This is a genomic window from Bradyrhizobium sp. AUGA SZCCT0222 (genome assembly GCF_018130205.1).
GTDB lineage: Bacteria > Pseudomonadota > Alphaproteobacteria > Rhizobiales > Xanthobacteraceae > Bradyrhizobium.
This window is the reverse complement of the sequence record NZ_JAFCLX010000056.1, coordinates 1-45826: the sequence shown is the minus strand read 5'-3', so window position 1 is coordinate 45826 and position 45826 is coordinate 1. Positions and strand designations below refer to the sequence as shown.

The following is a 45826-nucleotide window of genomic DNA, read 5'->3' as shown; positions in this document are numbered from 1 at the left end:
GAGAGCACGGCATAAGCCGTAAAGCCACTGCGCAGGGAATGTCGGATGTTCTCCGCTGCCCTGTATGCTCGTGTGCATTTTGTTTTGTGCAAACCGCACGCGAGACCGCGGGTGCAGCGCGCATCCGGCATTCCCTGCGCCCTCTTACGAGAGGGCGGGAAGTTTCTGGCAAAGCTCGGGCGCGTCGTGCCGCGAGATCGCGAAGGCATGTTTGCGATGACCCATCCACGTCGTCCCGGCGAACGCCGGGACCCATACGCCGCGGCCCATCAGTGAGAGCGCTGGCGTTAGAGACCTTCTGCAAAATGGGCATCACGCGGTATAGGTCCCGGCGTTCGCCGGGACGACACGTGGAGCGAGCGACGCCGCGGCTCATAAACCCCGTAGTAACGAGTTTTCTTTACACTCTGCCAACCATAAGCCCCCTGTCGCGGGCTTGTGCTGAGTGGGTAGTGTCATGTTGCGTTTCAAGGTTCTGGCCTCGGTGGTTCCGCTGGCCGTCGTCGCCCTGTTCGCCCGCGGCGAGTTCTCGACCGGTCCGCGCCCCTGCATCGAGATTGCGGGCGCTTCGCTCCAGATCGCCGCCCTGTCCTGGCAGGCCGAACGTCACGTCAGTTTCACCAGCGATCCCAGCCGCGCCACCGTCCGCGTCCAGATCTCCGACAACGCGGAAGCGGCGGACTTTACCGTCATCGACGACATCGACAGCACCGAGCGTGGGGCCTGCGAAAGCCATTCGCCACCGCAGCTGGTCGCGATTTCCAGCTCGCCGTCGCCGTCCGAACCCGTCATCTATCTCTCGACGGAGGGACCCGCCGATTACCGCATCTTCGTGCGCTCGAAGAGCTTTTCGGCGCGCGACGCCGCCGCCCTCATCGTCAGCGCCCGCGGCGCACAGCCTCGCGTCGTGGCCGCCTCGCTGTGAGTTAACATTTTATCAACCCTGTTCTTATCGCACCCGCGAAAGGCAGCCCGCCTCAAGCACTTTTCAAGGTCGGCGACGCATCGTCTGGCGGGAAGCACCGGGCGAATCGAGCCGCCTCAATTCGAGCAAACAATCTCAGGGTAACTGACGATGGTGCGGACCTACCGGATCAAACTATACTTCCGCCGCTTTGGCCGCCGGCATCCCTGGGTCAGCTTCACGCTCCGCTCGTTCATCGTGTTTTCCGCCACCTTCGGCGGCGCCTACGGCTTCATTACCGCAAGCCGCTCGGAAATATCCGGCTACAATCCGCACACCTTTGCGATCGGCATCAGCTTCCTGTTCGCCATCGCCTGCGTCGCGCTGGCCGCCCAGAGCGCCCGGTTTCGCTTCCTGCGCAAGAAGATGCACAAGGTCGCTCTGCACAATGAAGCGATGGCGGACCGCAACTGGGAACTGCAGGAGGCCGAGCAGCGCACCCGTCGCCTGTTCGAATCGCAGGGCGACCTGATCATCCTGCGCGACACCGATGGCCGCATCACCTTCGTCAACGATGCCTATTGCGAACTGGCGCAAGCGCCGCGCGAGGCCCTGATCGGCAGCACCGCCACGCTCGAAATTCTGGAACAAGGCGACAGCGTGCTGGAATGGAACGGCACGCGTATCCATGACCAGAAGATCGCGGGTCCCGAGGGCGCGCGATGGATCGCCTGGCGTGAAGCGCTGGTGCGCAACGACGCCGGCGGGCCATCCGAAATGCAGAGCGTCGGCCGCGACGTCACCAACCGCACCGAGAGCGAGCGCGCGCTCGCCGAAGCCCGCGACCAGGCCGATGCCGCCAGCCGCGCCAAGTCGCGCTTCCTCGCCATGGCGAGCCACGAGATCCGCACGCCGCTGAACGGCATCATCGGCATGAGCGGCCTGCTGCTGGATACGCCGCTGACGCCGGAACAGACCACCTACGTCAAGGCGGTGAAGACCTCCGGCGACGCGCTGCTGTCGCTGATCGAGGAGCTGCTGGATTACTCCAAGATCGAGGCCGGCAAGATCGACCTCGAACATCGCGCCTTCGCCCTGCCGGAGCTGATCGAGGGCATCACCGAATTGCTGGCGCCGCGCGCGCAGGCCCGCAAGCTCGAGATCGCCGCCTATATCGACGAGCGCCTGCCCCTGGAAGTGGTCGGCGACGCGGCGCGGCTGCGCCAAGTGCTGCTCAATCTCGCCGGCAACGCGATCAAGTTCACCGCGACCGGCGGCGTCGCTTTGATTGTCGAGCCCGGCATTCGTCCGGGTGAGGTCAGCTTTGTGTTGCGCGACACCGGCATCGGCATCGCGCCCGAGGCGCAGGAGCGCATTTTTCGCGAGTTCGAGCAGGCCGACGACCGCATCGCGCGCAGCTATGGCGGCACTGGGCTCGGCCTCAGCATCAGCGACCGCATCGTCAAGCGGATGGGCGGCCGCATCACGCTGGAGAGCAAGCCCGGTATCGGCTCGACGTTCGAGGTGACGATCCCGCTGCCGGCCTCCGATTCCGGCTCGCCGAAGACGTTTGCCGCACCCGACCTGACCGGCCAGTCGATCATGCTGGTGTCGCCGCAGAGCATCGAGGCCTCATTGACCGGGCGGCGGCTGCAGCGCTGGGGCGGCCAGACCTGCATGGTTTCCGACGCCGACGTCGCCCAGGCGCTGTTGCCGGAGCGGCTCTGGCACGCCATCCTGATCGATCACGCGCTCGGCACCAAAGCCATCGAAGCGTTCGGCGAGGCCGCACGGCTGCACGCCACGCAGCGCATCGTGATGTTCACACCGGCGACGCGGCAGGAGCTGCAACCATCAGCGGCATCGCCCTTCACCGGCTATCTGGTCAAGCCGCTCCGCGCCGCCTCGCTCGCGGCGCGCCTGACCGCCACGCCCGAAATCTCGGCGCCGAGCGTCGTCAGCGATGCCATGACCGGCCTGGATGAGCCTGCCGCTGTGCCGGCGCCGGCGAGCAAGGGGCTTTCGATCCTGGTCGCGGAAGACAATGAGATCAACGCGCTGTTGATGCGCTCCTTGCTGAGTCGGCTGGGGCACCAGGCGGTCATCACCACCAATGGCGAAGAGGCGCTGGAATCCTGGCTGTCGGCCAAATCAGCCGGCGCGGGCTATGACCTCGTGCTGATGGACATCCAGATGCCGCAGCTCAACGGCATCGAAACCACGAAAAGGATGCGCACGCTGGAATCCGGCCTGCCCGGACGCCGGACGCCGATCCTGGCGCTGACCGCCAACACGCTGGTGGAAGATCGCTACGCCTGTTTTGAAGCCGGGATGGATGGTTTCCTGATCAAGCCGCTCGATCGCGAGAAACTGGCGGAGGCGATCGCGGGGCTGGCGGCTTCGCGGCACATCGCGGCTTAGCCGTCATTGCGAGGAGCGAAGCGACGAAGCAATCCATCTATCCCCGCACGGGGAGGTGGATTGCTTCGCTGCGCTCGCAATGACGATAGACTACAGCCGCCGCAGCGCGACGGTCTCGACGACGTGATCGGCGCCCTTCTTGAGGATCAGCGTCGCGCGCGGCCGGGTCGGCAAAATGTTGTCTTCGAGATTGGCAAGGTTGGTACGTTCCCAGATCGCCAGCGCGGTTGCCGTCGCCTCCTCGTCGGAGAGCGGCGCATAACGATGGAAGTAGGACCGCGGATCGGTAAACGCCGTGTCGCGCAGCGCGAGGAAGCGCCGCACATACCATTGGCGCAGCACCGCCTCGTCGGCGTCGATATAAACCGAGAAGTCGAAGAAGTCGGAGACCACGGGAACCGCCTTGCCGTCGCGCGGCAGGCGGCCGGTCTGCAACACGTTGACGCCTTCGACGATCAGGATGTCGGGGCGGTCGACCTCGATCCACTTGTTGGGAACGATGTCGTAGGTCAAATGCGAATAGACCGGCGCGCGAACCGGCCGCCGGCCGGCCTTGATGTCGCTCAGGAACGACAGCAGCATCGGCAGGTCGTAGCTCTCGGGAAAGCCCTTTTTCTGCATCAGGCCCTGCCGCTCGAGCACGGCGTTCGGAAACAGAAAGCCGTCGGTCGTCACCATTTCGACCTTGGGCCGCGGCGACCAGCGCGCCAGCAGCGCCTGCAGCACGCGCGCGGTGGTGGATTTGCCGACCGCCACGGAGCCTGCGACGCCGATGATATAGGGCACCTTGCGGTCGCGGATGCCGAGGAACTGGCGCTGCGCCTGGTAGAGCCGCAGGGTCGCATCGACATAGATCGACAGCAACCGCGACAGCGGCAGGAAGATGTCCTCGACCTCCTGCAGATCGAGGCGGTCGTGCAGCGAACGAAGCCGTTCGAACTCGCCCGGCTCCAGCGTCATCGGCGTGTCGTCGCGCAATCGCGCCCACTGCTCGCGCGTGAAGATCCGGTAGGGGTTGTATTGCTGGTCCGTCGCCCGAATATCCATGGCGTCGCCTCTTGCTCAATCGCGCTTGCGCGCGGCTTTTTCTTCCAGCCCGGACTGGTTGGTACGTTGCCCGAGTGCGGTCTCGACTTCTTCCAGCGTCACGCCGCGCGCTTTGAGCAGCACCAGCAAATGAAACAGCAAATCGGCGCTTTCGGCGATCAGGTGGTCGCGATCGTTCTCGACCGCGGCGATCACGGTCTCGACCGCTTCCTCGCCGAGTTTCTTGGCGCAGTGCTCCGCGCCCTTGTCGAGCAACTTGCGGGTGTAGGACGCTTCTCCCCCCGATGCGGCCCGGGCATCGATGGTGGCGGCCAGATCATGAATCGTGAAACGTGGCATCAACTGAACTCAACACGCGCGCCGGCTGAAGGCCCGCGCTATCCCAAGACTGGACTTAGCACTTTTGTGACGGGGAGTCGTCAGGGATCGAGCCGCATCGGCAGCCCGGCGCGCACCATGTGTTCCTTGGCTTGGCGAATGGTAAATTCGCCGAAGTGGAATATCGAGGCCGCCAGCACCGCGGTGGCGTGGCCCTGGCGGATGCCGTCCACGAGGTGGTCAAGGTTACCGACCCCGCCGGACGCAATTACCGGTACGGGAACACTGTCAGCGATCGCCTGCGTCAACGGCAGGTCGAAGCCTTGCCTTGTGCCGTCCCGGTCCATCGAGGTCAGCAGGATTTCGCCGGCGCCGAGCGAGACCACTTCCTGGGCGTATTCGATGGCGTCGATCCCGGTCGAATTGCGCCCGCCATGGGTGAAAATCTCCCAGCGGTCCGAGCCGCCGGCGCGCTTGACCCGCTTGGCGTCGATCGCGACCACGATGCACTGCTCGCCGAACTTTTCAGCCCCCTGCTTGACGAATTCGCGGTTGGAGACCGCCGCGCTGTTGATCGAGACCTTGTCGGCGCCGGATCGCAGCAGCGTCTTGATGTCCTCGATGGTCCGCACCCCGCCGCCGACCGTCAGCGGCATGAAGCAGGCCTCCGCCGTCCGCCTGACAACGTCGAGCATGGTGCCGCGGTTCTCGTGGGTAGCGGTGATGTCGAGAAAACAAAGCTCGTCGGCGCCGGCGGCGTCATACGCAATCGCCGCTTCGACGGGATCGCCGGCGTCGCGCAGGTCGACGAAGTTGACGCCCTTGACCACGCGGCCGTCCTTGACGTCGAGGCAGGGGATCACGCGGACCTTGAACATCGGGGTCTCCCTAGGCCGCGCTGCGCGCGTTGCGGATGAGCGTCAACGCCGCGGCGGGATCGAGCCGGCCGTCATAGAGCGCACGGCCGGCAATGGCGCCCGCAAGCTTTTTGGCGCGCGGCTCCAGCAGCGCCTTGACGTCCTCGATGGAAGCAAAGCCGCCGGAGGCGATGACGGGGATCGAGATGCTCTCGGCCAGCGCAATGGTGGCGTCGAGGTTGAGGCCCTTGAGCAGGCCGTCACGCGCAATGTCGGTAAATATGATCGCGGCGACGCCGGCATCCTCGAACCGCTGCGCGATTTCGAGCACGGTCACCTGCGAGGTCTCGGCCCAGCCTTCGACGGCGACCTTGCCGTCGCGGGCGTCGAGACCGACCGCGACGCGGCCGGGGAATTTTTTCGCGGCGCTCTTCACCAGTTCGGGATCGCGCACCGCCGCGGTGCCGATGATCACCCGCGCAATGCCCTTGTCGAGCCAGGCCTCGATGGTCTTGAGGTCGCGAATGCCGCCGCCGAGCTGCACCGGCATGCTGACCGCCTTCAGCATCCCTTCGACCGCCAGCGCGTTCATCGGCTTGCCGGCAAAGGCGCCGTCGAGATCGACGACATGCAGATATTCAAAACCCTGATCGGCAAAGGCCCGCGCCTGCGCCGCGGGATCGAGGTTGAACACGGTCGCCCGCGCCATGTCGCCCTGTTCGAGGCGCACGCACTGGCCGTTCTTCAGGTCGACGGCGGGAAAAAGGATCACGGCTTCCATTTCAAAAAGTTCGAGATCAGACCCAGCCCGAAACGCTGGCTCTTTTCCGGGTGGAATTGCGTACCGATCGCGGTGTCCTTGCCGACCATCGCCGTCACCGGCCCGCCGTATTCGGCGCGCAGCAACACATCCGCTTCATGCGAGGCGTTGAGGTGATAGGAGTGCACGAAATAGGCGTGGCGGCCCTTCGGCCCCAGCGGCAGGCGCTCCAGCACCGGATGCTCGCGCACCATGTCGAGCGTGTTCCAGCCCATGTGGGGAATTTTCAGATTCTCCTCGCGCGGCGTGATCTTCTCGACGTCGCCTGCGATCCAGTTGAAGCCGTCGGTGGTGACATGCTCCTTGCCGCGCGTCGCCATCAGCTGCATGCCGACGCAGATGCCGAAGAACGGCCGCGCCTTGGAACGCACGGCTTCCGTCATCGCCTCGAGCATGCCGTCGACGGCATCGAGGCCCCTGCGGCAATCGGCGAAGGCGCCGACACCGGGCAGCACGATGCGATCGGCGCGGAACACCGCTTCGGGATCGCGCGTCACCATGATCTTTGGCGGATTTTCCATGCTCCGCGCGGCGCGCTCGAACGCCTTCGCCGCCGAGTGCAGATTGCCGGAGCCGTAATCGATGATCGCAACGCTCATCGTGATCCTCCCGGCTCGGGAAACAGGCCGATGATGCCGCCTTGCGGCATCGGTGGCGGTTTCGAGAATGGCTGTCCCGGAACGTTGCGGGTCGGCGGCGGCCCGCCGCGCTCAACCGCCCATTGGTCGTTGGTGAGGCCGCGCTGCCTTGCGGTCCAGCGATCGAAGAAGCGCTGCTCGGCGGCCTCCTCATCATCGGCCACCACGATATCGAGCTGCCGCCATTTGCGCCGCGAGAACGTCCAGCGCCGCAGGCTGGCCGCTTCAAAGCCCATCAGAACCGCAACCAGGAAATTGGCGAACAGGATGGTACCACCGCCGGCGCCGAGCGCCCTCAGGCCGAATGCGATCGCAACTGTCAGCGCGATCCAGCCGATCAGCGCCAGCCACAAACGATGCCAGACAAGCCACGGCAGGCTCGCCACCACGGCCCAGTAATGAAAGCCGTCACGGACGAAAATAAACCTGTCGGTCGCCGCCAGACCGGCGCCGCCATTGACCGGGGCATGCACTGTATAGACCGGCATCGTCACTCTCCGCCGCGAACCAGATCGAGCTGATTGGTCAGTCCGATCAGCCTTTTAGTTCAAGCATGGACCGTTTCGGGAAAACCGGTTCCCGCTTTTCGCCAGCGGGGCCCTCCGGGTCCAGATCATGGTCCAAAATCAGCCGCCGAGCTGACCCTTGGTGGATGGCACTTCGCCCGCGGTTTTTGGATCGATGGCAACCGCCGTACGAAGCGCCCGGGCCAAACCCTTGAAGCAGGATTCGGCGATATGATGGCTGTTCTCGCCATATAAGGTTTCGACATGCAAAGTCACGCCGGCGTTGGTCGTGAACGCATTGAACCATTCGCGAACCAGCTCGGTGTCGAACTCGCCGATCTTGTCGCGCGGAAAATCCACCTTGAACACCAGCACCGGCCGGCCCGAAATGTCGATCACGACGCGCGACAGCGTCTCGTCCATCGGCATATGGATCGAGGCATAGCGGGTAATTCCGGCCATGGTGCCGAGCGCCTGTTTCACGGCCTGACCCAGCGCGATGCCGACGTCCTCGGTGGTGTGGTGATGGTCGACATGGAGATCGCCATCCGCCTTGACCATGATGTCGATGCGCGAATGCCGGGCCAGGAGGTCGAGCATGTGGTCGAAGAAGCCGATACCGGTCGAAACCTTGGACACGCCCGTGCCGTCGAGGTTTACCGCCACCTCGATGTCGGTCTCCTTGGTCTTGCGCTTGATGGTCGCTGTGCGCATGAAATGTGCTTTCCTTTGCCTCTTCCCGGCTGAAAACGCGGCCCTTTTAACAGGCCGAAGTCGCCTTCGCCACTGCGGGATCATGCTTAAAAGGCTCAACTTCCCCCTATAGTGACCAAATCCGGCAGATTGTAACGGCGCGCTCGAGCCCCTAAATCTGGTCGGACACGAGGTATTCCATGCAAGCATCCCCCAACGAGCCGTCGGTCTGGCACGGCACCACCATTTTAACGGTCCGCAAGGGCGGCAGAGTGGTGATCGGCGGCGACGGCCAGGTCTCGATCGGCCAGACCGTGATCAAATCCAACGCCAAAAAGGTCCGCAAACTCGGCAAGGGAGACGTCATCGGCGGCTTTGCCGGCGCCACCGCTGATGCTTTCACCCTGTTCGAGCGGCTGGAGAGCAAGCTGGAGCAGTATCCGGGTCAATTGACCCGCGCCGCGGTCGAACTCGCCAAGGACTGGCGCACCGACCGCTATCTGCGCCGCCTGGAAGCGATGATGATCGTCGCCGACAAGGACGTCTCGCTGGTGCTGACCGGCACCGGCGACGTGCTGGAGCCGGAGGCCGGCGTGATGGCGATCGGCTCCGGCGGCAATTATGCGCTGGCCGCCGCCCGTGCGCTGATTGATACCGACAAGGACGCCGAGGCCATCGTTCGCCGCGGGCTGGATATCGCCGCCGATATCTGCGTCTACACCAACCGCAACGTGACCATCGAGGCGCTGGGCGGCTGATTGATGGCGGCCCACGTCTTTCGCCCCATGACCTCAGCGGATCTGCCGCTGATCCGGCAGTGGCTCGCGCATCCCCATGTCCGGGAATGGTGGGGCGATCCGGACGAGCAATATGCGCTGGTCAGCGGCGATCTCGACGAGCCGGCCATGGATCAATTTGTCGTTTCGACAAACGACGCCGATTTCGGCTACATCCAGTGTTATGATCTCACCGCCTGGAATTCCGGCTTCGGCACTCACCCCAAAGGCACCCGTGGCATCGATCTCTTTATTGGTGAACCCGGCATGATCGAACGCGGCCACGGCTCGGCACTGATTCGAGCCTTCGTCGACGCGCGGCTGGCGCACGGCACGCCGCGCATGGTCACCGATCCCGACCCCGCCAACCACCGCGCCGTACGCGCCTATGAGAAGGCCGGATTCGAAAGGGCCCATATGGTCGATACACCCGATGGTCCTGCGCTGCTGATGGTCCGCAACCCATGACCACAGACAGCGCCGCCGCAAGGCCTCCCGTCGCCAACAATGTTACGGCCTGGCACTGGCTGTTGATGGCCGCCGGCATCCTGGTGCTGCAGGCCTCGATCCTCTATGCGATGGGCCGCCTGCCAATCTGCGCCTGCGGCTACGTCAAACTCTGGCACGGCGTGGTCCAGAGCTCGGAAAACTCGCAGCACATCGCCGACTGGTACACGCTGTCGCACATCCTGCACGGCTTCCTGTTTTATGGCGCAGCCCATCTTCTGTTTCCACGTCTCGCATGGCCCGCACGCCTGATACTTGCGATGCTGGTCGAAGGCGCCTGGGAGCTGGCCGAGAATTCGACTTGGATCATCGATCGCTATCGGACCGGCACCATCTCGCTGGACTATTTCGGCGACACCATCGTCAATTCGATTTCCGACAATTTCGCCATGATCGGCGGTTTCCTGTTGGCCAGGAAACTGCCGGTCGCGGCCACTGTGGCGCTGGCGCTGGTGTTCGAAATCGTGTTGGCGCTGCACATTCGCGACAATCTGGCGCTGAACATCATCATGCTGCTCTACCCCTTCGAGGCGATCAAACAATGGCAGGCCGGCCCGCCGATCATCTAGAGCATGATCCGGAAAAGTGGGCACCGGGTTTCCGAAAAGGATCATGCTCAAAATATAGAACTTCCGGCCGCCTTGCCGTGAACGAAATTTCACCCTAGCTAAAGCCAATGACCGACTTTTCCCCCCGTGAAATCGTCTCCGAACTCGACCGCTTCATCGTCGGCCAGTCCGACGCCAAGCGCGCCGTCTCGATTGCGCTGCGCAACCGCTGGCGGCGGCTGCAGCTCACCGGCAATCTGCGCGAGGAGGTGCTGCCGAAGAACATCCTGATGATCGGGCCAACCGGCGTCGGCAAGACCGAGATCGCGCGACGGCTGGCGAAACTGGCTGGCGCCCCCTTCATCAAGGTCGAAGCCACGAAGTTTACCGAGGTCGGTTATGTCGGCCGCGACGTCGAGCAGATCATCCGCGATCTCGTCGAGGTCGCGATCTCCCAGACCCGTGAGCGCAAACGGAAAGACGTGCAGGCCCGCGCCCAGCTCGCGGCCGAGGAGCGCGTGCTCGACGCGCTGGTCGGGCCGGCTTCGAGTCCCGCCACCCGCGATTCCTTCCGCAAGAAGCTGCGCGCCGGCGAACTCAACGACAAGGAAATCGAAATCGAGACGTCGTCATCGGGCGGCATGCCGATGTTCGAAATCCCGGGCATGCCCGGCGCCCAGTTGGGTGCGATTTCGATCGGCGATATCTTCGGCAAGATGGGCGGACGGACCAAGACCCGCCGCCTGACGGTCGAGAGTTCGCACGAGACGCTGGTGAACGAAGAATCCGACAAGCTTTTGGACAGCGATCAGCTGGTGCTGGAAGCGATCAATGCGGTCGAGAACAACGGCATCGTGTTCCTCGACGAGATCGACAAGATCTGCGTGCGCGACGGCCGTACCGGCGGCGACGTCTCGCGCGAAGGCGTGCAGCGCGACCTGCTGCCGCTGATCGAAGGCACCACCGTCTCGACCAAGCACGGCGCGGTCAAAACCGACCATATCCTGTTCATTGCGTCCGGCGCGTTCCACATTGCGAAACCATCGGACCTGTTGCCCGAGTTGCAGGGCCGGTTGCCGATCCGGGTCGAGCTGGAAGCGCTGACACGCGACGACATGCGCCGTATCCTGACCGAGCCGGAGGCGTCGCTGATCAAGCAATATATCGCGCTGATGCAGACCGAAGGCGTCACGCTCGACATCACCGACGGCGCCATCGACGCGCTGGCTGACGTCGCGGTCGCCGTCAACTCCACCGTGGAAAATATCGGCGCGCGGCGCCTGCAGACGGTGATGGAGCGCGTTCTCGACGAGATTTCCTTTGCCGCCCCGGACCGCCACGGCGAGACCATCAAGGTCGATGCCGACTACGTGCAGAAGCATGTCGGCGATCTCGCCAAGAACGCGGATTTGAGCCGGTTTATTTTGTAGTATCAAAGCAAAGATTGTCGTCCCGGCCTTGAGCCGGGACCCATAACCCCGGTCGTCTATTGTTGATAGAAGCCATCAACCCTTGTGCTAGGCAACGACGGCCGCGGCGTATGGGTCCCGGCTCGCGCTTCGCTTGGCCGGGACGACAATAATGAATTTGCGTGTCTGGGAAAACCCCTGGCGCTTGATGCTGGCCGTCAATGTCGCCGTGTTCGTCGGGATGTTCCTGCACAAGATCACGCTGCCGCCCTTCGTTCCCTACATCCATCTCCTCGTCGACTATCATTTCGGCTTCACCAAGCGCGCGCTGATCGGCGCGGTCGTGGCGCTGTTCACGTCAAAGGTGCCGGTGTGGCTGGTGTTCGCGCTGGGCGGTGCGGTGTGGCTCATCACGGCGGGCCTGTTCGTGCGGCTGTTCAAGCGGACGTTCGGCTTCGACGACGCGCATCTGCCCCTGTTCGTGTTCATGGCCGGTTCGCCGTTCTTCCTGAAGAATTTCATGCACACGCTCGGGCATTTCGACATCTACGGATGCCTGTTCGCAATTGTCCTGCTGCTGATTCCGGCGCGCTCGCTGTTCTATGTGGGGCTCGCCACGCTGTTCTCGATGATCCTCGTGCTGATCCACCACATTCACCTCTTGATGTATGTGCCGACCATCGCGGCCATCGTGGTGCTGCGTTTTTATCTGGCGCGGGGTGTGAGCCGCCCAGGCGCGATCGCAGGCTTCGCCGCGCTTGCCGCCACCGGCATCCTCTTCTTCGCCGCACAGTTCTATGGAATGATGGCGGTGTCCGAAGCGGATTTCGTCGCCTATCTAAAGGGCCGGATGGCCGATCCCAGCCGCAGTAACCTGCTGAGCTTTGCCTATATCTGGTACCAGCCGCTATCGACAGAGGTTGCCGACACCTGGCAACGCCTGCCGCACAACCTGCTCGGCTTTCCGATCTTCGCGCTGCTGATCTGGCTGCACACGCCGCTATGGCGATATTTTGCAGACCTGATCGCTGCGCTATCCGTCGAACGACATCGCCACATCGTCAAGGCCGCGATCGTCGTCATCAGCCTCTTCTATCTCGTGATGTTTGCGATGGTGTTCGATTACTCGCGCTGGATTTCGAACTGGGCGGTGTGCCTGTTCCTGATCCTGCATGCGGTGAAGATGCTGCCCGCAGCACGCGAGGCGGCGCTGATATCGACCGATGATCGGAAAACCCAGATCTTCGGCTGGATCGTCACGCTGATCCCGCGCGTTGGCATCGTGCGGCCGTTCTAAATGCTCACCTGACCCTCCGCACCCGCACATACAGCGCGCCCTCGCCGCCGTGGCCGATATGGGCTTCCTCGAATCCGACCACCAGCGAGCGGAATTCCGGCAGGCTGAGCCATTGCGGCACCTGACGGCGCAACACGCCGCGCTCGGCCTCTGAGCCGCCCACTTTGCCCTTGCCGGTGATGACGAGCACGAAGGTGAGGCCATCGCTGTGCGCGCGCTGCAGGAAGGTCAGCAGCACGCGGTGCGCGCGGATCTGCGTCATGCCGTGCAAATCGAGCCGGGCGTCGATCTCTTTCCGGCCACGCGAAAGCTGTGAGCGTTCACGGCGTCCGATCGGCGCCAGTGGCGGCGGCTCCGGCCGTGACGGAGGAATGACGCGCGGCGAAGCCGGCTTCGGTGACACAACGGGGTTGGCGGCAACACTGGCTTCCGCCTCCGGCGCGGCTGCCGGCGGCTTGACGGTGCGGCGCCGCTTGCGCAGCGGCTTGACCTGCTTGGCCACGCTTTCCCACAGCGCACGCTCCTCTTCGCTGAGGCTGCGCTGGCGCCGCGGCGGCATTGGTATTTCGGGGATCGAGCTCGACGTCCGGCGCTTCATTGACGGTGGCGGAAGCGGCGAGTGTGGCGGTGGCGGACCGGTTCGGAAACCGGTTTGACATCGGGGCGGGCGGCCGGCAGCGGCACCGGTTTTACCACGGCAGCCTGCGCGGCGGATGTGGGTGCGGTCACGGCCGGCGTTGCAGCGGGAGTGGCGTTCTTCGGATCCTTCAGTGGATCAACCTGCGGAAACAGCTTTGCGATTCTCTCCGACGGCCGCTCGTCCGGCACCGGCATCTTGCGGCCACGCGCGGAAGGATCGAGGCTCTTCGGCAGCAGCATGACAAACCGCATGGGATGGCGGAAGCGGCCTGCTACCTTGCCGGCGTCAGCCCCGGCGCCGAGATAGAGGTCGGCGCGGGCGGGCCCGACGATCGCCGAGCCGGTATCCTGCGCGATCATCAGCCGCCGAAACGGCGTTTTGGATATATCGGTTTCGATCGGCAACTCGCCCTCGATGAAGAACGGCGTGCCGTAGACATGCAGCGCTTTATCAACCGCGATCGAGCGGCCCGGCGTCAGCGGCACGCCCTGGGCGCCGACGGCTTCGTCCTTGTCGGAGAGGTTTACCTCGCGGAAGAACACGTAGGACCGGTTCTGGCGTCGCAACTCGTTGGCGCCATCGGGGTTCGCCGTCATCCACTCCCGGATCTTCTGCATCGACATCTGATCCCTGGGAATGATGTTGCGTTCGATCAGGATGCGGCCGACCGGGGTATAGGGATAACCATTATGCGCATCGTAATTGATGCGAACGGTCGAACCGTCGTCGAGGCTGACCCGCGCCGAACCCTGGATCTGCGAGAACAGCAGATCGGTCTGGTCCTTCAGAAAGCAGATTTCGAGGCCACGGCCCTCGATCGCACCGTCCTCGATCTCGGCGCGATCGTAATAGGGCACCAGCTTGCGGCGGCCGATCTTGCGAAACACCTTGCCGCCGTTGGGCAAGCCGACCGAACTCTGCGTGACGCCGCGAACGAACAGGTTGGACGGCCTGCGATAGACCGGTACTTTGTAGACCTCGTTCTCCGTCCGCGAGCCGTCGACGATGGGCTCGTAATAGCCGGTGACAAAGCCCTCGGGCTCGCCGAGCCGCGATATCCGCAAGGGCAGAAAATGCTCCTCGAAGAACGCTTTCGCCCTGGCGCCGTCGGTTAGCTCGAGGCCCCTGGCGACCCGGCAGGGATCGCGCAGCGAGGTACCAATCGCTTTCGGTTCGGATGGTGGTTTGGTTTGCGCTGCTATCGGCTTGCAGCTGTCGCGAAAGGTCTTGTAGGCGGCGAGATGATCGTCTTCGCGCCAGCCGGTGATGTCGGACCAGGCGACCGGCGCATATTGGGTGTTGGTGATCTGGAACGGCAAATCCAGCTGCGGATAAGGAAGGTGACGCTCGGGTACCGGATGCGATGGCGGATGTGAATGCGACCGCGTCCGACGCGCGGCAGATGCGTCCAGGGGAGCCAGTGACAACGCGATAGCGATCGCAGCCAGCGCGAGCCTTGCAAGAGACCTTACAAGGCTGTGCGCGCTAGCTGGCGCTTCCGGTGCCAACCAACTTCCAGTTCGGATCGCGGGAACTCGTGTCGCGGGCAAATGTCCAGACATCGGTGATATCGGCGACCTTATCCGGCGTTCCATCGACAATGGCGCCGGTCTTGTCGCGGGTGACCGAGATCATCTGCGACACGAACCGCACCGTCAGCTGTGCCGCCTTGTCGCGGGCTTCCGCACCCACCAGTTCGGCCTTGTCGATCGAAACAAACCGCGTTTCGGTTTTCTGCTCGTGCTTCTCGCGATCCTTGATCACGGAGTCGAAACTCTCATAGACCTCGCTCGACAGCAGATCCTTGAGCGCGCGGCGGTCGCCATTGGCAAACGCCAGCACGATCATCTCGTAGGCGCTGCGGGCACCGGAGAGGAAGTGACGGGGATCGAACGAGGAATCCTGCGCGACAAGCGCGTCGAGCCCTTGCGCCAGCGGCGTGCCCGCTTCCGCAATGCCCTTCCAGCGGTCGGTCGCCGGCGCAACGTCCGCGGTCGGCGCCAACGGCGTCTGATCAATCACGGCACCGGGCATCGGCACGACGTTGTTGTCCTGCGTACGCTGCACGACGGTCGGCGCGGCGCGATCATAGGGCGGCCGTTCGCTCCCAGTGCGCTGTCCGAGGACGCTGCGCAGGCGCAGGAAGATGAAGACGGCCAGCGCCAGGAAGATGATAGTGTAAATATCCACGTCGTATTCGCTTTCTGGTTCTAACGCCGGCAACGGGTCCGGCGGTCGAGGGTTCCCTCATGAGCCCGGGAACGGCAGAGATTACATCTTCAATCGAGACTGCAGCATGTAGGCACGAAACTTTGCCCGGCCAATGGCGCGTTTTGGCGCGGGTGAATTGTAGCGCGTTTTGGCCGCGAGGGGAAATCCGATCATGTCCGGAAATCACGCATATTCAATTATTTAGGATGACCCCAAAGGGCTCGCTGGGAGGCCGGCCGCGCGCTATTAGCCATATCTGTCACAAATGGTGGTTGGCCGGACCCGCCTTCAGTCCGTCGTCCTTGTGGAATAAGGCGGGGCTATGATAGCCACTCGCCCGGCAAAGGCATTTCCGCCCGCCGAGCGAATTCAGACGATAACCCGGGCTCCGCTCGCCAGCGTTTTTAGGAGAGTTTCATGACCAACGGTAACGGCGCGCCCGCAGAGCAGGCCCCTGCCCAGCTCAACGTATTGGCGCAGTATACCAAGGACCTGTCGTTCGAGAATCCGAACGCCCCGGGATCGCTGGCGCCTCAGCAGCAGCAGCCAGCCATCAATATCCAGATCAATGTCGGCGCCAATAATCTCTCCGAAAGCGAGTTCGAGGTGACCCTTTCGATCGAGGGCAAGGCGGAAAACGCCGGCAAGGTCATGTTTTCGTTCGACCTCGCCTATGCGGGCGTGTTCCGCATCGTCAATGTGCCGAAGGAAAACCTGCACCCGCTGGTCATGATCGAATGCCCGCGGCTATTGTTCCCGTTCGCACGCGAGATCATTGCCACCGCGGTGCGTGACGGCGGGTTCCCCCCACTGATGCTCGATCCCGTGGATTTCGTCGGCCTCTACCGCCAGAACATGGAGCGGCAGGCGGCGGCGCAGGCTGCTTCGGGCGCGAAACCCAGCTAACGGACGCTCAGCGGCTAAACGCCGCTGCAGCGTTTCAAGCGGCTCCCAGAAACTCGTTCCAGATCGGCTTGTCGCCCAGCGTGGCGACAAAGGCCCGATGCGCCTCGCGGTCGGCATCGGTGATTCGGGGTGCGAGCGGCGTCTCGCGCTGCCGGCGCGGCATATCGCCGGTCCGCTCCGCTCGCGACTCGCGGGTCTCCGAGGCCAGGATCAGCTGCGACTGCCGTGCTCCGATCAGGTCGATATAGACCTCAGCCAGCAATTCGGAATCGAGCAGCGCGCCGTGCTTGGTGCGGCGGGAGTTGTCGATCGAATAGCGCGAGCAGAGGTCATCGAGCCTGTTGGACACGCCGGGATGCTTGCGGCGCGCCAGCAGCAACGTATCGACCAGCCGATCGCGTGCGATCACCGGCCGTTTGATACGGTCGAGTTCGGCATTGATGAAGCTGATGTCGAACGATGCGTTGTGGATCACAAGCGGCGCATCGGCGATGAATTCCAGGAACTGCTCGACGACTTCCGCGAACAGCGGCTTGGTGGACAGGAACTCGGCGGACAGACCATGCACCGCGAACGCCTCGGCCGGCATTTCGCGTTCGGGATTGATGTAAACGTGAAACGTCTGCCCGGTCGGCATGCGGTTGTAGATCTCGATACAGCCGATCTCGACCAGCCGGTCGCCGCGCAGCGGATCAAGGCCGGTGGTTTCGGTATCGAGAACGATTTCACGCATGGGTTTTCTCTAAGGCGTTTTCGAGCGAAGTGGGTACCGGTTCGCGTAAGGAAAACGCGTCAAACAAAAAGACCGGGCCGGAAAGTCAGCGAATCACGTCCGCCGCTGCGGCATCTTAACAATCTCGGCCAGAATGTCCCTGATACGGGCGCGCACGGGGTCGAGACCGTGCGAGGTATCCACCACGAAATCGGCGCGCTTGCGCTTTTCCGCATCAGGCAGCTGCCGCGCCACAATGGCGTCAAAGCGCGCTTCGTCCATCGTGCCGCGCGCCAGCACGCGTTCGCGCTGCATTTCGGGCGTCGTCGTCACCACCACAACCGCATCCACGCGCTTCTCGCCGCCGGTCTCATACAGCAGCGGGATATCCAACAGCACCACCGGCTTGCCCGCCGCTTCCGCATCCTCGAAGAATTTCTTTCGCGAGGCGCCGAGCATCGGATGGACGATCTGCTCGAGCTGCTTCATGGCATCGGGATCGTGCACCACCTGGACGGAGAGCAGCGCGCGATCGACCTTGCCGTCCACGGTGGTGCCGGGAAACGCCGCTTCGATCGCGGGCGCCGCCTCGCCTTCATAGATTTTGTGAACTTCGGCATCCGCGTCGTACACGGGAACGCCCGCCTCCGCGAATAACTTCGCAGTGGTGGATTTTCCCATTCCGATCGAGCCGGTCAGTCCAAGGATCAGCATTCAGGTCGCCGTTGTTTGAGAGTCAGACGCCGAGCAACCGCTCGCTGCGCAAGAATGCGAGCAGCGGCAGCAGCGGCAGGCCGAGGATGGTAAAATGATCGCCTTCAATGCGCTCGAACAGATGCACCCCGAGCCCTTCCAGCTGATAGGCGCCGACGCTGGTCGTTACCGCCTCTCCCGCCTGGTCCAGATAGGCCTCGACCTCGCCCTTGCTGAGAGATCGCATGATCATGTGTGCAACACTAACATGCGCGGACAATATCTTGCCGTCACGGGCAACAGCAAATGCCGAATGCAATTCGTGGCGCTTGCCGGCGAGCAGGCCCAATTGCTCCGCTGCTGCGGCGCGCCCGGCGGGCTTGCTGAACAGCCGGTCTCCAAGCGCCAGCGTCTGGTCGGCGCCAACGACGTAGCGGCCGGGTTTTTGCTGCGAGACCCACAGCGCCTTTTCCCGCGCCAGCAGTTTTGCGATCTCACCGGGCGCTGTTAGCCCGGAGCCCTTTTGAACGGCACGCTCATCGATATCGGCCGGAACAGCTTCAAAGGCGATGCCGGCGTTGGCCAGCAGCACCTGCCGCGCGCGGCTCTGCGATGCCAGGACTAGCGGGTCTTTTCCAAGCCAGATGCTCATAATCGACGATTGTTGTTTTGACGCGTTTTCTTGACGCGAACCGGGGTCCACTTCGCTGGAAAACGCTCTGGTTTCATTCCGGAAGCCGTTGCCGCTGCCGGTCGGTGAAAAGTTTCAAGATCGCCGCCGCGGTTTCCTCGATCGACCGCCGCGTCACGTCGAGCTGTGCCCAGCCGAACTTGGCGCTGAGCCGCCGCGCATATGCCACTTCATCGGTGACGGATTGGCGATCGATGTAATCGTCGTTGCCGGAATCGGCGCCCATGCTCAGGAGCCGGTTTTGCCGGACCTGAATCAGGCGCTCCGGCGTCGCATGGAGGCTGACCACCAGCGGCTTCTTCAGCGTCTCCAGCTGATGCGGCGCCGGAATGCCAGGCACCAGCGGGACATTCGCGGTGCGGATGCCGCGGTTGGCAAGATAGATCGAGGTCGGCGTCTTTGATGTACGGGACACACCGACCAGTACGATGTCGGCGTCTTCGAGGCCTTCCACATGCTGCCCGTCGTCATGGATCATCGTGTAGTTCAGCGCGTCGATGCGCTTGAAATATTCCGCATTGAGAACGTGCTGGGCGCCGACGCGCCCCGTGGTGGCCGCACCGAGATAGGCTTCGAATAATTGCATCACCGGCCCGATGATCGACAGGCTCGGGATGTTGATGTCCTTGCACTTGGTCTCGAGCCGGCCAACCAGATCCTTTTCCAGCAGCGTGAAAAGCACGATGCCCGGCGCCTCCTCGATCTCATCGAGCACACGGTCGAGCTGCTTCTGGCTGCGCACCAAGGGATAGACATGTTCGACCGCGGTGACGTTGGCGTACTGCGCGGCCACCGCGCGCGCCACGGTGATCAGTGTCTCACCGGTCGAATCGGAGACCAGATGGAGGTGAAAATAATTGCCGGTCGTGGGCACCAAAACCCCTGTGTATCCTGTGAATCCTTGTGGACCTTAGCCCAGAGATTTGGCCCTGGATCGCCCTGCCCGGGATAACCCGGCTTTTTCTACACAGGGCTCCCAAAAGGATAAGTCAGATCCCTGATCCGAACGATAGTGAGAATATGTGGATTTGTCTCTGCATAAGCTGCCGATAAATTGGCGCAAGCGTTTGATGCAAGGGGCGTTATTCGAACGATCGAATTCTCCTGCGGGAATGGTGATGGATGTGAACAAGCCGGGAGAACTGCGGGACAGTTTGTTGTGAGTCCAATTCACCGCTACTTAGACTCAAACCTAAGATTCTAAAAATATTAGTTAGAGAAGCGGTGCATTGAGGATATGTCTCCGTCCCCCGCTGGCGAAAGCTTTTCAGGCAATGCTGAGAGCGTCTGAACGTTCCAAGCGGCGATGAGGACGAGGCGACGCGCGATGTACGAGTGGATCACGATCACGGCCTACCCGTGGATCAAGGCACTGCATGTGATTGCGGTCATCTCCTGGATGGCCGGCATGCTCTATCTGCCGCGGCTGTTCGTCTATCATTGCGAGGCCGAGGTCGGATCGAAGCAATCCGAAACCTTCAAGGTGATGGAACGCCGGCTGCTGAAGGCGATCATCAATCCGGCGATGATGGTCACCTGGCTGGCCGGGCTGTATCTGGCCTGGAGCGGCCATTGGTACGTGTCCGGCTGGTTTCACGCCAAGTTCGCACTGGTGATCGCGCTGTCCGGCGTCCACGGCTTTTTTTCGCGCTGGGTGAAGGATTTCGCTGCCGACAAGAATACGCGAAGCCAGAAATTCTATCGTATTATCAACGAGGTACCTACTATTTTGATGATCGGGATCGTTATTCTGGTCGTGGTCAGGCCGTTCTAGGCGGCCTTTTTGGCCCGAGGAGTACTTCAGGCCTGCTTGCGAAGCGGCGGGCGATTTTCTATATTAGCCAAATCCCACCCCACGCAGGCGGATGTGGTTGTGTTCCGGTCTCCTCGTTGAGCCGGCCACCGCATCAGGTTTGAAGCCTTACCGGCACTTTCCTCGCTTAGACCTGCGGACCTTCCGTTTTTCGTGTCCGCTTTTCGTTCAAAGCCCCTCGCACCCCTCCTCCAGTTATTCTCCACAGGACCACCCCAATGCGGGAAATGAAACTCCAAGACCTCAAAGCAAAAACGCCGGCCGAGCTCGTCTCGTTCGCGGAAGAGAACGGGGTCGAAAATGCCAGCACCATGCGCAAGCAGGAGCTGATGTTCGCCATCCTCAAGCAGCTCGCGATCCAGGAAACCGACATTATCGGCGAGGGTGTCGTTGAGGTTCTCTCCGACGGCTTCGGCTTCCTGCGCTCGCCTGACGCCAATTACCTGCCGGGCCCGGACGATATCTACGTCTCGCCCTCGCAGATCCGCCGCTTCGGCCTTCGTACTGGCGACACCATCGAGGGCCATATCCGCAGCCCGAAAGAAGGCGAACGCTATTTCGCGCTGCTCAAGGTCAACACGCTCAATTTCGAAGACCCGGAAAAGTCCAAGCACAAGGTCAATTTCGACAATCTGACGCCGCTGTTTCCGGATCAGCGCTTCCGCCTCGAACTCGAAGACCCGACGCGAAAAGACCTTTCTGCAAGGGTTATCGACATCGTCGCCCCGATCGGCAAAGGCCAGCGCGCCCTGATCGTGGCGCCGCCGCGCACCGGCAAGACGGTGCTGATGCAGAACATCGCACACTCGATCACCGCCAATCATCCTGAATGCTACCTGATCGTGCTTCTGATCGACGAACGTCCGGAAGAAGTCACGGATATGCAGCGTTCGGTGAAGGGCGAGGTCGTCTCGTCGACCTTCGACGAGCCGGCGGTGCGTCACGTCCAGGTCGCCGAGATGGTGATCGAAAAGGCCAAGCGGCTGGTTGAACACGGCCGCGACGTCGTGATCCTGCTCGACTCGATTACGCGCCTGGGCCGCGCCTACAACACCGTGGTGCCGTCATCCGGCAAGGTGCTGACCGGCGGTGTCGACGCCAATGCGTTGCAGCGGCCGAAGCGCTTCTTCGGTGCCGCCCGTAACATCGAGGAGGGGGGTTCGCTCACCATCATCGCGACCGCGCTGGTCGATACCGGCAGCCGAATGGACGAAGTCATCTTCGAAGAGTTCAAGGGTACCGGTAACTCCGAACTGATCCTGGACCGCAAGGTCTCGGACAAGCGGACCTTCCCGGCGATCGACATCTCGCGCTCCGGCACCCGCAAGGAAGAGCTCATCACCGATCCGCAGCTGCTCAAGAAAATGTACGTGCTGCGCCGGATCCTCAATCCGATGGGCACCATGGATGCGATCGACTTCCTGCTCGACAAGCTCCGCAACACCAAGAACAACTCGGAATTCTTCGATTCCATGAACACCTGATCCGTCAGGCCAGGTTTTAGGGAAGGGCGCCTCGTGCAGACGGGGCGCCCTTTTCGTTGGTCGCCCATGTTGCAGCAATTGCTGCAGCAAACGTGCAGCATGGCCGGGGAGGCGCATCGGAGCCGACTTTCGATTAAGTATCTGATATTGCTTGGTTTGGATAGGGACAGGCCGCGAAACCCAGCCGGAGCCATCGGTTTTCGCAGCAAAATTGCTGCACAAATGCTGCAGCAAATTGGCTATCGGCAAGGCCGTTCCCCCTTTTGATTGGATGTAGACCCGCAGCTCAAATTGCGTTGCCTTTTCAAGCACTCCTGCACAAATAGGCGATGCATCCGCGGGATCAGACCATTTTTGCGCTGTCGTCGGGCCGCGCGCCCAGTGCAATCGCGATTGTGCGGGTATCGGGGCCGGGGGCCGGTCCGGCGTTAATGGCGCTGGGGGGCAAAATCCCGCCGGCGCGGGCAGCGACCCGGATGCTTCTCCAGGACGCCAGCGGTCAGCCATTGGACGATTCGGTGGTGCTCTGGTTCCCGGGGCCGGCGAGCGCCACCGGCGAGGACGTCGCCGAGTTCCATGTCCATGGTGGGCGGGCGGTGCTGGCTGCGATCTTCGCGGCGCTGGCCGCTTTGGAAAATATGCGGGCCGCCGAGCCCGGCGAATTCACGCGGCGCGCGTTCGAGAACGGCAAGCTCGATCTGACCGAGGCCGAGGGTCTGGATGATCTCATTCACGCCGACACCGACCGGCAACGGCGCCAGGCGCTGCGCCAGCTCAAGGGGCTGCTCGGCGACAAGGCACGCGACTGGCGTGCGCGCATCATCGAGGCATCAGCGCTGATCGAAGCCGGCATCGATTTTTCGGATGAGGGCGATGTGCCTGCGGAATTGATCGCGCCGGCGCTGGCGAAGATCAAAACGCTCTTAATCGAAATCGAAGAAGTGCTTGCGGCACAGGGCCAAAGCGAACGCCTGCGCGACGGCCTGGTGGTTGCGATCGCGGGTCCGCCGAATGTCGGCAAATCGACCTTGATGAATCAGCTGGCGCGGCGCGAGGTGGCGATCGTATCGCCGCACGCCGGCACCACGCGCGACGTCATCGAGGTGCAGCTCGATCTCGACGGTTATCCGGTGACCGTCATCGACACCGCCGGTATTCGCGAGACCGACGATCCGGTGGAGCAGGAGGGTGTGCGTCGCGCGCGGGCTCGTGCCGCGGAAGCCGATCTGGTGCTGTGGCTTGCCGACGGGGCGGACGCGAGAATTGATCACGCAGGCACCGCGCCGGTCTGGCGCGTGCGCAACAAGATCGACCTGGATCCGGCCGGTCGGCCATTGGCCGAGGTACCGGGCCGAGGCGAGTTTGCGATTTCGGCCAGGAGCGGGGACGGGCTTCCCGAGCTGATCGTGGCCCTGGTCCAGTTCGCGCAGGATTATTTCGGCGCCAGCGAGGGCGGGTTGATCAGCCGAACCCGGCAGCGGCAGTTGCTGCAGCAGACGGCGACTTCGTTGCGGCGCAGCATTGAGGTGGTCGGGGAGGGTGAGGAACTGGCGGCCGAGGAACTTCGCGTCGCCGCACACTCCCTTGGGCGGCTGCTGGGGCGCGTCGATGTCGAGGACATACTCGACGTGATCTTCCGGGAATTCTGTGTAGGTAAGTAATATTTCTTTATTTTAGTTTTTGATTCATTTCATTGCTAACGTGTTTCACGTGAAACGATCCCGAGGCGCTGGTGGAACCCGCTGTTTCACGTGAAACAGATCCATTCCTTTCAATTTCTCGCAACTTCCCGCTTCCGCGATTTCTGACTCCGCGATAGAAGTCCGCCATGATTTCGCGCTCAGATTCCTTCGACGTTATCGTCATCGGCGGCGGCCATGCCGGCTGCGAGGCCGCGAGCGCGGCAGCCCGGATGGGCGCGAAGACAGCGCTGGTCACCCACAGTTTTGCGACCGTCGGCGCGATGTCCTGCAATCCCGCCATCGGCGGTCTGGGCAAGGGTCATCTCGTCCGTGAAGTCGATGCCCTCGATGGTCTGATGGGCCGGGTCGCCGATGCCGGCGGCATCCAGTTTCGGATGCTGAATCGTCGCAAGGGTCCGGCTGTTCGCGGACCGCGGGCCCAGGCCGACCGCAAACTCTATGCGGTAGCAATGCAGGCCGCCATCATCGAGACCGCCAATCTGAGCGTGGTCGAAGGCGAGGCGGATGAGCTGATTGTTTCGAGCGGGCGTGTCACCGGCATTCGTCTCGGCGACGGCCGCGAACTTGGCTGTGGTGCCGTCGTCATCACCACTGGGACCTTCCTCCGTGGTCTGATCCATCTCGGCGAAAAGAACTGGCCTGCGGGGCGGGTCGGCGAGGCTCCGGCGATGGGGCTTTCGACTTCCTTCGAGCGTGCTGGGTTTACGCTCGGCCGTCTCAAGACAGGGACACCGCCGCGGCTGGATGGCACGACTATCGACTGGTCCGCGGTCGAAATGCAGCCCGGCGACGATCCTCCGGAGCCGTTCTCGGTCATGACCGACCGCATTACGACCCCACAGATCCAGTGTGGGATCACCCGCACCACGCCGGCGACCCATGACGTGATCCGGGCCAATGTACATCGCTCCCCGATGTATTCCGGGCAGATCAAGAGCAGCGGTCCGCGCTATTGCCCCTCGATCGAGGACAAGATCGTCCGCTTTGGCGATCGCGACGGCCATCAGATCTTCCTGGAGCCGGAAGGCCTGGAAGACTCCACTGTCTATCCCAACGGCATCTCGACTTCGCTTCCGGAGGAGGTGCAGCTCGCGATCCTCTCGACCATTCCTGGTCTCGAACAGGTCAAAATGGTCCGCCCGGGCTATGCGATCGAGTACGACCATGTCGATCCCCGGGAGTTGGAGCCGACGCTGCAGGCCAAGCGGCTGCCGGGACTGTTCCTGGCCGGGCAGATCAACGGCACCACCGGCTATGAAGAGGCTGCGGCACAGGGAATTGTTGCGGGGCTGAATGCGGCACTGTCCGCCAGCGGCGGCGAGGCGATCGTTTTCGACCGTGCCGACGGCTATCTCGGCGTGATGATCGATGATCTCGTGACCCGCGGGATATCAGAACCCTATCGCATGTTCACTTCGCGGGCCGAGTATCGCCTGACGCTGCGGGCGGACAATGCTGACCAGCGGCTGACCGACAAGGGGATCGCCTTGGGTTGCGTAGGGCAGGCGCGTTCGCTGCGCCACGGCACCAAGATGGCCGCGCTCGAAGCGGCGAAGTTGTTGGCGAAGTCCTTGACGATCACTCCCAACGAAGCCGGCAAACACGGCCTGGCGCTGAACCGGGATGGCCATCGCCGCTCGGCGTTTGAACTCCTCGCTTATCCGGAGATCGAATGGTCGGCGCTACAGGGGATTTGGCCCGAGCTATCCGCCATTGAGCCATCGATCGCCGTCCACCTCGAGATAGATGCCAAATATGACGTCTATCTGAAGCGCCAGACCGCTGACGTCGACGCCTTCAGGCGCGATGAGGGCCTAGTTCTGACCGACATCGATTATTCTGACGTGCCCGGCCTCTCCAATGAGGCGCGCTCAAAGCTTGAGGCGGCGCGGCCGCGAACCGTGGGGCAGGCGGGGCGGCTGGATGGTTTGACGCCGGCCACGCTCGGTATCCTGGCGGCATATCTGCGACGTGAAGCGCGGCGGAAGACTTCGAAGGCGACGGCGTAACGTTTCACGTGAAACGGGGTTGACGGCCGGAAGGTGCCGCTCCCGTCATTGCGAGGAGCGAAGCGACGCGGCAATCTATGCGCGTCGCGGGCTCAGTATGGATTGCTTCGCTTCGCTCGCAATGACAGCCTTGGCTGGACCAGAGTCCACGCGAATCGCTAAAGCTCAAACAACCGAAATAGATGACGACCTCCGACAAAGCTTCCGCCCTCGCCCTCACCCCCGTTTCACGTGAAACAGAGGCGCGGCTGGATCGCTATGTCGATCTGCTCCGGGAATGGCAGGCCAAAACAAACCTGGTGGCGCCATCGACACTTCCACATCTCTGGACCCGCCATATCGCCGACTCGCTACAGCTCCTGAGCTTGGCCCCCACTGCAACGAGGTGGGTCGATCTCGGCAGCGGTGGCGGCTTTCCGGGTGTGGTCCTCGCCTGCGCTCTGGCCGAGACGCCGGGCGCCAATATTCAGCTGGTCGAACGCAACGCCAAGAAAGCCGCGTTCCTGCGCGAAGCAATTCGTGTGACCTCGGCGGCCGGGACCGTGCATCTCGCTGACATCGGGGATATCGTGGATAGAATCACCGGCCCTGTCGATTGCGTCACTGCGCGGGCGCTGGCTCCGTTACATCAGCTCATCGGTTTCGCGGAACCGCTGATAGGAAAGGGCGCAAAAGCGTTATTTCTAAAGGGCCAAGATGTAGAGGCTGAATTGACCGAAGCCACTAAATATTGGAATATTGAGCCGCAACTTCATTCCAGCCGCACGGGCGGACAAGGCTGGATCGTCGAACTCGACCGCATCGAGCGACGCGGAACTTCCGCGATGGGTACCGGGTATGACCGTGATTGATGAAGTATATCAAGAGGATAAGGCGCCTACACCGGCAGCCCATCCGCGCATATTGTCGCTCGCCAACCAGAAGGGCGGCGTCGGCAAAACTACCACCGCGATCAATCTTGGCACCGCACTCGCTGCGATTGGCGAGCGTGTGCTGATCGTCGACCTCGATCCCCAGGGCAACGCCTCCACCGGCCTCGGCATCGATCGCCGCAACCGCAACTGCTCAACCTACGATGTGCTGATCGGCGAAGCCCCGCTGCGCGAAGCTGTCGTTGTGACCGCCGTACCGCGTCTGCATATCGCGGCTTCCACCATGGATCTGTCGGGCCTCGAATTGGAGCTGGGATCGACGCCCGGCCGCGCCTTCCGGCTGCGCGACGCCATCGCGGCGCTGAACAGCAACGCGGCGCCCGACTCCGATTACACCTATGTGCTGATCGACTGCCCGCCGTCGCTCAACCTCCTCACCGTCAATGCGATGGCGGCATCCGACGCGATCCTGGTGCCGCTGCAATGCGAGTTCTTCGCGCTCGAAGGTCTGTCGCAATTGCTGCAGACCGTGGAGCAGGTGCGCTCGACGTTGAATCCTACCCTGTCGATCCACGGCATCGTGCTGACCATGTTCGACTCGCGCAACAATTTGTCGAACCAGGTCGTCGCTGACGTCCGTCAGTTCATGGGCGCCAAGGTCTACAACACCATGATCCCGCGCAACGTGCGCATCTCCGAGGCGCCGTCCTATGGCAAGCCGGTCCTGGTTTACGATCTCAAATGCGTCGGCAGCGATGCGTATCTGAAACTCGCAACCGAGGTGATCCAGCGCGAGCGTGAGCTGCGAACGCATTAGCGCGAAATCGTAGGGTGGGTAGAGCGCAGCGAAACCCACCGCCACATATACGATCGAGATGATGGGTTTCGCTGCGCTCTACCCATCAAGAAACACAGTTTCTAATTTCGGAGTAAGTTGCGTGAATCCAAGGGAGCTGGCGATGGCCGACGAAGCGCGTTCGCGACTGGGCCGCGGTCTTGCAAGTCTGATCGGCGATGTCGGCGGGGAGGCCGCGCACGTCGAACGCCCGCGCAATCAGCGCAAGGTGCCGATCGAATTTCTAAAGGCAAATCCGCGCAACCCGCGCCGGACGTTTGCCGATGCCGAACTCGGTGAGCTCGCTGCTTCGGTCAAGCAGCATGGCGTGATCCAGCCGATCGTGGTGCGTCCGGTGAAGGGCGTTGCTGATCGCTACGAGATCATCGCCGGCGAACGCCGCTGGCGCGCCTCGCAACTGGCCGGGCTGCATGAAGTGCCGATCGTGCCGATCGAGGTCAGCGACAGCGACGCGCTCGAGATCATGATCATCGAGAACGTGCAGCGCGAAGACCTCAATGCGATGGAAGAGGCGCAGGGCTATCACGCGCTCGCGGAAGAATTCAAACGCAGCCAGGAAGAGATCGCCAAGGAGGTCGGCAAGAGCCGCAGCCATGTCGCCAACATGATGCGGCTGACGAAGCTGCCGGCGGAAGTGCAAGCCCTCATCGCTAACGGCGAATTGTCCGCCGGCCACGCCCGCGCGTTGATCGGCGTGCCGGATCCGCTTGCCTCCGCAAAGCGCATCGTCGCCGAAGGCCTCAACGTCCGCCAGGCCGAAGCGCTGGCGCATGAAGAAGGCGTGCCGGAGCGCAAGCCGCAGAAAGCCCGCAGCGGCGGCAAGACCAAAGACCCCGATACGATAGCGTTGGAGAAACGCGTCAGCGACGCGCTTGGGCTGGCCGTGACCGTCAACCACCGCGATCCCGGCGGCAGCGTCCAGATCAGCTACCGCAACCTCGAGCAGCTCGACGAAGTGATGCGGCGGCTGGCGAGCGGTTGAACGGAGCGCTCGATATTATTTTCGTCGTCCCGGCCTTGAGCCGGGACCCATAACCACCAGCGGTCATTGTTTTACCCGCTGGTCGTTGTCGTTCTTTTCAAAACAACTACGGCTGCGGCGTATGGGTCCCTGCGTTCGCAGGGACGACGAAGAGTACTCACCCCCGCCGTTTCGCGTTCGCCGCGATCGACAACAGCGTGCGTTGCGCGATCGCGGCTGCCAGCGTGGCCTGTTTGCGCATGTCGAATGCGGCGGTCGCGAGCTGGTCGATAATCGCGACCAGCCGCGCGGCGCTGAAATTCCGCAATGCTACTTCAACCGCGCCCTTGCGCGAAAAATGCAGCCGCGGATACCCGCTCTCCAGCAACGTCGAGACCGGCGTGCCCTCGGCCACCGCAAGCGCCGATTTGTGCAGCCATGCGGCCTGGCGTTGGGCTGCCGAAATGATCACGCCGGGATAGGTGCCGGCGATCATGGCTTTGGCGAATTCGCTTTCGACCAGATCAGGCTTTCCCGCAAACGCGCCGTCGACGATCGGGTCGAGCTTCAGCTCGGACGCGTCCGCGACAACCGCCATCACGTCGTCGATCGACACCTCGCCCTGGCCATGGGCGTAGAGCGCGAGCTTGCGCAATTCGTTGCGCGAGGCCTGCCGGTCACCGCCGAGCAGTGCGGTCAACACGGCGCGGGCGTCGGGCGCGATGCGCAGGTTGGAGGGCCGCAATTCGTCGTCGATCAGCTTGGCGAGGTCGCGTTCGGTGTCGGGATAGCAGGCGATCGCGACCGCGGTCTTGGCGCGCTCGCAGGCCTTGCGCAGCGGCGATTCCGGCCGGAGTTCGCCGGCCTCGATCACGATGCGACAATCCTTGAGCGGCATCTCCGCCAGCGTGTCGATGCCGCCAGCAAAACTGCGCGAGCCGGCACGCACGCGGATGGCGCGGCGGCCGCCGAACAGCGGCACCGTCATCGCTTCATCGACCAGCCGCGACGGCTCGGCCGACAGCTCGTCGCCGTCCAGCCGCACCATCGAGAATGGGTCGTTGGGATCGTCGACCGCGGACGCCAGCAGCGCGTCGGCGCGCTCACGCACCAGGCCGGCGTCCGGGCCGTACAGCAGAATGATGGGACGGCCGGAATCAGGCCGGGCGAGAAAAGCGTCGATTTCTTTTCCGCGAAGCGCGACCACAACAAACCCTTTTTGGAGTTGGTTCCGTCATTCCGGGATGGTCCGAAGGACCAGACCCGGAATCTCGAGATTCCGGGTTCGCGCTAACGCGCGCCCCGGAATGACGGGCTCTTAGGTGCCGGCGACGAAGAACGACGCCAGGCGGGTCTGGATGTTTTCCGCGATCTCATTGGCGGAGCGGTCCTCGGCGTCGCGGAAGGCGCGGGCGCGGGCGAAACGCTGCATCTGGCCCGGGATGTCATAGGACACGCGGGAGAAGGTCGAGCCGGTCATGACAGATTTGTTCGTCGCCAGATCGATCAGATTGTACTGCGCGTCGATGCCGTAATTCTCGCTCGACGGCAGCGCGGTGGTCGGATCGAGTATCAGCGACGAGCGGGTGGTGGAGAACCGCAGCACCAGCCGATGGGTCGGCGGCATGCCGGTCGCATTGCCATAAAGCTTGAATGCCAGCTGGTTGCGGATTTCGACCTGGATGCGGGCCTCGCGGGAGGCGTTGTTCTTGTCGACGGGCGGGACTTCCACACCCATCAGCTTTTCGCGCAGGCCGGGCGAGCCGTCGGCGCGTTCGGCATACATCGGCTGAAAACAGCCGGCCGTCAGCGCCGCCAGAGCGACAACGGCCAGCAGCCGAGCGGCGATCCGGGTCCTACCCAACGACATTCACGATCCTCATGGGAACAACAATCACCTTGCGGACGGCCTTGCCGTCCAGCGCCAGTTTTACCGCATCAAGGGCCAGAACGGCAGCCTCAATTTCCGGATTTTGGGCGCCCCGTGGCACGGTTACATCACCCCGTTTTTTGCCATTGACCTGAACCACCAGCGTCACGGTGTCTTCAACCAGCAAATCGCGTTCGATTTGGGGCCAATTGGCCTCCGAAATCAGCCCGGATTGCCCCAGCACCGTCCAGCACTCCTCGGCCAGATGGGGCATCATGGGCGCGAACAGTTGAACGAGGATGACCGCGGCCTCCCGGACCGACCAAGAAAGATCTGGACTCAGGTCCGGCGCCGGCTGCCCCTCGCGCCCCAGCACCTCGGCCAGGGCATTGGTGAATTCGCGGATATGGGCGAGGCAGACGTTGAAATGCAGCCGCTCGATGCCGTTCGAGACCTTGTCCAGCGCGCCATGGGCCGCCTTGCGCAGGCCCAGCGCGTCGTCGCCGAACGAGGCCGGCCGGGCGGCCGGGGCCGCTTTGGCGATCTCGGCCGATTCGTTGACCAGCCGCCACAGCCGCTGCACGAAGCGGGAGGCGCCCTGCACGCGCTCGTCGCTCCAGATCACGTCGCGATCGGGCGGTGAGTCCGACAGCATGAACCAGCGCGCGACGTCGGCGCCATAGGTGGCGATGATGTCGTCGGGGTCGACGGTGTTCTTCTTCGACTTCGACATCTTCTCGATCGCGCCGATGGTGATCTCTTCACCCGTCGTCAGCAGCAGGGCGCGCTTGCCATTGCCGCCGGTCTCGACCTTCACCTCGGCGGGCGTGACGTAAGAGCCATCGGCCTTCTGGTAAGTCTCGTGCACCACCATGCCCTGCGTGAACATGCCGGCGAACGGCTCGTCCATGCCGATGTGGCCGGTCGCCTTCATCGCGCGGGTGAAGAAGCGGCTGTACAGCAGATGCAGGATCGCGTGCTCGACACCGCCGATATACTGGTCGATCGGCAACATCCGGTTCACGACATCAGGCGTGGTCGGAGCGTTCTCGTTCCAGGGATCGGTGAAGCGCGCGAAATACCAGGACGAATCCACGAAGGTGTCCATGGTGTCGGTTTCGCGCTGGGCTTTGCCACCGCATTTCGGGCAGGCGACGTGCTTCCAGGTCGGATGATGGTCGAGCGCGTTGCCGGGCTTGTCGAAGGTCACATCCTCCGGCAGCACCACCGGCAAGTCGCTGTCCGGCACCGGCACCACATCGCATTTCGGGCAGTGGATCACCGGGATCGGGCAGCCCCAATAGCGCTGGCGCGAAATGCCCCAGTCGCGCAGGCGGAAGTTCACCTGCCGCTCAGCCACCGGCATGTTGCCGCGCAGTTCGCTTTCCAGCCGCTTTGCGACCTCTTCCTTGGCCTGCTCGATGGTCATGCCATCGAGGAAGCGCGAATTGATCATGCGGCCGTCACCGTCATAGGCGGTGTCGGTGATCACGAACGTCTTTGGATCCTGGCCTTCCGGACACACGACCGGCGTGACGCCGAGCGCATATTTATTGACGAAATCGAGATCGCGCTGATCGTGCCCGGGGCAGCCGAAGATGGCGCCGGTGCCGTATTCCATCAGCACGAAGTTGGCGACGTAGACCGGCAGCTTCCAGTTCGGGTCGAACGGGTGCACGGCGCGGATGCCGGTGTCGAAACCCTGCTTTTCGGCGGTGTCGATGATTTCCTGGGCGGTGCCGATGCGTTTGACCTCGGCGACGAACTCCGCGAGCTTGGGATTCTTCGCCGCCGCCGCGATCGCCAGCGGATGGTCGGCCGCGATCGCCATGAACTTGGCGCCGAACAGCGTGTCGGGTCGCGTCGTGAAAATCTTCAGCTCAGACTCGCCGGCCGGCGTCGTTGCCACATCCAGCGCGAAGCGCACCAGGAGGCCCTCGGAGCGGCCGATCCAGTTGCGCTGCATCAGCCGCACCTTGTCGGGCCAGCGATCCAGCCCATCCAGGGCGTCCAGCAGTTCCTGCGAGTACTTCGTGATCTTGAAGACCCACTGGCTCATCTCGCGCTGTTCGACCACGGCGCCGGAACGCCAGCCGCGGCCGTCGATCACCTGCTCGTTGGCGAGCACGGTCATGTCGACCGGGTCCCAGTTGAGCTTGCGCTTCTCGCGCTCGGCGAGACCGGCGCGCAGCATGTCGAGAAACATCTTCTGCTGATGCTTGTAGTAGCTGGGGTCGCAGGTCGCGAATTCCCGGCTCCAGTCGAGCGACAGTCCGATCGACTGCAGCTGCTTCTTCATCGCGGCGATGTTGTCGTAGGTCCAGGCCTTGGGCGCGACCTTGCGCTCGATCGCGGCGTTTTCGGCCGGCAGCCCGAACGCGTCCCAGCCCATCGGGTGCAGCACGTTGAACCCCTTGGCGCGCATGAACCGCGCCAGCACGTCGCCCAGCGTGTAGTTGCGGACATGCCCGATATGGATGCGCCCGGACGGGTAGGGGAACATCTCGAGGACGTAATATTTCGGCCGGGAATCGTCGTTTTTGGAGGCGAAGATCGCCTTCTGGTCCCACTGGCGTTGCCAGCGCGGCTCGGAGTCACGGGCGTTATAGCGTGCGGAGGTCATGGAATCGCTGGGCTTTTATGGATTCGGGGCCGTCTGAAAGACGGCGGACTAGGCCACAAAAGCGGTTGCGGGGTCAACGGGTTGGCGCAGATCGACAGGCCCCCGGGGGCGTCTGGCGCCGCATTGCCGGCGGGTCGGTTGAGGGGCATTTAACGAATTCGTGGGAACCTGCCTATGAAAAGAGCACCAATTCACCGGTAGGAAGCCATCAAAGCCGTGACCGCGGGATTCGACGAGCTCGATTTCGAGTACGCGACGTCGGTCGCTGAAGCGGCCATGCGCTCAATGGCCGAGCACCGCGTGCCGCTGACGCCGAACAATTTCCATGTCTGGTTCAATTATACGCTCGGCACGCCGCCGGTGCTGAAGCGAGCGATCGATATCCTGATCGGCAACAAGCGCAAATTCGACGCCCAGACCAATCGCGAAATCTATGAGAGCTATATCGGGACCAAAGCCGCCGACGAGGCCGTGGCCTATGAAGTCTCCCAGCAATTGCATTCGGTGATGGCGTCGGCCAAGCAGTTCCTGACCGCGGCGATCGCCGACAACCGCACGCAAATGGCTGCCATCAACGATGTCACCGAGCGGACCGAGGCCGGCGTCGATCCCAAGCAGCTGATCGAGAGCCTGATGGGCGAACTCGCCAAGGCGACGACGCGCGCCACCAAGCTCGAAGTCAGCTTTGTCGAGAAATCACGCGAACTGGCGACGATCCGCGATTCCCTGGTCAAGTCCGAGGAGCGGGCCAAGACTGACACGCTGACCGGCCTGCCGAACCGCCGGGCGCTGGAGGAGTTCTTCCGCAAGACTCAGCTCGCGGCGATGGAACAGGACGATCCGGTGAGTGCGCTTCTGATCGATATCGATCACTTCAAGCGCTTCAACGACGAGTTCGGCCATGGGGTCGGCGACCAGGTGCTGCGCCTGATGGCGAAGGTGTTGCGCGAGGCCGTGCGGGACATCGATTTGCCGGCGCGCTACGGCGGCGAGGAGCTGATCGTCATCCTGCCGAACGCTGGCCTGACGACGGCTGCCACGATTGCGGAACGCATCCGGCGTCTGGTTGCCGAATGCCACATCTCCCGCCGTTCGACCGGCGAAGCGCTGCCCGGCATCACCATCTCCATCGGCGTGGCCCAGTTCCAGGGCGGCGAATCGATGGCCGACCTGATCGAGCGCTGCGACCGCGCGCTCTATCAGGCCAAGAAGACCGGCCGCAACCGGGTCGTCAGCGAGGCCGAACTCGTGCCTGAGCAGCGGGTGGCGGGCTAACCCGCCAGCGCCATCCCGGCCTGATCCACCATCTTCGCAAATCCATGCTCGACCACGGTGTTGCGGCCGCGGTGCTTGGCGGCGTAGAGGGCGGCATCGGCAGCTTCGATCAGGTCGCCCGGGCGCAGCGCGTCGTGCGGCAGCGTGCCGGCCACACCGATGCTCACGGTGACGGTGTGATGGCTGCTGGTGTGGTGCGGTATTTTCAGGTCCAGCACCGCGTTGCGCACCATCTCGCCGATCGCCAGTGCTTTCAGCGAATCGGTGTTCGGCAGCAGCAGGCAGAATTCCTCGCCGCCATAGCGGCCGGCAAAACCCATGGTGTCGGCGGCGATACCGGCCAGCGTTTCGCCGAGCCTGGTGAGGCAGGCGTCGCCCTCGGGGTGGCCATAGGTGTCGTTATAGAGCTTGAAGTGATCGACATCGATCATCAGCAGGGACAATTGGCTGTTGTATTGCTGCGCCTTCATCCACTCAAAATCCAGACGGCTCTGAAACCCGCGGCGGTTGGCAAGACCCGACAGCATATCGATCGATGCGATCACAGTGAGGCGGTCGTTGTTGGCGAGAAGCTCGCGCTCGCGCTGGCTGAGCTGGGTGGCCATCGCGTTGAAGGCGCGCGCCAGCGGCATGAATTCAGCAGGCAGTTTGCTGCGCGCGACGCGCGCCGACCGGTCGCCCTCGCCGAAGCGCTTGGCCATGCCGGTCATCACCTCGATCGGGTTGATGATCAGTTTTTCCGCGCCGATCAGCGCGCCCAGCAGCACGAACAGGCAGACGAATCCCAATTGGAGATAGGCGGTGCGGATCTCGCGATTGATCGCGGCGGTCACCCTGGTTTCGTCGATGCTGACGATCAGGCGGGATTGCGTTCCGGAAATGCGGGAGAAACTGATCGTGCGATTCGAGCCGTCGGATGCGGTGAATGAAAGCGAGCCGGTCGGTGCGTCGGAGCTCAGGGCCTTCTCCGCCACGGCGGACATCAGCGGCACCGAATCCAGCGGCCGGCCGATCATGCTGGTCTGATCGGTGGGCGCGGCGAGGACGACGCCGGCGCTGTCGACCAGCAACGACGAAATTCCCGGCCGCCCGCCGAGATTGGTCATGATCTTCGACAGCCAATCGATATTGATGCCGGCAACGACGACGGCATCTTCCTCGGGATTGATGGCAGACACCGGATAGGCCGCCATCATCATCGGCCGCCCGTTTGTCTTGCCGAACAGATAGTCGCTGAAAACGAAGTCGCGGCTTGCCTGCGCCTTCTTGAAGTATTCGCGGTCGCCGATTTGCAGTCCCACCTGAATGTTCAAGGTCGAGCACTGCACGAGGCCGTCCTTGGACGCGATCATGATGCTGCGGATCCAGGGCAGGTTGCTCGGCAGGCTGGCGCGCAGGATTTCGCAACCGCGACCGATGCCGCTGGACGCGCGGATATAGGCCGCCGATTTCAGCATCGTCTCGACGGAGGAGACGACTTCGCGCTGGGTATCGGCGCTATGCTGCGCGATGTTGAGGAATTCTTCGGTGGCAAGGGCGATTTGCTTGGAGCGGGCATGTTCGAGCGAACGGACGCGTTCCAGCATCAAGGGCGCCACCAGGATCAACGCCAGCAGCACCAGCCGCGTCCGGATCCCCAGAAGCTTCTTGAGTTTCACTCTGTTGCGGTTGAAAGTAACGGCAGACATCTTGTTCCCCACCCCGCGTGGCAGGGTAAAGCGAAGGATTCAAAAAGCCCTTCCCGAACTTGGTAAAATCCAAGGAAATCCCGTAAATGTACGAGCCATAATTCACATGACGCCTCCGACGACCAGCTCGCTAACAGAACCTTTACCTGGCGGACTTGCTACGGTGGAGCAGGACATCGCGCGCGCTTGCAAGGAAGCGCGCCGCGATCGGGCGACGGTACAATTGATCGCGGTGTCCAAGACGTTCGACGCGTCGGCGATTTCGCCCATTATCGACGCCGGACAGCGCGTATTCGGCGAGAATCGCGTGCAGGAAGCCAAAGCGAAATGGTCTGGGTTAATGTCCGCTTACCAGGGGCTGGCGCTGCATCTGATCGGGCCGCTGCAATCCAACAAGGCGAAAGAGGCGGTGGCGCTGTTCGATGCCATTCATTCTGTCGACCGCCCGAGCATTTGCGAAGCGTTAGCCAAGGAAATCAATTCCCAGAAAAAACAGCCGGAATTGTTCGTCCAGCTCAACACCGGCGAGGAGCCGCAGAAGGCCGGCGTCGCGCCCGGCGAGGCCGATGCGTTCATTGCGAGCTGCCGGGAGAAGTATGGCCTGCTGATTTCCGGATTGATGTGCATTCCACCGGTCGACCAGGCGCCGGCGCCGCATTTCGCGCTGACAGCAAAGATCGCCGCGCGCAACGGCTTGAAGAGTCTGTCGATGGGCATGAGCGCCGATTTTGCGATCGCGATCCAGTTCGGCGCCACGCATATCCGCGTCGGCTCGGCGATTTTCGGGCATCGCTGACTTGTCGTCCCGGTGAAGGCCGGGACCCATACGCCGCGGCTTCTCGGTGGTGCACGGTCGGAGTTGATACACTTCGTAAACAATACATAGCGGTGGTTATGGGTCCCGGCCTTCGCCGGGACGACACCGAGTGTGAAGCCGTCTACTCGAACCCCACCGACACTTTCCCGAGCACCCCGAAATCGACCGCGCAGAAATCGCCCGCCTGGATCGGCAGCGGCGGATGGCAGGTGCCTGTAGTGACGACCCGGCCCGCTTTCAGTGTCACGCCGAGCTGGCGCAATTCGTTGGCGAGCCAGGTCAGCGCCAGCCGGGGATCGCCCAGCACGTTCTTGCCGTGACCGACGAATTGCTGGCCGCGCAGCGTGGTGACAGGTCGTTCCTCGACCAGATCGCGCGCGCGCCAGTCCGCTGTCGTGGCCGGTCCAAGCACGAACAGATGCGCGCAGGCGTTGTCGGCGATGATCTGGGCGTCGCCGGCGCTGACGAAATCCGAAAAGCGCGAATCCGGAATCTCGATCGCCGGATGCAGCGTGTCCACGGCATCGAGCACCTGGCTCACCGTGTAGGGCGTCGATCGCGACGGCAGATCGTAGCGCATGCGAAACGCGAATTCCGGCTCGGCAACGCGCATTTCGTTGCCGGCCATCGAAGCCGTGCCGCCGTCAGGGATCACGGTCTCGGCGAGAATGCGTCCGGCCATCGGACCGTCGACATTGATGTGTTTCTGCCCGGCCTCGCTGGTGGCCGCGATCTTCCAGCCGAACAGATGGGTCGTCGAAAATCTTTCGATCGCGGCCTGGATCGCATAGGCCTCGATGCGGTCCTGTGGCCGCAGCCAGTTGTCGAGCGCGTCAAGCTTGGTGCCGGCGCGCCAATGGCCGTGCAACGTCTGCGATGCAGACGCAATCTGATGTCTGTCCTGCATAATCCCCGCATCCTGAAATGAAGTTCATCCAATAATAATTTTGGTTTGCGGCCCCATCCGCCGCAGCAACCGCAGCATCGCAGATTTTGTCATCGAAACGCAGCCTGCTGTGGCGGAAAAATTCGTGCGCGCCAGATGCAGGAACACCGCGCTGCCGCGGCCGGCAATCCGCGGCGCGCTGTTGTGATCGATCTCGACGATGAAGTCGTAGAGGTGATCGTCGCGTGTGAGGCGGTCGCCGGTCTGGTCACGCATGAGCCGTATCGGCTGGTTGTAGTGACGGTCCTTCGGGTCTTCGCACCAGCCGTCCTCGGGCCGGATTGGCCGGACCGGCAGAAAGGTTGGCGGGCGCGAGTGGCGGTCGGCGCGCCACCACAATTGCAGTGGCCGGTAGGTGCCCCGCGGGGTGCCGCCATCGCCTTCGCGCTTGTTGGCGAGGATGCCGCCGCGACCAAGTGCCACCGGGACGGTCCAGCCGTCCGCCGTCAGCCAGCCCCGGCGCGCGTCGCCGGCGCCGCGGTGAACCCTGATCGCCGAGAGCGGCCGATCACGCGCTTCTGTCCCATAAGTGATTGAAAAATTGGTGCTTCCCATGCCAAAGGTCCAAATCCTGGGGTTGCCTCCCCGGCCGCAATTGCTCTATTTGACGCCCATTACAGGACATTCATCCAACAGCCCCTCGAATATGGGATACACTGCGGTTCGCCTTGTGAAATTGTAACAATCTCCTACCTGATTCCGTACCCGATGGCCGAGGTTCGCCCGCGAACCAGTTTCGTCATCGACCAACCGACCAAGACCGGCTTGAGACGCTCCCACTTGTGTCCGCCGCCTGCCTCAAGAGGATCGTACCTATGGCCAATGCCCGCAAGATCCTGATCGTGGATGACGATACCGATCTGCGCGACACGCTGGTCGAGCAATTATCACTGCATGAGGAGTTCGAAGCCTCCGCGGTCGATACCGGCGCCAAGGGCGCCAGCGCGGCCAAGGCCAATTCCCCCGATCTGGTGCTGATGGATGTCGGCCTGCCCGATACCGACGGCCGCGAAGTGGTCCGCTCCCTGCGCAAGGGGGGCTTCAAGGCGCCGATCATCATGCTGACCGGCCACGACACCGATTCGGATACCATTCTGGGCCTCGAATCCGGCGCCAATGACTACGTCGCCAAGCCGTTCCGGTTCGCCGTGCTGCTGGCCCGGATCCGGGCGCAACTGCGCCAGCACGAGGCCAGCGAGGACGCGGTGTTCTCCGTCGGCCCCTACAGCTTCCGGCCCGGCTCCAAGATGCTGACCGGCGCCAACGCCCGGAAGGTGCGGCTGACCGAGAAGGAAACCGCGATCCTGCGCTTCCTGTACCGGGCCGGCCAGATGCCGGTGTCGCGCGAGACGCTGCTGCAGGAAGTCTGGGGCTATAATTCGGGTGTCACCACCCACACCCTGGAAACCCACATCTACAGGCTGCGGCAGAAGATCGAGAAAGATGCCGCCAATCCGGAGATCCTGGTCACGGAAGCCGGTGGCTACAAGCTGGTGCCGTGATACGATTCGGCCCACGAATCGTACCTCCCTGGGCATCACCGGTTCCGTATGTCGATCGAAGATGATGTAGCTCTGCTTGAGCGCGTCCCGACACTGCGCCTGTTGGGAACGACGGCGCTGCGCATGCTGGCGATCGGCTCGGAGCAGCGCGAATTCGGCCGCGGCGACCAGTTGTTCAACGCCGGCGACGAGGCGGATGCCGGCTATATCGTGCAGCGCGGCGCGTTCCGGGTCGAGGACGGCGGCGCTGAAATCATCGCAGGCCCCGGTGCCCTGATCGGTGAGCTGGCGTTGATCGTGGCGATGAAGCGGCCGTCGAGCGCGATCGCGATCGAAAATTCCACCGTGATCCGGGTGTCGCGCAGCCTGTTTCAGCGCGTGCTCGAGAGCGACCCTGCCGCGGCGCGGGCGCTGCGCGACGAACTCGCCACCCGCACCAGCCAGCTTGCCAGCGACATATTGATGGCCGGCGCCAAGCTCTCTACCTGATCGTATTCTTGTTTGACGCGTTTTCTTCACGCGAAACGGTATCCACTTCGCTCGAAAACGCTCTGGCATCACACCTCCAGCGTCACCGTCACCGGCACGTGATCCGACGGCCGCTCCCAGCCGCGGGCATCGCGGGTGATGCGGAAATCACTGACGCCATCTTTCAGCGCCCGCGAAACCCAGATGTGGTCGAGCCTGCGGCCGCGGTCGCCGACGGTCCAGTCGGCGGCGCGGTAGCTCCACCACGTATAGACCTTCTCCGACATCGGGATGCGCATCCGAGCGACGTCGAACCATTCGCCATGGGTCTGCGCCGCCAGCAGCTTTTCGCATTCGATCGGGGTGTGCGAGACCACCTTCAACAGCTGCTTGTGCGACCACACGTCGTTCTCATGCGGCGCCACGTTGAGGTCGCCGACCAGGATATGCCGGTCGTCGCCGCGCGGATGCAGCGGTTCGCAGGCTTTCATCTCGTCGAGAAATTTCAGCTTGTGATCGAATTTCGGATTCAGCGCGGGATCGGGGATGTCGCCGCCGGCCGGGACGTAGAAATTATGCAGCACCAGCGGCTTTGCGAGCTGGGCTTTTTCGCCGAACGCCACCGAGATGTGCCGCGAATCGATGTTGTCGCAGAAGGTGCGGATATCCTTGGTCTCGAACGGCAGTTTCGAGACGATGGCGACGCCGTGATAGCCCTTCTGCCCGTTCAGCGCGACATGCTCATAGCCGAGGCGCTTGAAGCGCTTCAGCGGGAAGGCATCGTCGATGCATTTGGTCTCCTGCAGGCAGAGGACGTCAGGCCGTACCGATTTGAGGAATTTGGCGACGATGTCGATGCGCAGGCGCACCGAGTTGATATTCCACGTTGTCAGGGAAAAACGCATGCAAGTCCGGAAATGAAAAAGACGTGCGGCTGATGACGCACGTCCTTTGCCCCTAATCAAGAATGTTCAGCCTGGCGGCACCGAATAATTGGTGAAATCGATCTTGAACAGGCCGGGGTCGACCTTCTTGGAGGTATCCAGATTATAGACCGCGACCGTGGTGTCGTAGCCCTGCGGGTCGGTCACGGTCCATTGCTTGAGCTGGCCGTCCTTGGTGCCGACCATCAGCATCAACCGGCTGGTGCCGATCAGCGCCTGCTTCTCCTCGATGGTGACGCTGATGAAGACGTCATCGGCGGTGACGCTGACGACGTTGGTATCCTTCAACAGATCGATACGGTCCGACAGCAGGAACCGGAGCGGCGTCTGCGACAACGGATAGATGTCCTGGGTCGCGAGCTTCTTGTCGCGCACGGCGAGCGACGATCCGTCGGCGACGATCGCGATCTGGCTCGGCGCGTCATATTCGAAGCGCACCTTGCCCGGCTTCTGGATCACGAAGTCGCCCTTGGTCTTGCTGCCGTCCGGCCCGACCTGGACGAAATTCCCGACCAGCGTCTGCAGCGACGACAGATACGAACTCACCCTGGCGGCCTGCGCCTTCTGGTTGGCATCGAAGGTCGCGAAAATATTGGCGGGCACATTGCGATTTCGATCGGGGATGACCGGGTTCGGCGGCGCCTGGGTCGTTCCTGTCTTTGGCGGCGCCTGGGTCGCACCTGTCGTCGCCGGACCTTTTTGCGAATCCTGCGCGCTCATCTGCACGCCGCCGTCGCGGGCCTTGGGTGCGGGCTTTGGAACCGGAACGTTCTGCGAAAAGCCTGATGTCGCTGCGCCGGCAACGGATATGGCGATCACAAGCGCCAGTCCGTAACGGACGCCGCGATGGGTAAGGTAGTGTGTCATCAGATATTTCGAATCTCTATTCAACGGATCGTCCCACTGCCGGTGGTTTTATCGCGCTTTCGACCAAAGGAGATATCGTTTTTCCGTGAGAATTATTACGCCAAATTTAATTCGTTAGGGGGCCCATTCTCTTGAAATCGCTCTAGAAACCGCTCTCTTCTTCCTCGACAAGAATTTCGCGTTTGCCGGCGTGGTTGGCCTGCCCGACGATGCCTTCGAGTTCCATCCGCTCCATCAATGACGCCGCGCGGTTGTAGCCGATTTGCAGCCGGCGTTGAATGTAGGAGGTCGAGGCCTTGCGGTCGCGCTTGACGATCGCCACGGCCTGCTGGAACAGGTCGCCGCCGCCGTCGCCACCCATACCGGTGGAATCGAATACCGCGCCGTCCTCGCCCTCGGCAGGTTCTTCCGCCGTAACCGCCTCGAGATATTCAGGCTGGCCCTGCGTCTTGAGATGGCGCACGACCTTTTCGACTTCCTCGTCGGAGGCAAACGGGCCATGCACGCGGCTGATGCGTCCGCCACCCGCCATATAGAGCATGTCGCCCTGGCCGAGCAGTTGCTCGGCGCCCATTTCGCCGAGAATGGTGCGGCTGTCGATTTTCGACGTGACCTGAAACGCGATGCGGGTCGGGAAGTTCGCCTTGATGGTGCCGGTGATGACGTCGACCGAGGGACGCTGCGTGGCGAGGATCACGTGCAGGCCCGCGGCGCGCGCCATCTGCGCCAGCCGCTGCACCGCGCCTTCGATGTCCTTGCCGGCCACCATCATCAGGTCGGCCATTTCGTCGACGATGATGACGATGTAGGGCAGCGGTTCGAGGTCGAGCTTTTCGTCCTCGTAGATCGCCTTGCCGCTTTCCTTGTCGAAGCCGGTGTGCACCGTGCGCGTCAGCTCCTCGCCCTTGCCCTTGGCTTCGACGAGACGCTGGTTGTAGCCGTCGATGTTGCGGACGCCGAGCTTGGACATCTTCTTGTAGCGCTCTTCCATCTCGCGCACCGCCCATTTCAGCGCGACCACGGCCTTCTTCGGGTCGGTCACGACGGGCGTCAGCAGATGCGGGATGCCGTCATAGACGGAGAGTTCGAGCATTTTGGGATCGACCATGATCAGCCGGCACTGATCCGGCCGCAGCCGGTAGACCAGGCTGAGGATCATGGTGTTGATGGCGACCGATTTGCCGGAGCCGGTGGTGCCGGCGATCAGCATATGCGGCGTGCGCGCCAGGTCGATGATGATGGATTCGCCGCCGATATTCTTGCCGAGGCAGAGCGGCAGTTTGGCGTGCGACTCGTCCTTCAGCGACAGCAGCTCGCGCAGATAGACCTTTTCGCGGTGCGCGTTCGGCAATTCGATGCCGATGGCGTTGCGGCCGGCCACCACGGCGACGCGTGCCGACAGCGCGCTCATCGAGCGGGCGATGTCGTCGGCGAGGCCGATGACGCGCGAGGATTTGATGCCGGGCGCGGGCTCGAGTTCGTACAGTGTCACGACAGGGCCGGGATTGGCCTTGACGATCTCGCCGCGGACGCCGAAGTCGCCGAGCACGCCTTCCAGCGCGCGCGAATTGGCTTCCAGTTCGCTCTTGCTGAGCGGCTGGCGATCGGATGCCTTTGGTGCCGTGAGCATCGAGACCGCGGGCAGTTCGAACTTGTCTTTGCGTGTCGATGCTTTTGGCGCTGCTGCCTTCTTGCGCGGGGCGCGGGCGACCGGGGCTTCCTCTTCCTCGTCTTCTTCCTCTTCCTCGTGCTCGTCTTCTTCCTCTGCTTGCGGGGCAATCGACGGCGCCGTCCGGCCTCCGAGACTGGGCTCCTGCCGTTCGAACGAGGCGGTACGGGGCTGCGGCGCGCTTGCGACCAGTGAACGATAGGCCGTCGACATCAGCCAGCCGAGCCGGGCCTTGGCGCTCATCAGGGCATGATAGACCCAGCCGAGCGAGACCGAGCTGCGATCGCGCTCTTCCTCGAACGGCGCGTCGTCGTCCTCGATCGGTGTCAGCTCTTCATCGTCGCGCGGACGCGAACCCCAGCCGCTCGCAAACAGGAAGGTGGCGCACATCGCCGCGAACAGGATGATGCCGAGCACCAGGCGATAGATGAAACCGGCGGGCCCGAAGATTACGGCCGGCGCACGCACCAGCGCATCGCCGACAACGCCGCCAAGCCCGGTCGGCAGCGGCCATGCGCCGCCGTTCGGCCAGCAGCTGGCAAAGCCTGCCGCAATGATGGTGCAGAGGATCCAGCAGGCCAGACGCAACGCTTCGCGGTCGAAGGTGCGATGGGTCAGCATGCGCCAACCCCACACCGCGACGGGCAGGATCAGCATGATCGCCCCAAGGCCGAGAATCTGCATCAACAGATCGGCGCCGATCGCGCCGGGATATCCGAGAACGTTGCGTATCGCACGCGAGGTCGCGTGGCTCAAACTTGGATCCTGCACCGACCACGTCATCAGCGCGGCGGCGGCGACGCCGGAGATCGCGATCAGGCACAGGCCTGCGACCTCCCGCAGGCGCCGCGCCAGCGCGTCGCGGATCGAGGCCGGCAGATGGCCGACCAGGGGAATGACACGTTCGATCGCTGGCATGCTCATGGGGCCCTGCGATTAAGCCAAAGTTTCGACCAGGCGGTGCAACGCCTCGGCCGTTGATTCACTGTCCGATACCAGCGCCAGGCGGATATAGCCGGCGCCAGGATTGCTGCCGTCGTTTTGCGGACGCGACAAATAGGTTCCGGGGATCACGCGCACGCCGGCATCGCGATAGAGCTGCACCGTTGCAGTCTCGTCGCCGCCACGGTCCGACACATCGAGCCAGACGCAAAAGCCGCCGGCGGGTCTGATGTAGCCGTAGCGATTGCCGAGGATCTGATCGGCGAGATCGAACTTGATGCGGTAAAGCCGGCGGTTTTCCTCGACATGCGCCTCGTCGCTATAGGCGGCGACCGCGACGTGCTGCAGCGGCACCGGCACCTGCGGAGCGGCGACATTGCGCAGCTCGTGAAAGACGCTGAGAAATTTCTTGTCGCCGGCCGCGAAGCCGACGCGCATGCCCGGCAGGTTCGAGCGCTTCGACAGCGATTGAAACGCCACGACGTTGCTGAAATCGGATCCTGCGCATTCGAGCACGCTGCCCGGCGCCTGTTTGGTGTAGATTTCCGAATAGCACTCGTCGCTCAGGATCATGAAGCCGTAGCGATCGGCGAGTTGCACCAGACGGGTGAAGTAGTCGCGCGAGGCGACGGAGCCTTGCGGATTGGCCGGCGAGGCGATGAACATCGCAACCGTGCGCGCCAGCGTTGCCTCATCGAGCGCATCGAGATCCGGCAGGAAGCCGTTGGCGAGCGTGGTCGGCAGATAGATCGGTTCGCAATTGGCGGCCCGCGCGCCGGCGCCATAGGCCGGATAGAACGGGTTCGGCATCAGGATCGCCGGCCGGCCCTTGCGGGGGCCGACATAGCGCGCGGCCGTGATCGCGGCGAAGAACAGCCCCTCGCGGCTGCCGTTCAGCACCAGAATTTCGCTCTCGGGATCCATCGCCCGGGGCAGTTGGAACCGGGCCGAGAGCCAGTTCGCGACCGCCCGGCGGAATGGCTCGATGCCCTTGGCGATCGGGTAGCGGCCGAAATCGGCGATGTGCTTGGCCAGCACCGGCCCGACAAAGCTCGGGACGGGATGCTGCGGTTCGCCTAACGATAATGCAATCAATGGCTTACCGGGCTGATAGGGGGCCAGAAGCTCGGCCGTCCGCAGAAACGGCGAACGCTCGGCCTGACCGGCAGCGGGGACACTGCCGGCGCCCTGCGCCACGCCGGAAGAGGCGGTCATTGCCATGTCTAAAACGCCAACACTTTCAATTGCGGTCGGGGGACGATTGGTGCGACCGGAAGCGGATCAAACCACCATAGATACGGCGAGGTTAAGACGCGATTAACCATCGGCGCCAGCCTGGAATTTGGTGGGTTTTGGCATCATGCGGCTCCCGCTCATCCCAATCCGTCACCCTGAGGTGCGCGCTCTTGCGCGCCTCGAAGGGCGACGGCCCGTCTGTGGCCGATTTATCCTTCGAGGCTCGCTGCGCTCGCACCTCAGGATGACGGAGAATCTTCCGTCGCCAGCTTAAGACGCAGTTTCGCATTCTCGCGGCGCCAGGCGCCCGAGCTTTGCCAGAAATCCTTGCCCTCTCATGAGAGGGCGCAGGGAAGACCGGGTGCGCGCTGCACCCGCGGTCCCGCGTGCGGTTTGCACAAAAAAGGCTGCACACGAGCATACAGGGCAGCGGAGAACACCCGGCCTTCCCGGCGCAATGGCTTTACGGCTTATGCCGTGATCTCCCCGGAGACGAGTTCTTGGTTGACTCCGTCGCTGCCGTTCAGCTCTCGCCTACCGACAGCTTGACACCTGCAACGGGTGCCAGGACCACACGGTTTTGCCGTACGCTTATCCACGCCGTCGTCGAGGCGTAAACCAGCGTCCACCGCAACCCGTCCAACGTCCGTGACGACGGCCGACGCCCTTCTGAGTAGGACGGGATGG

43 protein-coding genes are annotated in these 45826 nt (G+C 63.0%); 19 read left to right on the top strand and 24 right to left on the bottom strand.

The features are described 5' to 3' along the window. Window positions 1–457 precede the first annotated feature (457 nt). Complete coding sequence (locus JQ629_RS31835; protein ID WP_212415974.1) at window positions 458–925, top strand: hypothetical protein; 468 nt, start codon at window positions 458–460, stop codon at window positions 923–925. A 150-nt stretch (window positions 926–1075) separates the two neighbouring features. After that, window positions 1076–3325: a PAS domain-containing hybrid sensor histidine kinase/response regulator gene (locus JQ629_RS31830; protein WP_212415973.1), complete on the top strand. Its 2250-nt coding sequence runs from the start codon at window positions 1076–1078 to the stop codon at window positions 3323–3325. A gap of 90 nt (window positions 3326–3415) precedes the next feature. Here the strand turns inward: JQ629_RS31830 and coaA are convergent, their stop codons facing one another. The 7 genes from coaA to hisB form a co-directional block, all read right to left on the bottom strand. Next, window positions 3416–4372 (bottom strand): type I pantothenate kinase, encoded by a 957-nt coding sequence (gene coaA / locus JQ629_RS31825; protein ID WP_212415972.1) that lies wholly within the window; start codon window positions 4370–4372, stop codon window positions 3416–3418. Window positions 4373–4387: 15 nt separating this feature from the next. Continuing rightward, entirely contained in the window at window positions 4388–4711 is a 324-nt protein-coding gene (locus JQ629_RS31820; RefSeq protein WP_192736143.1) for a phosphoribosyl-ATP diphosphatase, read from the bottom strand. Between the two features lie 80 nt (window positions 4712–4791). Beyond that, a complete protein-coding gene (hisF, locus tag JQ629_RS31815; RefSeq protein WP_192736142.1) occupies window positions 4792–5568 on the bottom strand; it encodes an imidazole glycerol phosphate synthase subunit HisF in 777 nt (258 codons plus the stop codon). A gap of 10 nt (window positions 5569–5578) precedes the next feature. Beyond that, a complete protein-coding gene (gene hisA, locus JQ629_RS31810) occupies window positions 5579–6328 on the bottom strand; it encodes a 1-(5-phosphoribosyl)-5-[(5-phosphoribosylamino)methylideneamino]imidazole-4-carboxamide isomerase (RefSeq protein WP_212415971.1) in 750 nt (249 codons plus the stop codon). Continuing rightward, complete coding sequence (hisH, locus tag JQ629_RS31805; protein ID WP_212386243.1) at window positions 6316–6966, bottom strand: imidazole glycerol phosphate synthase subunit HisH; 651 nt, start codon at window positions 6964–6966, stop codon at window positions 6316–6318. Before hisH ends, hisA begins: the two co-directional genes overlap by 13 nt. Beyond that, a complete protein-coding gene (locus tag JQ629_RS31800; RefSeq protein ID WP_212415970.1) occupies window positions 6963–7493 on the bottom strand; it encodes a DUF2628 domain-containing protein in 531 nt (176 codons plus the stop codon). The genes hisH and JQ629_RS31800 overlap by 4 nt, the downstream gene beginning before the upstream one ends. A 138-nt stretch (window positions 7494–7631) precedes the next feature. Beyond that, window positions 7632–8225, bottom strand: a complete 594-nt coding sequence (hisB, locus tag JQ629_RS31795; RefSeq protein WP_212415969.1) for an imidazoleglycerol-phosphate dehydratase HisB — start codon at window positions 8223–8225, stop codon at window positions 7632–7634. A 179-nt stretch (window positions 8226–8404) separates the two neighbouring features. Between hisB and hslV the strand changes: the two genes are divergently transcribed. The 5 genes from hslV (at window position 8405) to JQ629_RS31770 (ending at window position 12741) form a co-directional block, all read left to right on the top strand. Further along, the gene (gene hslV, locus JQ629_RS31790; RefSeq protein ID WP_211995304.1) at window positions 8405–8962 is read left to right on the top strand and encodes an ATP-dependent protease subunit HslV; all 558 of its coding nucleotides are present in this window, start codon (window positions 8405–8407) and stop codon (window positions 8960–8962) included. Window positions 8963–8965: 3 nt separating this feature from the next. Next, on the top strand, window positions 8966–9448 hold the full coding sequence (locus JQ629_RS31785) for a GNAT family N-acetyltransferase (RefSeq protein ID WP_502753552.1): 483 nt from the start codon (window positions 8966–8968) through the stop codon (window positions 9446–9448). Next, window positions 9445–10056: a DUF2585 domain-containing protein gene (locus JQ629_RS31780; protein ID WP_212415967.1), complete on the top strand. Its 612-nt coding sequence runs from the start codon at window positions 9445–9447 to the stop codon at window positions 10054–10056. The genes JQ629_RS31785 and JQ629_RS31780 overlap by 4 nt, the downstream gene beginning before the upstream one ends. Before the next feature lie 107 nt (window positions 10057–10163). Then, entirely contained in the window at window positions 10164–11465 is a 1302-nt protein-coding gene (gene hslU, locus JQ629_RS31775) for an ATP-dependent protease ATPase subunit HslU (RefSeq protein WP_212264145.1), read from the top strand. A 151-nt stretch (window positions 11466–11616) separates the two neighbouring features. Next, on the top strand, window positions 11617–12741 hold the full coding sequence (locus JQ629_RS31770; RefSeq protein ID WP_212415966.1) for a hypothetical protein: 1125 nt from the start codon (window positions 11617–11619) through the stop codon (window positions 12739–12741). A 4-nt stretch (window positions 12742–12745) separates the two neighbouring features. On the opposite strand, the gene JQ629_RS31765 is transcribed toward JQ629_RS31770, so the two are convergent. The 3 genes from JQ629_RS31765 to JQ629_RS31755 are packed head-to-tail and all read right to left on the bottom strand — an operon-like array spanning window position 12746 to window position 15571. After that, entirely contained in the window at window positions 12746–13339 is a 594-nt protein-coding gene (locus JQ629_RS31765; protein WP_212415965.1) for a Smr/MutS family protein, read from the bottom strand. Next, window positions 13336–14889 carry a murein transglycosylase A gene (gene mltA, locus JQ629_RS31760; RefSeq protein ID WP_502753551.1) on the bottom strand — a complete coding sequence of 518 codons (1554 nt, stop codon included), beginning with the start codon at window positions 14887–14889 and terminating at the stop codon, window positions 13336–13338. Before mltA ends, JQ629_RS31765 begins: the two co-directional genes overlap by 4 nt. After that, window positions 14867–15571 carry a Tim44/TimA family putative adaptor protein gene (locus JQ629_RS31755; protein WP_212415963.1) on the bottom strand — a complete coding sequence of 235 codons (705 nt, stop codon included), beginning with the start codon at window positions 15569–15571 and terminating at the stop codon, window positions 14867–14869. Before JQ629_RS31755 ends, mltA begins: the two co-directional genes overlap by 23 nt. Before the next feature lie 438 nt (window positions 15572–16009). Here JQ629_RS31755 and secB point away from each other — a divergent pair, with 438 nt between their 5' ends. Beyond that, entirely contained in the window at window positions 16010–16498 is a 489-nt protein-coding gene (secB, locus tag JQ629_RS31750) for a protein-export chaperone SecB (protein ID WP_212264150.1), read from the top strand. A gap of 34 nt (window positions 16499–16532) precedes the next feature. Here the strand turns inward: secB and dnaQ are convergent, their stop codons facing one another. The 4 genes from dnaQ to JQ629_RS31730 all read right to left on the bottom strand — a co-directional run bounded on the left by dnaQ (window position 16533) and on the right by JQ629_RS31730 (window position 19468). Then, window positions 16533–17231, bottom strand: a complete 699-nt coding sequence (gene dnaQ, locus JQ629_RS31745; RefSeq protein WP_212415962.1) for a DNA polymerase III subunit epsilon — start codon at window positions 17229–17231, stop codon at window positions 16533–16535. Between the two features lie 93 nt (window positions 17232–17324). Beyond that, on the bottom strand, window positions 17325–17924 hold the full coding sequence (gene coaE / locus JQ629_RS31740; RefSeq protein ID WP_212415961.1) for a dephospho-CoA kinase: 600 nt from the start codon (window positions 17922–17924) through the stop codon (window positions 17325–17327). 22 nt (window positions 17925–17946) lie between these two features. Beyond that, complete coding sequence (locus JQ629_RS31735) at window positions 17947–18555, bottom strand: Maf family protein (protein ID WP_212415960.1); 609 nt, start codon at window positions 18553–18555, stop codon at window positions 17947–17949. Between the two features lie 73 nt (window positions 18556–18628). Beyond that, the gene (locus JQ629_RS31730) at window positions 18629–19468 is read right to left on the bottom strand and encodes a pyruvate, water dikinase regulatory protein (protein ID WP_212207596.1); all 840 of its coding nucleotides are present in this window, start codon (window positions 19466–19468) and stop codon (window positions 18629–18631) included. A gap of 453 nt (window positions 19469–19921) precedes the next feature. Here JQ629_RS31730 and hemJ point away from each other — a divergent pair, with 453 nt between their 5' ends. From hemJ to JQ629_RS31695, 7 genes are all read left to right on the top strand, one after another. Next, a complete protein-coding gene (gene hemJ, locus JQ629_RS31725; RefSeq protein WP_212415959.1) occupies window positions 19922–20368 on the top strand; it encodes a protoporphyrinogen oxidase HemJ in 447 nt (148 codons plus the stop codon). 257 nt (window positions 20369–20625) lie between these two features. After that, window positions 20626–21891, top strand: coding sequence for a transcription termination factor Rho (gene rho, locus JQ629_RS31720; RefSeq protein ID WP_074821153.1), 1266 nt, complete (start codon window positions 20626–20628; stop codon window positions 21889–21891). 329 nt (window positions 21892–22220) lie between these two features. Further along, complete coding sequence (gene mnmE, locus JQ629_RS31715; RefSeq protein ID WP_212415958.1) at window positions 22221–23552, top strand: tRNA uridine-5-carboxymethylaminomethyl(34) synthesis GTPase MnmE; 1332 nt, start codon at window positions 22221–22223, stop codon at window positions 23550–23552. 167 nt (window positions 23553–23719) lie between these two features. After that, window positions 23720–25603 (top strand): tRNA uridine-5-carboxymethylaminomethyl(34) synthesis enzyme MnmG, encoded by a 1884-nt coding sequence (gene mnmG, locus JQ629_RS31710; RefSeq protein ID WP_212415957.1) that lies wholly within the window; start codon window positions 23720–23722, stop codon window positions 25601–25603. A 182-nt stretch (window positions 25604–25785) separates the two neighbouring features. Next, window positions 25786–26454 carry a 16S rRNA (guanine(527)-N(7))-methyltransferase RsmG gene (rsmG, locus tag JQ629_RS31705; RefSeq protein ID WP_212415956.1) on the top strand — a complete coding sequence of 223 codons (669 nt, stop codon included), beginning with the start codon at window positions 25786–25788 and terminating at the stop codon, window positions 26452–26454. Next, complete coding sequence (locus tag JQ629_RS31700; RefSeq protein WP_212264159.1) at window positions 26441–27292, top strand: ParA family protein; 852 nt, start codon at window positions 26441–26443, stop codon at window positions 27290–27292. The genes rsmG and JQ629_RS31700 overlap by 14 nt, the downstream gene beginning before the upstream one ends. Window positions 27293–27434: 142 nt before the next feature. Next, a complete protein-coding gene (locus tag JQ629_RS31695; protein WP_212415955.1) occupies window positions 27435–28313 on the top strand; it encodes a ParB/RepB/Spo0J family partition protein in 879 nt (292 codons plus the stop codon). Window positions 28314–28470: 157 nt separating this feature from the next. On the opposite strand, the gene holA is transcribed toward JQ629_RS31695, so the two are convergent. From holA to leuS, 3 genes are all read right to left on the bottom strand, one after another. Then, entirely contained in the window at window positions 28471–29499 is a 1029-nt protein-coding gene (gene holA / locus JQ629_RS31690; RefSeq protein ID WP_212415954.1) for a DNA polymerase III subunit delta, read from the bottom strand. A 111-nt stretch (window positions 29500–29610) separates the two neighbouring features. After that, window positions 29611–30162: an LPS assembly lipoprotein LptE gene (locus JQ629_RS31685; protein WP_212415953.1), complete on the bottom strand. Its 552-nt coding sequence runs from the start codon at window positions 30160–30162 to the stop codon at window positions 29611–29613. Beyond that, on the bottom strand, window positions 30149–32785 hold the full coding sequence (leuS, locus tag JQ629_RS31680; RefSeq protein WP_212415952.1) for a leucine--tRNA ligase: 2637 nt from the start codon (window positions 32783–32785) through the stop codon (window positions 30149–30151). The genes JQ629_RS31685 and leuS overlap by 14 nt, the downstream gene beginning before the upstream one ends. Before the next feature lie 285 nt (window positions 32786–33070). On the opposite strand from leuS, the gene JQ629_RS31675 reads away from it, so the two are divergent. After that, a complete protein-coding gene (locus tag JQ629_RS31675) occupies window positions 33071–34060 on the top strand; it encodes a GGDEF domain-containing protein (protein ID WP_212415975.1) in 990 nt (329 codons plus the stop codon). On the opposite strand, the gene JQ629_RS31670 is transcribed toward JQ629_RS31675, so the two are convergent. Next, window positions 34057–35748 (bottom strand): sensor domain-containing diguanylate cyclase, encoded by a 1692-nt coding sequence (locus JQ629_RS31670; protein ID WP_212415951.1) that lies wholly within the window; start codon window positions 35746–35748, stop codon window positions 34057–34059. The two genes, JQ629_RS31675 and JQ629_RS31670, sit on opposite strands and share 4 nt — an antisense overlap. A gap of 106 nt (window positions 35749–35854) precedes the next feature. Here JQ629_RS31670 and JQ629_RS31665 point away from each other — a divergent pair, with 106 nt between their 5' ends. Further along, window positions 35855–36544: a YggS family pyridoxal phosphate-dependent enzyme gene (locus tag JQ629_RS31665; RefSeq protein ID WP_212415950.1), complete on the top strand. Its 690-nt coding sequence runs from the start codon at window positions 35855–35857 to the stop codon at window positions 36542–36544. Window positions 36545–36686: 142 nt separating this feature from the next. Here the strand turns inward: JQ629_RS31665 and JQ629_RS31660 are convergent, their stop codons facing one another. Together JQ629_RS31660 and JQ629_RS31655 are read right to left on the bottom strand one after the other, a co-directional pair. Further along, window positions 36687–37472: a 2-keto-4-pentenoate hydratase gene (locus JQ629_RS31660; RefSeq protein WP_212415949.1), complete on the bottom strand. Its 786-nt coding sequence runs from the start codon at window positions 37470–37472 to the stop codon at window positions 36687–36689. Between the two features lie 24 nt (window positions 37473–37496). Next, the gene (locus JQ629_RS31655) at window positions 37497–38066 is read right to left on the bottom strand and encodes a L,D-transpeptidase family protein (protein ID WP_212415948.1); all 570 of its coding nucleotides are present in this window, start codon (window positions 38064–38066) and stop codon (window positions 37497–37499) included. Between the two features lie 260 nt (window positions 38067–38326). Between JQ629_RS31655 and JQ629_RS31650 the strand changes: the two genes are divergently transcribed. Then, the gene (locus JQ629_RS31650; RefSeq protein WP_044539278.1) at window positions 38327–39013 is read left to right on the top strand and encodes a response regulator transcription factor; all 687 of its coding nucleotides are present in this window, start codon (window positions 38327–38329) and stop codon (window positions 39011–39013) included. A gap of 48 nt (window positions 39014–39061) precedes the next feature. Further along, window positions 39062–39502, top strand: coding sequence for a Crp/Fnr family transcriptional regulator (locus tag JQ629_RS31645; RefSeq protein ID WP_212264168.1), 441 nt, complete (start codon window positions 39062–39064; stop codon window positions 39500–39502). 68 nt (window positions 39503–39570) lie between these two features. Here the strand turns inward: JQ629_RS31645 and JQ629_RS31640 are convergent, their stop codons facing one another. The 4 genes from JQ629_RS31640 to JQ629_RS31625 all read right to left on the bottom strand — a co-directional run bounded on the left by JQ629_RS31640 (window position 39571) and on the right by JQ629_RS31625 (window position 45124). Next, complete coding sequence (locus JQ629_RS31640) at window positions 39571–40386, bottom strand: exodeoxyribonuclease III (RefSeq protein WP_212415947.1); 816 nt, start codon at window positions 40384–40386, stop codon at window positions 39571–39573. Window positions 40387–40452: 66 nt separating this feature from the next. After that, entirely contained in the window at window positions 40453–41292 is an 840-nt protein-coding gene (locus JQ629_RS31635; RefSeq protein WP_212415946.1) for an outer membrane lipoprotein carrier protein LolA, read from the bottom strand. Between the two features lie 142 nt (window positions 41293–41434). Beyond that, complete coding sequence (locus tag JQ629_RS31630; protein WP_212415945.1) at window positions 41435–43885, bottom strand: DNA translocase FtsK; 2451 nt, start codon at window positions 43883–43885, stop codon at window positions 41435–41437. Between the two features lie 12 nt (window positions 43886–43897). Next, window positions 43898–45124, bottom strand: coding sequence for an aminotransferase class I/II-fold pyridoxal phosphate-dependent enzyme (locus tag JQ629_RS31625; RefSeq protein WP_212415944.1), 1227 nt, complete (start codon window positions 45122–45124; stop codon window positions 43898–43900). Window positions 45125–45826: the final 702 nt, after the last annotated feature.

What these genes read in the sequence shown, in the direction of transcription:
- JQ629_RS31835 (WP_212415974.1), top strand. Translation starts at nt 458, where the DNA reads ATGTTGCGTTTCAAGGTTCTGGCCTCGGTGGTTCCGCTGGCCGTCGTC.
- JQ629_RS31830 (WP_212415973.1), top strand. Translation starts at nt 1,076, where the DNA reads ATGGTGCGGACCTACCGGATCAAACTATACTTCCGCCGCTTTGGCCGC.
- coaA (WP_212415972.1), bottom strand. Translation starts at nt 4,372, where the DNA reads ATGGATATTCGGGCGACGGACCAGCAATACAACCCCTACCGGATCTTC.
- JQ629_RS31820 (WP_192736143.1), bottom strand. Translation starts at nt 4,711, where the DNA reads ATGCCACGTTTCACGATTCATGATCTGGCCGCCACCATCGATGCCCGG.
- hisF (WP_192736142.1), bottom strand. Translation starts at nt 5,568, where the DNA reads ATGTTCAAGGTCCGCGTGATCCCCTGCCTCGACGTCAAGGACGGCCGC.
- hisA (WP_212415971.1), bottom strand. Translation starts at nt 6,328, where the DNA reads ATGGAAGCCGTGATCCTTTTTCCCGCCGTCGACCTGAAGAACGGCCAG.
- hisH (WP_212386243.1), bottom strand. Translation starts at nt 6,966, where the DNA reads ATGAGCGTTGCGATCATCGATTACGGCTCCGGCAATCTGCACTCGGCG.
- JQ629_RS31800 (WP_212415970.1), bottom strand. Translation starts at nt 7,493, where the DNA reads ATGCCGGTCTATACAGTGCATGCCCCGGTCAATGGCGGCGCCGGTCTG.
- hisB (WP_212415969.1), bottom strand. Translation starts at nt 8,225, where the DNA reads ATGCGCACAGCGACCATCAAGCGCAAGACCAAGGAGACCGACATCGAG.
- hslV (WP_211995304.1), top strand. Translation starts at nt 8,405, where the DNA reads ATGCAAGCATCCCCCAACGAGCCGTCGGTCTGGCACGGCACCACCATT.
- JQ629_RS31785 (WP_502753552.1), top strand. Translation starts at nt 8,966, where the DNA reads ATGGCGGCCCACGTCTTTCGCCCCATGACCTCAGCGGATCTGCCGCTG.
- JQ629_RS31780 (WP_212415967.1), top strand. Translation starts at nt 9,445, where the DNA reads ATGACCACAGACAGCGCCGCCGCAAGGCCTCCCGTCGCCAACAATGTT.
- hslU (WP_212264145.1), top strand. Translation starts at nt 10,164, where the DNA reads ATGACCGACTTTTCCCCCCGTGAAATCGTCTCCGAACTCGACCGCTTC.
- JQ629_RS31770 (WP_212415966.1), top strand. Translation starts at nt 11,617, where the DNA reads ATGAATTTGCGTGTCTGGGAAAACCCCTGGCGCTTGATGCTGGCCGTC.
- JQ629_RS31765 (WP_212415965.1), bottom strand. Translation starts at nt 13,339, where the DNA reads ATGAAGCGCCGGACGTCGAGCTCGATCCCCGAAATACCAATGCCGCCG.
- secB (WP_212264150.1), top strand. Translation starts at nt 16,010, where the DNA reads ATGACCAACGGTAACGGCGCGCCCGCAGAGCAGGCCCCTGCCCAGCTC.
- dnaQ (WP_212415962.1), bottom strand. Translation starts at nt 17,231, where the DNA reads ATGCGTGAAATCGTTCTCGATACCGAAACCACCGGCCTTGATCCGCTG.
- coaE (WP_212415961.1), bottom strand. Translation starts at nt 17,924, where the DNA reads ATGCTGATCCTTGGACTGACCGGCTCGATCGGAATGGGAAAATCCACC.
- JQ629_RS31735 (WP_212415960.1), bottom strand. Translation starts at nt 18,555, where the DNA reads ATGAGCATCTGGCTTGGAAAAGACCCGCTAGTCCTGGCATCGCAGAGC.
- hemJ (WP_212415959.1), top strand. Translation starts at nt 19,922, where the DNA reads ATGTACGAGTGGATCACGATCACGGCCTACCCGTGGATCAAGGCACTG.
- rho (WP_074821153.1), top strand. Translation starts at nt 20,626, where the DNA reads ATGCGGGAAATGAAACTCCAAGACCTCAAAGCAAAAACGCCGGCCGAG.
- mnmE (WP_212415958.1), top strand. Translation starts at nt 22,221, where the DNA reads ATGCATCCGCGGGATCAGACCATTTTTGCGCTGTCGTCGGGCCGCGCG.
- mnmG (WP_212415957.1), top strand. Translation starts at nt 23,720, where the DNA reads ATGATTTCGCGCTCAGATTCCTTCGACGTTATCGTCATCGGCGGCGGC.
- rsmG (WP_212415956.1), top strand. Translation starts at nt 25,786, where the DNA reads ATGACGACCTCCGACAAAGCTTCCGCCCTCGCCCTCACCCCCGTTTCA.
- JQ629_RS31700 (WP_212264159.1), top strand. Translation starts at nt 26,441, where the DNA reads ATGACCGTGATTGATGAAGTATATCAAGAGGATAAGGCGCCTACACCG.
- JQ629_RS31695 (WP_212415955.1), top strand. Translation starts at nt 27,435, where the DNA reads ATGGCCGACGAAGCGCGTTCGCGACTGGGCCGCGGTCTTGCAAGTCTG.
- JQ629_RS31685 (WP_212415953.1), bottom strand. Translation starts at nt 30,162, where the DNA reads ATGTCGTTGGGTAGGACCCGGATCGCCGCTCGGCTGCTGGCCGTTGTC.
- leuS (WP_212415952.1), bottom strand. Translation starts at nt 32,785, where the DNA reads ATGACCTCCGCACGCTATAACGCCCGTGACTCCGAGCCGCGCTGGCAA.
- JQ629_RS31675 (WP_212415975.1), top strand. Translation starts at nt 33,071, where the DNA reads ATGGCCGAGCACCGCGTGCCGCTGACGCCGAACAATTTCCATGTCTGG.
- JQ629_RS31670 (WP_212415951.1), bottom strand. Translation starts at nt 35,748, where the DNA reads ATGTCTGCCGTTACTTTCAACCGCAACAGAGTGAAACTCAAGAAGCTT.
- JQ629_RS31665 (WP_212415950.1), top strand. Translation starts at nt 35,855, where the DNA reads ATGACGCCTCCGACGACCAGCTCGCTAACAGAACCTTTACCTGGCGGA.
- JQ629_RS31660 (WP_212415949.1), bottom strand. Translation starts at nt 37,472, where the DNA reads ATGCAGGACAGACATCAGATTGCGTCTGCATCGCAGACGTTGCACGGC.
- JQ629_RS31655 (WP_212415948.1), bottom strand. Translation starts at nt 38,066, where the DNA reads ATGGGAAGCACCAATTTTTCAATCACTTATGGGACAGAAGCGCGTGAT.
- JQ629_RS31650 (WP_044539278.1), top strand. Translation starts at nt 38,327, where the DNA reads ATGGCCAATGCCCGCAAGATCCTGATCGTGGATGACGATACCGATCTG.
- JQ629_RS31645 (WP_212264168.1), top strand. Translation starts at nt 39,062, where the DNA reads ATGTCGATCGAAGATGATGTAGCTCTGCTTGAGCGCGTCCCGACACTG.
- JQ629_RS31640 (WP_212415947.1), bottom strand. Translation starts at nt 40,386, where the DNA reads ATGCGTTTTTCCCTGACAACGTGGAATATCAACTCGGTGCGCCTGCGC.
- JQ629_RS31635 (WP_212415946.1), bottom strand. Translation starts at nt 41,292, where the DNA reads ATGACACACTACCTTACCCATCGCGGCGTCCGTTACGGACTGGCGCTT.
- JQ629_RS31630 (WP_212415945.1), bottom strand. Translation starts at nt 43,885, where the DNA reads ATGAGCATGCCAGCGATCGAACGTGTCATTCCCCTGGTCGGCCATCTG.
- JQ629_RS31625 (WP_212415944.1), bottom strand. Translation starts at nt 45,124, where the DNA reads ATGGCAATGACCGCCTCTTCCGGCGTGGCGCAGGGCGCCGGCAGTGTC.